Here is a 55,272-nt window from a genome sequence, read left to right on the forward strand (position 1 = left end):
GCGAGTGTGGTTCGAAAGGATGCGGCTGCGTCGCTACCCCGATTTCGTTATCGGAACCGTCAACGAACGATGCCAGGCTGACGCGGACGCTCTACCGCATCGACAACATGGATTGCCCAACCGAAGAGGGTCTGATTCGCGGCAAGCTCGCCGGGATGGCCGGTGTGGGAACACTCGACTTCAACCTGGTTCAGCGCACGCTGACGGTCAGTCATGCGCCCGATACGCTGCCGCAGGTGCTGGCGGCGTTGAAGTCGCTAGGTTTCGACGCTGAGATATGCGAAGCAGCCGCTTTGACCGACGCATCCGCTCCAGCACCATCGAGCACTAACTGGTGGCCGCTGGGCATCTCCTTGGTAACTGCATCGGCGGCCGAGGCCGTCTACTGGCTCCACAACGGCAATCACTGGTCGGTTGTCGTTCTGGCGCTTGTCGCGGTCTTCACGGGTGGCCTTTCCACCTACAAGAAGGGGTGGATCGCGCTCAAGAACCGTAACCTCAACATGAATGCCCTGATGTCGATTGCCGTCACGGGTGCCATGTTGATCGGTCACTGGCCCGAAGCGGCGATGGTGATGGTGCTCTTCGCGCTGGCCGAAGTGATTGAAGCTAAGTCGCTGGATCGCGCTCGCAACGCCATCCGTGGCCTGCTTGATCTCGCGCCAGAACAGGCGACCGTACAGCAGCCGGACGGTACATGGTGCGAAGTGAACGCTAAACAGGTCGCCATTGGAAGCCGGGTTCGGGTCAGACCGGGCGAACGCATTGCGCTGGATGGGCAGGTCGTGGAAGGCTTCTCCACCGTCAACCAAGCACCGATTACCGGCGAAAGCCTCCCGGTCGAGAAAGCCCCCGGTGATTCGGTGTTCGCTGGCACCATCAACGAATCCGGTTCATTCGAGTACCGCGTCACCGCCGTGGCCAGTCACTCCACACTGGCCCGCATCATTCACGCGGTAGAGGCCGCTCAGGGGAGTCGCGCGCCGACTCAACGTTTTGTCGATCAGTTCGCCCGCTGGTACACCCCCGTTGTATTCGGCGTTGCCATCGCCGTCGCGTTGCTGCCGCCGCTGTTCATGGGTGCGGCATGGCTCGACTGGATTTACCGTGCATTGGTTCTGCTGGTTGTCGCCTGCCCGTGCGCACTCGTGATCTCTACACCGGTCAGCATTGTCAGCGGCTTGGCCGCCGCTGCACGCCACGGCATTCTCATTAAGGGCGGCGTCTATCTGGAAGAAGGCCGCAAGCTGCGCTGGCTGGCACTGGACAAGACCGGCACGATCACGCACGGCAAGCCAGCACAAACCGATTTTGTCGCATGGGGCAATGCGCTCGCCTCGGATAGTCGCAGCATCGCTGCCAGTCTGGCGGCCCGCTCAGACCATCCTGTATCCAAAGCGGTGGCACAGGCCGCGCAGACGGACGGGGTTGCCTTGCTCGAAGTGGCCGAATTCAACGCGCTGCCCGGTCGGGGTGTGCAAGGCCAAATCAACGGTGAGGTCTACCATCTTGGCAACCACCGGATGCTCGAAGAGTTGGGGCAATGCACACCAGAACTGGAACAGCGCATCGCGGCGCTGGAAACCGTAGGTAAAACTGTCGTGATGTTGGTCGGCGCAAAGGAGGTTCATGCCTTATTCGCCGTAGCGGACACCATCAAGGACAGTAGCAGGAGAGCCATCGCCGAGTTGCATGCAATGGGTATCAACACCATGATGCTGACCGGCGACAACCCTCACACGGCAAAGGCCATTGCCGCACAAGCCGGGATCGACCGTGCAGAAGGCAATCTGCTTCCAGACGACAAACTGCGCGAAGTTGAGCAATTGGCCCGAAGCGGCAAGGTCGGCATGGTTGGCGATGGCATCAATGATTCACCGGCCTTGGCACGAGCGGACATCGGCTTTGCAATGGGAGCTGCTGGCTCTGACACCGCCATCGAGACGGCCGACGTGGCGCTGATGGACGATGACCTGTGCAAGATACCGACGTTCGTGCGCCTGTCGCGTGCGACGGCGCAGGTGCTGATGCAAAACATCGTGCTGGCCCTTGGCATCAAGGCAGTATTTCTGGTGCTTACCTTCACGGGTCAAGCGACTATGTGGATGGCTGTGTTTGCTGATATGGGGGCCAGCTTGCTCGTCGTTGGCAATGGCTTGAGGCTGCTGCGCCGATGAGCTGGAAATTCTTTCTCTATGACTGGGGTGGCCTGAACATCGCGTTGTTCCAAGCCATCAACACGGGTACGCCTGCCGCGCTGGGGCCGCTGGCGTGGTTCTTCAGCCTCGTGGGAAGTTACTGGACGGCGCCGCTGACGATGCTGGGTCTGTGGTGGTGGTCGAAGTCGGCCACCAACCCGGCGCGTGGCGCGGTCGTTTTGCACCGCCTCATTGGTTTTAGCGTGGCCTTCTTGCTGGCTTTACTGGTCGCCACCGTCTTGAAGCTCTGGCTCGACTTTCCACGCCCGCCTGCCGTCCTTGGCGACATGGTGAGCGTGATCGGAAACATCGAGCGTCACTACAGCCTGCCCAGCGGACACTCCACCTATACCGCGCTGGTGGTCGGCGCGCTCTGGCCTTTGATGGGACGCCGTGGTCGTCTCGGTTTAATGCTGTACGCCATGCTGGTCGGTTGGTCACGAATCGCAGCCGGCATGCACTTCCCTGCTGACGTGCTCGCGGGATGGGGACTTGGATTGAGTTGCACGGCGCTCGCCGGGTGGTTGATACCGCTGGCCGCCCCTGTTTGGCAATCGGCCCGCCGCACATCGACTTGGGTCTGGTTCACAGTTGCCGCCAGTGCTGTCATGACCGACCAGCTCGCGAAGTGCGCCATCACCCGCACGTTTGCTTACGGTGAACAGGTCGAAGTCACGCCCTTCTTCAACCTCGTTCATGTCCTGAATCCCGGCGCGGCATTCAGCTTTCTGGCGAACGCTGGCGGCTGGCAACGTTACTTTTTCATCACGCTGGGTCTGGTCGTTTCTGCCTGGCTGGGACGCATGCTGTGTCAGCGCCTACCCCGTCTAGAAGCGGTGGGCTACAGCCTGATCCTTGGTGGTGCGCTCGGCAATGTCGCGGATCGTGTGTTGCGCGGACAGGTTGTGGATTTCCTTGACTTTCATTGGTGGCTTGTGCATTGGCCCGCATTTAACGTCGCTGATGTGGCGATCACATTGGGCGCTGCTCTGCTCATCGTGCATGGGCTATTCCATGGCAAAGCCGTAGACTTAAAATCAATTGAGAAATTCAATCATTCACAATAATGCAATCTGAGAATTCCCATGCCTTGCCGAGCACCTTATCGTTGGCTGAGAGCGAAAAAATAGTGCCCGGTGGAATCATGTAGCGATGGGAAGCGTTGACCAATACCTCAAGGCAGCAGAGCGCGAAAACACGCTGCTGAGCTACGCCTCGGCTGTACGGCACTTTGAGGAAGAGTGGAAAGGCCTGTTGCCTGCAAGCAGTGATGCCGTTGCGCGTTACCTGGCAGATTACGCAGCGACCCTTTCGGGGAGCACATTGCGCCACCGATTGGCAGCGTTGTCGCGCTGGCACGTAGACCAGGGTTTTACAGACCCCACCAAGAGCCCCACCATCCGGCAGCTCCTCAAAGGCATTCGTTCCGTGCACAACGCCCCGGAAAAAAAAGCCCGGCCATTGGAGTTGGACGTACTGGAACGGGTGGATGCGTGGTAGGCACGCAATATCGCGCAAGCCCAGCGTGACGCAGACCATGCCGCCGAACTCCGTTTCACTCGGGATCGCAGCCTGATTCTGCTGGGCTTTTGGCGGGGATTCCGGTCTGATGAGTTGGTCAGGTTGTCGGTCAAAAACGTCCAGATCGTGGCGTCGGAAGGCATGACCTGCTATCTGGACCGCAGTAAGGGGGATCGCCAGGCGCTTGGCAGGGTCTACAAATGCCCATCACTGTCACGGCTGTGTCCCGTCACGGCATTCAGTCAATGGATCAGCTTGGCAAAGCTAGATCAGGGGCCGGTATACCGCAGCATTGACCGCTGGGGAAATATCGCGGATCAGGCCATGCATCCCAACAGCCTGATTCCCCTCTTGCGTAGCATGCTGTCACTGGCTGGCGTCGCCGCAGTGGACGAATACAGCAGCCATTCCCTGCGCCGCGGCTTTGCAGGCTGGGCCCGCTCCAGCGGGTGGGACCTCAAGGACTTGATGGAATATGTTGGCTGGACAGACATCAAGTCGGCAATGCGCTACCTGGAGGAAGACAACACATTCCTGCAGGCGCGTTTTGAACGTGGACTGGAAGCATCTCCAGAACAGAAAAATAGCACTTTGCCTGTGGTGCCGCCGGCCACATCGCCGGCGCCACTGCCGATTGCACCGCCCACAGTCTTGGTGCTGGTGACCATATCGCAGGAGCGTTACAGACCTCACCAATGAAAAAAGCGCTGGCCGTCGCAGCGGTCGCAGTCAGCCAGGCGAAAACAAGCAAATACCAACTGCGTTTCATGCTTGAGCCTTGGTTTTTACTGGCGTCGCTTGTGCAAGATCGGTCTTGTTGAATAACAAGAACCATACGAATATGGCGCAGACAATGTAACTGTCAGCCAGGTTGAATGCTGGCCAGTGCCATCCGCGCCAATGCAGGTCAAGGAAGTCCACTACCGCCCCAGTATGAATGCGGTCGATCAGATTGCTCGCACCTCCAGCCACCACCAGGCCACCGGCCCAGCGCTCTAAAGAGTCAGTCTTCTTGAGCAAGCAAACGAGCGTTATCGGCACTACCACGAGAATACTCACGCCAATCAGCATGGGGCGTTGCCAGCCATCAGCGTTGGCAAGAAAAGAAAATGCCGCACCTTTGTTGAGCACGTGCACGAGATTGAACCAATCGGTCACTGGGATGGCTTCACCCAGTGCAATGGTGTTAGCAAAATAAGACTTTGTCAGTCGATCCAGGCCAATCAGTGCCCCGACCAGAATGACCCAAAGCATGCGCTGGCGTTGACGCCAATAGGTAAGAAACATGAGGAGAAATCCAGAAAACTGTTGACCAGATCAGCACCGAGTGCTGACGCGATTGACAGGGATCGATTTCTCGAAGCGTTTAAAGCTTGTGTGTAGATCGATGCCCTGGTCAAACCAGGGCGTACCACTGTGGCCGTTCCGGGCGGTCTCCGGGGCCAGGACTTGATCGCACCATGCGCACTGGGGCGAGCATCAAGGTCAGAGCGACTTTATTTACGACATCGGGTTCCTGGATAGCCACCGAACAGCCTGCATGGCAGGTGCCGCAATCCAAATCGACTGAGATTGTTTTTGCAAAATCTCCACCTGAGTCTGTGCGTTCAGTGACCTGGTGTTGGTGTGTGTGGTGGCCAACGTGATTGCTTGTGATATCGCTTTCGTGTTGACAATAGCGCCCTGTTGCTGCCCAGGAGAGCTGCAACGGCATCAAAATCGTCAAAAGAATGATTAACCAGAAACGCATTTAAACATTGTAGTAGCTTTAGCGTTAAGACCTTTGCGTGCATCAAACATCTGTCCGCACCTTGCAGGTGTGAATTCTGCAGTTGATGTCGTTATAAGACCCAAATTGGATGCACGCTGGACTTCTCGGAACCGGGCACTCATGGCCGTCAGCAATCGCTGCCTAGCCGCTGCTCGCCCCAACAGTTTGTAGGCACATCAGGGGGCTATACCAGGTCGGAACTGGTGGCGTTTTTGCGCCGGATAGAGCGGCTTCATTGGTCAGATTACGAACGAACCTCGCTCCTAAAGCACTGTTGCGCGAACTGCAGCAACCAGATCGTCAGGGGCAATGACTTTTTGAGGCAAAAATGGAACAGATCGCATTGGCAAATCTTTGATCACCCCAGCACTTTGCAGTGCCATGGCCACCAGCTCTGTGCAATAGAGCTTTTTGCCGTCATCATCCAGCGCTAACTGGTCGTCAAAGGGCCGCCCCAAAAACGATTTGGCAGCGCCTTGAACGGCATCGACCTTGTCCTCGGGTATCAGCAATACTTCACCCGCTGAAGCCTGCTCGGCATTGAAAAATACCTCCGGTTTTTCGAGCTTGGTGCCAACGCCTGGCATGGCACTTTCAATGTAGATTTGGCCATCCGGTATCAACTGCACGGCGATGCCCACATGACTCCATTTGCCGCCACCCTGGCCGAAAAGCACCGCTTGCGTGATGGGGTCATTGTCAAGGCCGCGCCGCGCCACAACGGCTCCGGGTCGAACTGCTGCAACGACGCGATCTCTCCATGCTTGCGCTTCTGCCTGGACAAAAGTGACCGTCGCCATGAAGGCCATGACCACCACCATGCTGCTGGTGGTCTTCACCGAGGAGAAAAACCAGCGTTTGCCAGCCCTATGCGCACTCTGTCGAGGGCATCTCGAATGAGGTACGCCTCAAAGTCGTTCACTGCATTGCCGCGAATTTCTGAAAATCCAACCCGCTTGACAAATTGGGCCAGCGCGCTTGCCAGTACTTCATTCATTTCCACCGTAAAAGTAATCATTTTAAAAAAAACAAAATAATCGATTGGAATGACGAAATAAATGTGAATCATTGTTGTAATTCAGTATTTACCCGTCATAGAGAAAGTTTTACAAGAAGCGATAATTAATATATCTAAATAACCGTTTTATGACCTCGATAGATATAAACCACAATACCGGAAAAACAAATCTGCAAACTGTCAACCATGCGCCAAACCCCATCAGAGCCAGGATGGCACCTTGCTTTTGATCCCAGGCTAGCGACCCAAACCAGAGCGCGCCTCCCCAGACCAGGCAAGTGACTGCGATGCAAAGAGCCCACTTGGCATGAAAGACCACTTGCCCGTACCGATATACAGCGCTATTGATCCAGCGTCTTGCTGCAGTTCTACGATTGTTGGTCATGGGAAATTAACGTAATCAGATGGAAATAAATATGAAGCACTATTATTTTTAGTAGCATGATAGTCGTTATTTATTTTAACTCAGAGTGGCTATAAAGTTAATTGGTAACTTGATATTATGTTGTATATAAAACTCAAAACTCCAGTTCTTTATTCCATGTCTTCTCAGCGGTTAAAAATGCCAATTCCGGGTTTTTCACTTTGATACCCATTTGCAGAGCTTCTTTGGCAGCCAACTCCCGAAACGTCACTGACCCTGTGACGAATACTTCACCACCAAATTTTTGAGAGGCCAGTAGCAACCCGGCGCGCATGGCTTGTGGGTCGTTCACTTGCGTCACATCGATCCGCGGTCCACTGTCGGTCAGTCGTACCGTGCCACGGGTGTCAAGGTATTCAATGCAGTGCTCTGGTGTGATCCTGAGCCGGGCTGTGCGGATGTCGAAGTCGTCGGGTCGTACCGTGCCCCTGATGCTGTTTTCCCGGCTTGCTGCAGGGGCGGTATGGCCGAGGTCTTCGCCCTCGATGCCTGCCTTTTGTTTGGTTTTGTCTCGCTGGGCCCGATAGCGCAGCCCGCGAAGTGCGGAGATTGCCGCTTCGTTGCCTAGCGCCGCCTGCCGCTCCAGCCACGGCAACCATTCCATCGCGTTGGCATGTGTAAGCGCCAGGCGTTCACGCTTTTGCCGGTCTGCCAAGTCTTCCATCGCCGCCGTGCGCTGTGCTGCCCACAGGAGTCTCGCCACCTGGCTCCCATATTGATTTTGCAGATGGGTCAGGGTCCCGGTTTTAGAAGCCGCAAGCTGTTGGAGCAGGTCAGATTTTTCTGCTTTGTGAAGCTCTCGCAGCTCCAGCCTTGCGGCCTTGCGGTTGTCTTTAGCCGTGTATTTTTCTGACTTGTATTGCTCAAAGAGTGCTGTGCGTGCAATGGCACGATCCATTCTGGCTTGATCGCGCTGTTCGCCTCGCCCGGTGCACCCGGGATATTCCTGCGAGTCCGGGTCAGTACCACAGGCAACACGGGCAACGTAATCGTTGTAAGTGGCTCCGTCAATCGACCGGTTGGTCGATGAGGTCTGCCCTATGGGAATGTTGGGCGGCTGGTACTCACCAAAGCGCTTTTGCAAGCGCCCCAGACTCAGTGCATAGTGAACGGCTGACGCTTTGGTTTGCGTTGCCTTGTCGAGCATGTCGGTCTCGAAAATCAAGCCGGATTTGACTTTCACCACACGCAGGCCTCTGGCGACGCATGCGCGATGGAACTCCTGCCAGTTCTGCGTTGCAACCAGCTCTGGTGCAACCTTGTTGTTGAGCCAGCCGGCCAGTGAGGGCAGTCCTGCCTTGACTTCCCCCATGCGCGCCTTCACAGCAGGTGCATGCGGTGCAAGTGACTTGTCGGTTTCAAGTCCAAGCTGGCGGCGCAGCGCATGCGTCAGCCGCTTGATTTGACCGTCAATGACCACGTGGGGGCCGTTGTCATGCTGCCAGCCCTGTTCAAGTTCGATCTCCCGACAGGTTTTGTCCAGCACAAGGAAGTCATAGCGCGGTGGCCCGGTCAGTACCAAATGCTCAGGGTGGACACGGTTGGCAATGATGTGAATGTGGTGGTGGTGATCTTTGTCGCGGTGGATCGCAAAAAATGCCTGGTTGTCGGCCATGCCAACCGCTTTGAGCGCCTTGGCGGCTGCGACCGTGGCCTGGTCAACGGTTGGCTGCTCGCCAGCCTTCCATGAAAGGACTACGTGATAAAACGGATTGGTTTTGGGATGGGCTCTTGATCTTGCCGCCCAGGCCCGCGCCGTGCTGTCCATCAACTTGATGATTTGCCTGCGATCATCCGGGTCAGTGGGGTTGAGGCCCTCCATGTTGAAGGATGCAGCTTCCAGCACACCATCGCGCGCCAGGTAATTGGCGCCATCCTCTGGACCGTAGTGGCCAGGTTCGGGTTGTTCAGCAGCCTTTTTGAGGTCGTCAACGACATAGTTGGCTGCGCTGGCCACCGTTTTCCAGGACTTCTTCAGCATGATGACCTTAGCCAGCATGGACCCTTCCGGCTGCCCTGTCCTTGCCACCTGAGGCGGTTGCTTCCAGCGTGTCAGCGCGCTCACGCAGCTCATGGATCAATGCCCACCATTTTTTTCGGTCTTCTGCCGTCCAGCGGATATCTCTGGCCGGGTACAGGTGCTTGAGCATGGCACCCAGACGACGAAATTCGTAGCCAGCCTGAGCTCTGTCAACGGTGACATAAACTGCGCCATGCAAGGTGGTGTCGCGGATCATCTGCGACACACTGACGCCCAGCGCTGCTGCACGCGCGTTGAAGCGGTCTGCTTCATCGGGCGAAACCCTGAGTTTCAAAAACGTTGAACGCGGCATGATCAAAAAAGATTAATCGACAGTTCACCGCGTTGTGCGCGCCGTGTCGCCACGAGGACGGTAGACAGGCTGATTGACAGTACCACGCCGGACATTCTTTTCATTTGCATCTCCAATCGACTATCCGCCACGACGGCGGATAGCCAATACGGGTGCGTCGCAAGTATGGACGCGCGCGCCTGTGGTGAGTTTGGCTGTTGGGCTGAAACGGACTGACGAGGCAAACAAAGCGGAGCGACTTTGTTTTGACAGTCCGTTTGAGCGTCGCCCAGGGGTTAGCCTCACGGCTGGGGTTGTCGAATGACATCCCCAATGAGTTGAATCATCCTTTCGGATATTGCGACAACGATCGTTGTCGGGGTGGCATTAGGCAAACCGGGTGCCTTGCAAGCTTGGCTGGGTTTCGGGCAATTCACAAAGAATTTTTTCGAATTGACCAAGATTGCGAAACTTGCGTGACCATTCGGACACGAGACTGAACCTTTCTGCTGGGCTGAAACGGGCTGACAAGGCGAACAAAGCGGAGCGACTTTGTTTTGGCAGTCCGTTTGAGCGTCGTCCAGGGGTTAGCCCCACGGCTGGGGTTGTCGCACGGCATCCCCAATGAGTTAAATTTTGAAAGGCGTTAGCGCATTAGCCCCATTTACCCCACTTGCACACCAGCGGTATCAAGCAACTACCAAACATGCTGGCGTCATCTGTCCAGCTGGAGTAAATCATGTTTTTCCGAACAAACAAGCTCACCATATCGCTCAATAACGGCCCACGCCGCTTACACATGACAACTGTTGCACTCGGAACGCCGTGAATGCCCGCACAGCCTGTCGCGCAAGATCAACTCATTGCTATGGCTACAGTTTGTGGCTCCTGACGATATCTGACTTTTGCAAATGGACCACAGCAACGAACCCGACGACATGGAAGAATGACCAAGGATGCCATCATTACCATCAAGCCACTGTACCTGGCGCGGGAGCAAGCGGCGATGTATCTGTCGATCAGCGATTCAATGCTAGACAAGCTGGTAGCCCAGGGTGACGCGCCCAAACCTCGGCGCATTTCTGCCGGGCGCACCGCCTGGTTGGTGGACGAGCTCGATGCCTGGGGGCGCGCTCGGCCAGTGTCGGACTTTGTGCCACCCATCAACAGCGGCCATGGTCGCGCTGGCAAGCCGACTTGATCACTTTGGCATCAGGCTTTGCATACGGTCTGACAGTTTTTTGAGCCATTCAATACGCTCAGCGTCGTAGCTGTAGGCGTTGTATATGCCCTCAACGCCCGGCTGAACGTGACCCAGGATCGCCTCACGGTATTCCTTGACGCATCCGAGACTCGATAGCATGGTGCTGGCCGTGCGTCGCAGATTGTGTGGCGTCCAGTGCGTTACTGGTAGCACCAGCCCGCTGATGCTCTGGCGCCCTGTCACCTTGGGGCTGTACGGCTGCAGGTTGTAGATATAGGTCGAAAAATCATGCTGGCTATATGCCTTACCCTTGGCATCCTCCCACATCAGGCCGGACGGCCCAATGGACGCCATCCTGCGCTGCACCACGGCCAGTGCTTGGCCGAACAATGGGACGCGTAAATCGACTGCCTGCGGAACGTTGGCGTTCTTGGTAAGCGACTTGGGCACCGTCCACCACCACTGCTCGTCAGTCTGCGTAATGTGGTCGCGCTGCATGGACAAAATTTCGGCGCCGCGTGTGGCCGTCCATAAGTGCATCAGCACCAGATCGCGCCCGGTGGCGTGCATGTTGGGAATCCAGGACAGCAGTTGCGAAACTTCATCCGGGTGCAGCACGCGCCGCGTCTGGCCCTGATGCTTGCCCCCGATCACCTTGCCCTTGCTTTTGATCCGGCCGCGCTGCACCAGTCGCCACCAGTTGGTCACATCACCATCGAGCTTGCCGGCATCGAGCGCATAGTCCCAGGCCGAACCGAATAACGAGCGTAGCTTTTGCGCCATCGTTGGCGTAGCTTTTCGGCTTTCCAGAACCTCGAACGCATCGGCGCGCGCAACCTCATCAGCGGGTTTGTCGGCAAAGCCGGGTTTGTCCTCGAGGATGCGATCGAACATGTTTGCGGCTGCGTCAAATCCTGCCGGCTTGCGACTCTGGCGCAAATGCCCGTCCTTGAAATCCTGCAACAGCTTACGCACGGTGTAGACCGCGGGCGCTTCGACCTTGACAGCCTGGCGCTGGGCCTTGCGCTGTGCAGCCGGGTCGACGCCAGCCTCGCGCTGGTCGCGCAACGCTTGCCAGTCCGTAGCTGCTACGTGCGCCGGCATCACCGGCCACTGACCGATGCGCACCTGCTTCATTCGATTGGCGGCATCCTTGTATCGGTAGGTCCAGGTCTTGCCGGTCTGCGTAGCCACTAGTCGCAGCCCAGGACAGCCGTCGATAACCATGTGTTCTCCGGGTGGCAGCAGCTTTGCGGCGCGGGCATCAAAATACATCGAACTACAATCTCCATGTGATCAAGTCGTCGGGGGGATTTCCCAGGCGGCGTAAGTTCCAAAAACCTACGCCAAAACCTACGCCTAGATCATAAGTGAATGCGGTTTAATGTGGTTTGATGTGGTGATAAAATTTTCAACGAAAGTTTAAAAAACGTTGAAAATCAAACACTTATCTGAAAACTTATAGAAGAATCAAGCAGTTACAAAACGCGGGTGTAGTTCAATGGTAGAACGGCAGCTTCCCAAGCTTCATACGAGGGTTCGATTCCCTTCACCCGCTCCATTTATGACCTTCACAAGCCGTCATAATCAGTCAAAATCCAAATTAAATCAAGCACTTACGAGCAAATAGGCCGTCAAGTGCAGTCATAAGCACCCATTGCAACGCAAAGCATTTGGGGGTAAAAATGGGGGAACAGAGCATTTTTTCTGTTTTTTTACTGGAATTTGTTCCCCCATGCTTACTGAAATCGCCTGCAAAGCTGCCACCTGTCCCGCCGACAAGACCCGCACGCGTTTTGCAGACGCTGGTGGCCTTTATCTGGAGGTCTCGCCCAACGGTTCGAAACGCTGGTTTTGGAAGTACCGTTTCAATGGCAAAGAAAAACGCCTGTCCCTCGGCAACTATCCAGCCGTCAAACTGAAGGACGTTCGCATCAACCGCGACGATGCACGCAAGCTGCTATCCCAAGGCACAGACCCAACCCAACAGCGCCAGCTCAACAAGGCAACATCCCGCGTCAGTGCCGCCACCACTTATGAAAAGGTGGCCCGCGAGTTTCTGGCCGTCAAGATCAAAGAATGGAGCGAAGCGCACAGCACCAAGTGGATACGCTTGCAGGAGGCTAATTTATTCCCGTGGTTTGGGAGCCTGCCCGTGTCCGACATTACGGCACCGCTGCTGTTGGAGACTTTGCGCCGGGTAGAGACACGCGGGAAAAACGAAACCGCCCATTCTTTGCGCCAGTATGCCGGGCAGGTATTCCGGTACGGCATCGCCACTGGCCGCTGCACCCACGATCCCGCCCATGCCCTGCGCGGGGCATTACAGGCTGTGATCGTCAAGCACATGTCTGCTGTGCTGGAGCCGAAGCAAGCCGGTGAACTGTTGCGGGCAATCGAGGCTTACCACGGGCACCCAACCACCCGCGAGGCCCTGATACTGTCTGCCCTGCTGTTCCAGCGCCCCGGCAACATCAGGCAAATGGAATGGACGTGGGTGGACTTTGACAATGCCATGCTGTCCATTCCAGCCGCATCCATGAAGCGCACCAAACAAGGCAAGATCAACGGCCGGCCGCACCTGGTCCCGCTGGCACCGCAGGCAGTCGCCTGCCTCAAACGTATGCATGCACTGTCCGGTCATGGTCGGTACGTGTTCCCCAGCCTGTTGACTGGTGAACGCCCAATGTCAGACAACACGGTGAACACCGCTTTGCGCCGCATGGGCTACGACAACACCGAAATGACCGCCCACGGTTTCAGGGCGATGGCCAGAACGATCCTGGGCGAGCAATTGGAGACTGATGGCGAAGTGATCGAGGCCCAACTGGCGCACGGCAAATCAGGCCCGCTGGGCAGCGCCTACGACCGCACCACCTACATGGCACAACGTCGCAAGATGATGAACGAGTGGGCCGATTACCTGGACAAGCTGCGCGACGGCGCGCAAGTGATACCGCTACGGGCATGAATACCGGCAAGCCACACACCGGTTTATGTGGGGCAATGGAGAGGCTTGCACTATGAATAATTTAAGGCACGAACTGGCATGCAAGGCACACGAAGCCCCAGCGCTGGCAACGGATCGGCAATTAATGGATGGCCTCGCCCTGCGCCTGAAAAACATCACTGAGGGCGATAGTGACGAAAGCGAGGGTGCGCGTTATGTTGCCTCGATTCTCATGGGCGAGCTGTCCAAGCGGCACCAGATCGAGGTGCGCGTTCACTGACAAAACCCCGGCAAGCCCTGCGCCGGACTTTGCAGGACAAAACGGACGGAGCCGGTAGGTGAGCAAACACCGCCCAGCCCCTGACCATCAACCACTGTATTGGAGTGAATCATGGCTACCGACAATTCTAGGACCGCTGACGATGGCAACTTCGCGCCGGGCGTCATTCGTAACGAATTTGGATGGACAGATGAATATATCGGCACCGCTGAAGCGCTTGTATCGGCCGGCCTAGTGCGCGCCGATCAGTTACCAGGCCAACCGGGCATGCCCAAGTCTTGCTCCACTTTTTATGATGGACAGCGGGTCGGGCGTGGCACGGGCACCAACGGGAAGCAGGACGAAAAATACATGCACGTATTCACTGTCGGCAAGAAATTCGCGATCCGGAAGGGGGTCATGGCCGAGGTAGCGGCTGAACGGAGAGCCGCACGGGACGCGGAGTTCACCGCCGAGCGAGAGTTTGAACGAGTAACCGCAGCGGCCAAGCAAAAAGCTGAAAGAGAGGTCCGCCATGCCGCAACAATGGCTGAATGTGCTTTGGTCCTCATGGTGAATTCAGCCGACGAGTATCGTCAAAAGATCATTAAGGCGTTGCGGTCGCACGTTGGCTATTTGCTTCAGGAAGACATGCGAATCAACAACAATCATGGGTTCAGCGTGGACGAATCAGTCGCCGCCGAGGTGGATGATCTGCTTGATGAAATGATTGAACTGGTTTCGAATGCTGACGTGCAGTTCAATGCCCGACGGCACAAAGAGATCCATCTCAAATGCAAGGGTGATATTGCAAGAGGCGATGCGAGCTTCCAGCGCACTCTTGAGCATCTCCAGCAGTCGGCGCATAGCCACTAACAGCAACAGTTTTGTCAGCCCTAGGCTAATGCCTGAAAATCCGCCGCGCCTTCGGGCGTGGCACCTTGCGAACGTTGCACTTTGAAGGGTTGATCGATGAAAAACCTGGTTCCACTTTCAGACCTGATCGAGCGCATAGTCGCCCGAAGCGTTGAGGCCTTGGGCAACCCGGCTGGCGCCGAATATGTGGCTCATTTTCCTGATGGCGCTATGCGCATGGACGCCAAGGGAGCCGCTGTCACCCTTGCGCGCCAAGAGGCCACGCTATTCGTATCCCGCATGATTGACACAGGGGAAATTACGCCGCGCACCTGGACGCAACTGCCTGCCGCGCTGCCGCTGGAGCTGAACAGGTATTCAGCGTACTGGCTGCGCCCCGATGACATCGAGCGCGCGCTGACTGTGGTCTTTGGTAAGGTCACACAAGATGCAGAAAGGGCCGCGCCTCAGGCCGCGCTCGTGGTGACAGACCAGACCGGGGCTGTGGACTTCGACCTGTTGGCCACTCGGCAGCAATTGATCGACGCATTCGGCGCGTTCACCGACATGAATGCAAGCTGGTTTGACAAACTGAAGGATGCGCCAAAGCTGCTTGCCGCCCGAAAGTCTGTCGGGCAGGGTGGCAGGCATAGCGCAGAGCCGCTATTCTGCCCATTCGAGGTCATGCTGTGGCTGGTAGACCCAAAACGCCGCAAGGGGAAACCGATTCAAAACGAGACCGCATGGCGAATGTTGAAAACCCATTTTCCAAAAGTGCACGCGCAATATTTGGTGGGTGACCCGAACGCTGATTGACCGGGGTAAAACACCCTTTTGGCCGGGGTAAATGTGCCACTTTCGCCGGGGTTTGAGAGTGAGATTCACCGGGGTTTATCTGACGCAAATTACCCCGCCGTCGTAATGCGCACCATGTTCATTCACATGGAGGTGCCATATGCAACCACAAGCCACCGCGAGAGCCCACAAGCCCCGCAAACCCCGAGAGTCTGCCCAATCGCTGCAGGCGGTTCAAATAGCAGATGCCCTGCTGAAAATGCAAACGGTGATAACAGTCACCGGCCTGTCCGAATCAAGCATTCGCCGCAAGGTAGCAGACGGAAAATTCCCCCGACCAGTCAAAGACGGTACACGCTGCACCCGCTGGATTGCAAGTGATGTAACCAACTGGCTGCGCGCCAAGGTGACGGCATGAGTGCCAGCCAAGAGAAAGCGGCCGGGATGCTGGACACATCCGAAGCCGCTCTTGAAATCACACACAACGAGTTTACGCCAGACAAGAAATTAGCGGCCACGCTGATTGCGCAGTTTGCTATTGCCGGACACGCAGTCCACAAAGGGCGTGAAGGCGACTTCACTGTTTGCAAATATGCAAATGTCAAATACTGCAAAGACCTGGCCGAATTGCAAGCCTTCGCAAAGCAAACGGGGGTGACGCTGTGAGCGTGCGAACCATGGCCCGTATTTGGGAGCACTCACAGCACGGCGGAAGCGAACTATTGATGTTGCTGGCCATCGGTGATTTTGCCGATGACGACGGCCGGGCGTATCCGGCCGTCAACACATTGGCGCAGAAATGCCGCATGAAAGCGCGCAATGCAAACTATGTTTTGGCCGCGCTTCGGGCAAGTGGCGAGTTAGAAATTCACCAAAACGAGGGGCCTCACAGCACCAATTTATACAAAGTTGTGGTCAAAGTTGGGGCGACAAAACAGCCCGAACCCCTGCAACCCGTTGCACCCCTGCACCCGGCTGCACCCCTGCACCGCAGTGCGCATACCCCTGCACTGCATTGCCCAAAACCCCTGCAACCCATTGCAGACAAACCATCATTAACCACCAAAGAAACATCATTGGTGAAATCCAGCCGACCAAAAAAACAATCTCGACTTCCTGAAAACTTTCAACCGAACATCACTGGGATAGCCCTGGCAGAAAAAAATGGGTTGAACCTTGAAGGCGAATTGGATGCCTTCAAAAACCACCACACGTCCAAAGGCAGTTTGTTTTTGGATTGGCAAGCCGCATGGAGAACCTGGGTGGGAAACGCGGTCAAGTTCAATGCGAACAGTTCCAAACGCACCGGCTCAAGCCGTCACACCGGATTTGACCAGCCCAACTACTACGGAGGCTTGCAGGATGGAATCCCAGATTGATGATCGTGTTTCGGCAAGCGGCGCAGCACCGGGCCCGATAAAACGCGAATGCGCGACTCACGGCAGCTATCAAGCGATGCACATCTTTGGCCGACACTGGGCCAACTGCCCCGAGTGTGAACGCGAAGCCCAAGAACGCATTGCCGCGCAAGATGCCGAGAGAGCACGCGAACAGCGTGTTGCCGTCGCGAAAGCACGGCTTGAATGCAATCTGCGCAATTGCGGATTGGCCGGCCGTAACCTGCGCGCGAGTTTTCAAAACTTCACGGCAACTACGCCCAAGCAGCGCGAAGTTTTGGACGCGGTTGTCGGCTTCGCGAAAACGTTCACCACGACGTCCGGCGGTGGCTTGTGGCTGCTGGGTTTGCCCGGTACTGGAAAAACGCACCTGGGCGCTGCATTGGTCTCCAATTCGATCCGTGAGCGGAGCTTGGCTGCATGCATGCACTCCTTTGGACAAATTCAAACCATGTTGCGCGCGCGCTGGTCGAACAGCAAAGAGTCGCGGTCATTCTGGGAAATCGAAGACGGGCTGGAAACAACCGATCAACTTTTGGAGCACCTGGGCACCATCCCGCTCTTGGCACTTGACGAGCTGGGCGTCGGGCGCGGGACAGATGCCGAGCTGGAAACACTTTTTCAAATCGTTGATCGCAGGTACCAGCTTGAGCGACCGACTGTCGTGCTTTCAAACCTGAAGCCGATCGAGCTCAAAGCGGCCATGGGCGACCGCGCTTATGACCGGCTCCGCGAGGGAACTCGACTGCTGATTTGCGATTGGCCAAGCCACCGGGGGCAAATCAAATGACCGGCCCGCTGGATCGAATCGAGGCCTGCCGGCGCGCACTGGAAGCAACCTGTCGCGAGTCTGGGGCTTTTATCAGCGGTGATGGCCGGATCGGCGAGGAAGTGGCCGCCGAACTGCTGGGCTTGGCGCCGGGCACGCTTGCCAATCGACGCTCTGAGGGCGCCGCACCACCGCATTACCGGCTTGGCGGTGGCGGGCATCGCGTGACTTACAACCTGAGCGACCTGGCGGCCTGGATAGAGGCCACGCGCTGCGAATAGGTTCACGCAACCCCATGGAACCCCATGGAACCCCACGCTGCGCCATGGTCAAAGCCCACGCATTGGCCGACGATTGAGCCATCGAAACTAATTTTTGAAAGCGAAAAAAATGAATACTCAAATTTTGCAAAAAGGCACGACCTTCGCCCGCATGGCAATCGCGCGTGCACTGGGCCAAGGCGACCCTGGTGCTGCGCACGCGCTCGCGGCTACTCGGTGGGGTGCAAATAGCGCTGTTGCTGACTTGCTGCTTAAGTCTGCCGTCGGCGGTGGCACCACCACATCATTGAGCGAGCTTGCTGGCACCCGTCAGGCTGTCGCCGAGTTCATCGAAATCGTGAGGCCGATGACGATCCTGGGCAAGCTGGCGGGCCTGCGCCGCGTGCCAGTGAACACGCCATACGTCGCGCTGTCCACGGGCGCCACCGCCTACTGGACTGCACAAGGCCGAGCTACACCGGTCAGCGCCACCGCCTTCGACCGCGAAACGATGACCTCGCTGAAAATTGCCGCTCTGGTTGTTCTTGCAAAAGAGCTGTTGGAAAGTGCCGACCCGATGGCCGAAGACCTGATCCGGCGCGACCTGGCGCGGGCCGTGGCCGAGTTGTCGGATCGCTCATTTATCGACGCTGACAACGGCGGCATTGCTGGCGAGATGCCCGCCAGCGTCACGAACGCCGCGGCGACCATTGCCGCCACCACCGATTTTGCCGATGACCTGGCCGCAGCCCTCGACGCCTTCTCCGGCGACCTTGAAACCGCTGCCTGGGTGATGAGCCCGAAACTGGCCGCGAAACTGGGCCTGCGTGCTGGCGGCCGTGGTGCTGCCGCTGACCTTGGCGCGCGGGGTGGCTCGCTCGCCGGGTTGCCCGCAATCGTCAGCGCAGCATGCCAGCCAAACAGCGACGGATACTCGATCACGTTGTTGGATGCCGGCTCGATTTGCATGGTCGATGAAGGCGCGGAGCTGGCGCTTTCCCGTCAAGCGACCGTTGAAATGGACAGCGCACCGACGGGCGACACCACCACTCCTGCAGCCTCGACTACCGCGATGGTTAGCCTTTTTCAGACTGACAGCGTTGGCCTGATCGTCACGCGCCGCATGAATTGGAAACTGGCCCGGGCCGGCTCTGTCGTGTGTATCACTGGCGCCAGCTACGCCGGAGTCTGACCATGGGCGACTCGAACATGGCCGAATTATCCAAATCAACGACCCCGGTGACCGTCGGCATGCTGACGGATGTGACCGATGTGCTGCTCGCTGGCATTAAAAAATTGAGTGGCCGCATGGCCGAGTTGGAGAAAGCACCCCTGGTTTATGAGGGGCCGCACGAGGCCGGCAAGGTGTACGACAAGGGGCAATTCACCACGCACAACGGCAGCCTCTGGCACTGCAACTACAAAACCGCGAGTCGCCCTGGTGATGGGCCGGCTTGGACTTTGGCTGTGAAACGCGGCGCTGATGGAAGGGACGCAAAATGATTCCTGACGACACACCATTGACCCGGGGCGACCTGGCCAGCTTTGTGGAGCATGTGCGCATCGGGCTCGCCACACCGGCGGCCGGCGATGCCGCGTTACCCCATGAAGTCATTGCCCTGCACAGCGACGACCGCGCGGAATGCGATGGTAAACGTGTCCGGCTCTGGGATTTGATGGGCGGCCGCACGGGTTGCCAAGTTGACGACGGGCCGATTTTTTACTGCGACTGATGCCGCGCCCGTCCGATTCACCAGAAAAGCAGCTTGCAACCGAAGCGCATCGCATTGGCGTGCTGGCTTTCTTTTCTCCGAAATTGAAGGCCGAGGGCAAACCACACGTCCGGCTTTTCTCTCGTGGCGCAAACCTGGCCGAGCTACTCACGGTCAGCGATGCACGCGACTGGCTGCGTTTGAACCCACACAAAGGAGAAAACAGATGATTCGCCCCGAAGATTTTGCCCCCGGCTGGCTTGAGCGCATTGAAGAGGCTCAGGACGAAACGACACAGACCATCCGTGGCGTTGAATTTGACCGCATCCCTTACGGCGATGACCATCAGGCCACTGGCCCGCGTTGCCGCGATTGTGGCGTCGAAAAGGGCCAGCTCCACGTCGACGGCTGTCTTGTCGAGCGTTGCCCGAAGTGTGGCACTGGCCAGGCGGCCTTGGGCTGCTGCGAAGTCCCGCAGGTCTGGCACTGATCCATGAAACTGTCCATGCTCAGACCGCGTTTGGCAACGGCCAAAACCGACCGTGTTCCAGTCATGCAGCCTGGTTCGTGGCGCAAGGCTGGGGCGACGTCCACCGAACGGGGTTACACATACAGATGGCAACTGGCAAGCAAGGCGTTTCTGCAAGCGCACCCGCTATGCCAGTGCGAGGATTGTGATGACGGACGCAAGCGCGTGACCTTGGCGACTGTGGTTGACCACATCATCCCGCACCGTGGCGACATGGTGCTGTTCTGGGACATTGAACACAATTGGCAGTCAATGGCCAAACCCTGCCACGACCGCAAGACGCAGCGCGAGACGGCTGCAGATGGATGGGCTGGGCCGGCCTGAGATCGCATGTCCTGGATTGATCTGGTGCGGCGGCGCGACACCAACACCGGGGGGGTTATTTCGTCTTGGGGGCTTTAGCCTAGAGACCGAGCGTGAAGGTTCGCTTTCATAAACCCAGACAATTTTTGGAGCCGAAATGGGCGAAAGAGGTAAACCGACACCGGGGGGGTGGGTCAAATGTTGGGAAACCTTGCACCTCTAGACCGCACGTTAAGGCACGCACAGATTATTTTCCCCTTTTCAAACTGGAATCAACAAATGGTGTCTGTTAATCAAAACGTTTCTGCGCAAAAACCGATGTTTTACCAATGGGAGCACCGAGCTCAACTGCATTTGAATTTCAGCAAATGAGCGAAGGTTTAACAGCCGGTTTAACAAGCTGATTCTTTGGAGTCCGCCATGAGCGCTGCAACCCGAGTTTTTGAATTGATGGTGAACCGGTGGGAGTTGCTGGCGCACAAGAACCGAGCTATGACCGAGCACTACGTCAAGGCCCGAGTGGGAGAGCGGGTGAAACCGCTTAGATAGAGTTGCCTTGCTGTGCTCAGTGCTGCAAAAGCGCTTCACGCAGCCTCTGCGGGAGCGCCACTTTGGTTGGCTGCTGCGTCGTTGTTTGAGTCACCTTGTGTTGACTCAGCTTCGCTATTTCCGTTGTCCGCTCCATCGCTTGGCGCATTGCCTGCTGAACCTGATACGGAATTTGATGCTGTTTCACTTGATGTTGCTCCATTTGGATCTCCAATACAGTATATGTTGACTTCTGGGATCGAGGAATAGATATTTGGCAGCATTTGAGCCTTTAAACCCTTGCTTATCTCTAGCAATGTGCCCTCTGGCTTCTCCACTGCCGTGAAGATGGTTCTAGCTTCCTTGCGATCAATTACAAAACCATGTGATGGGTATCCTGTTACAAGTTGGCCGAGTCCGCCTGCCCTCAAATTACCGCTTTTATCGTTAAGACGGTTTCCATATGCAAAAGCAATTTCCATCGCTCTTTGCATCTCAGCCAGTCGCATAGGGTCAATCTGAGCAAAAACGGGCTCGTAAAGCCCTGTTGTCAGCTTGGATGAGATATCCGAGGCCACCTTTGTTGAGAGTCCGGCATCGCGGGTAAGTTCAAGTAGATAGCCGCGAAATGCATTCATCGCCTGTGATTGCAAGTAGTTAACCGCCTGCAAAATATCTAGGCCCGAATTTCGGCCAACCACCTCATCACTTTTTTTCACCTGAACGTCGAGCGGCCCGAGCTCGCTCATGTCATCAAGGTAGAGCTTCTTGGCGCCAATTATTACCAAAGTACCCGCGCTCTTACATGAGCCAGGAATTAACGCGTCGAAACTTTCATAGGTGTGCTGTAGCGCACGGGCAATCCTAAACCCAGCATGCGGGTCTCCGCCAGGTGTAGATATGACTAGCAGAGCTTTGTCCGCCTTTTTTTGGGCTAGCAAATTGCAAATTGCCTCGTAGCCTTTGAGGTTGATTTCCCCAGCGTAGGTAATTATGTCGACGTTTGTCATGGCTGCAGTTTACTGGGCAGCACAAAAATTGCATACCAATATCGAGAAAACTGCAGTTTTGTAGAAAACTGACGCAAATTTCAGAGACGCCCCAGAATCCGAAAAGGGCGCTGGGGCATAGCGAGAAGCCCGCCACAACCTTAATCGTTTTGCCCATGCCTCACACCCTGCAGTGCGCTTGTGGGTCGTTTTGGTGGGGTGGCACGGTAAAGACGGGCTATCATGTTTTGAGAAACTCAGAAAACAGGGAATAGAACCCATGGCCACGGGGAACAGGCGGGGGAACAAAAATAAATCGAATTGAGGAAACCCAGTGTTTATGCGGCATACAAACAACACTTCGATTCCCTTCACCTCCAGTCGATAAATACCCAGACTAAACCGGTCTCTCCCCTTGGCTACGCGCCGTGGAAATCTGCCAGCTTGAAGCTCCCGGTTGGCCCGGCCATGATGGCGCCGCTGGCAGTCAGCTTCTTGATGGCCGCTGTCATGGACCCCAGGGGAATGCCGGTTGCCTGCCCAACCGCGGTCTGATTGATCACGGTAAATTTGTCGGCGTCCAGCAGGGTCTTCAAGTGCTGCAGCAGTCTGGCGGCGTTCCCGCCGAGTTCCACCGGGCTGGTTGCCGTGCCAGTGGGCTTGGCCGGGCGCGAGTTCGCCTTGGTCTTGAGCTTTCGGGTTTTCGATGTTGCGGTTTTTTTCTTTCGCTTGACCACCACATCGGTCGTCGTCAGGTCCTGTTGACGGCTCAAGGCCTGTCCCGCTACAGGCCCTTTTGGCGCGGCAAGAGCCGGTAGTTCCCGCACGCTGGGCTGGTCGTCGGCGATCAATTCTGAGGCGACGCGGAAGACCTTTTTGAGTTCCTCTTCGATCCCGCTCATCGTCTGCGAGAGTCGGGCCACCACCTTCCAGTTTTCAAACAACGCGTCATTGCCCAGGCCATAGGGGTTGGCGCTCATCGCGGCGTTCACACGCGCCGCATAGTCTTTGACTGCATTTTTGAGCTCGGTATCGGCCGCGTAGGCGGCGGAGCCAGCCTGTTGAATGGCTGACAGTGTTGCGCTGGAAAGTGACATGGGGGAAACCTCTGAGAGTGGGATGGTGATAGGAATTCGTGTTGGTCTACAAAGCTTTTTGCACGACCGCGCCCTTGAATAGATAAGGCAGGCTGGGTTGGCTGCGCTGCGTTGTCTCGTCCTTGTTTTCTACACTGATGGCGAGCTGGGACACGTCAACCAGCGCTTTGTCGTTGACTGGTAGTCGCAAGGTCTTGCCCTTGCTGGTCAAAATTCCCAGTGAGCGCGGCTGGCCGTCGGCGGCCAGCGCCCACAGTTGCATGCTGTCGGCGCGACCCTCGGTCACGTCATTAAGGCGCTGAATTTGCAGCGCCGCCTCTTTGGGGTCCAGCGTGATCAACATGGCGGGGGCCTGGCTGTCGTCCAGTAGCACCGCAATGTATTTGATCTGCGCGGTGCTTTGCAGCTGGGTTTGCAGATGATGAATCTGCGCCTTGAACTGCTCAAACATGCTCACGCCCGTGGCGGTGGCGATGGCGATGACCAGCAGGCAAGCAATGGTGGCCGCACGCCACCATGCGCCATGGCCGCGCGGCGCTTGGGCTTGCGTGGAATCAAGCATGAATGTCCTTGGTGGGGTGAAACAAAAAACTGCGGTTTGAAGCTGTCAATCTGTTTATCCTAACGCAAAAAATAGTGACGTCCGTGGCGGTCTTTTTCGTGGTGGGAGGGCGTCGAATCGGAGCGGCAAATTGCCGCCGATTCAATGGCGACGACAGTATGGTGAAGCATTTGGCCGCAATTTGGTCGCATTGGCTCCGGGCTTCTCAAGCGAGTTTTGATCTGGGTCAAAAGAGCAGTTCAAAAGGCCGCTAGCATGCACTATTGGAGACCGTCATGTTTGATCAACCTATTAAAAGCATCATGGAGCGCAAGAAGTTTCTGACTGCGCCACCAGAAACCACTGTCAGCGACGCCGCCAGGTTGATGGCCGACCGCAATGTTGGCGCCGTCCTGGTGGTTGCCGACGATCATCTGCTTGGGATTTTTACGGAACGCGATGCGGTCTTTCGCGTGATTGCGAAAGGACGCGATGCCAACACCACGCAGCTCACCGAGGTCATGACAGTCGACCCCAAAACGCTGGAGCCGGGCAAGACCTATGGACACGCACTGCTGATCATGCAGGAAAACGGTTTCCGTCATGTGCCTGTGGTGGAGAATGGCCGCCCGGTGGGCATCATCTCGTCGCGCAATGCGATGGACCCGGACCTGGAAGAGTACGTCTTCGAAGCGCGGCGGCGCGAACACCTTCGCTAGCCGCCTCGGGCCAGCATCTATTTCACATTGCACTCACGGCGCAACAGGGTCAAGGCGTCCTGCAGTCCATAGTCCCGGTCGCTTTGCAGCGTGGGCTGTGCATCCAGCAAGAAGTCATTCCACAAGCGGGCATAGTCGCTCTGGTGCTGCGCCGGGGCATGCAGCGCCACGTACTGGCTGGCCAGGTCGGGTTTGAGGCCGGTTTTTCGGATCTTGCGAATCAACGCGGTGGCGTTTTTTTCAGTCAGCAGGGTTTTCGGGGCGGTCTCAGTGGCCACACACAAGAACAGGGTGAGCAATGAGCTGTCGTCGCTGTGCCCACCGGTGACCTTGTGCCAGGCCAGCGACGCCGAGCGGTCATAGTGGTCGACTTCGCTCAAGCTGTCTTCGACCCAAAAGTACCGACCCACAAAGGCGGGCGTTTGGTTAAACAGCTTTCTGACGGGAACTTTGGCGTCCAGAATTTTTGGCAAATCAGCCGCTACCGACTGCTGTACTTTTTGTAGCACGGCTTTGAAATGGATCGGCAGCCTGGCCGGCATGGCGATTGGGAACAGGCTGCTCGCGTCAGCAGCCGCCTCATACTTTTTGCGCAGCGCCAGCACCATCTTTTCAAACCCGACCCAATCGGGCATCGTGCGGCGTCGGCAGGCCAGCGTCAGCAGCGCGGTGCGGATCACGGCCTCGGCATCCGGGCTGGCGTCTTCCAGTTCGTCGGCCTCCATGCCCAGTGCGCCCGCCAACCAGATGGCCGCGTCCATTGTCTGGGCCACCTGGCTGCGTTTGGCCAGCTCGGCCTGGTAGTCGCTCAGGCTGGCCAGCGACCATTTGGCCAGCAGCGGAATCTTGTCATCGCTGAAGCCGGCACGCTCATTCATTCCAAAGTGGCTGTTCTGGGGCATGGCCAGCAAGGCCTTGAGCAGGTCGGAGCCGCCCTTGGAGCGCGACAAAAATGAATGATCGCGCAGCGATTCGGCGGCCAGCCGCAAATCGCCGCCGCTGCTGTTTTCCAGATAGAGGCTGACCAGATTGATGATTCGATCTTTGGCTTTTTCAAGCTCCGGGCGCAAAAACTCAGTGCCAAAATAGCGCGCAATTTGCACCATGCCTTTGGGGGCATCGTTGTCAATGGCATCCAGCTTTTGCTGGTCGATGATGCCGTGTTGCACGCCGAACACCAGCGCCTTTTCAAAAAACGGGCGCGTGTCGTAGAGCGAGACGGATGACGCTGGGGCGAGGGACGCGGCAGCGCCAGGAGACTTGGGCATGGTGACGCAATGCGCTGGGTTTTTGTGGCCGTTAGATGGCGGACTCTTCATCGGACTCAAGTGCTGCCGGCGTGGCTTTGCCGCGGTCGGTGTCGCCCGTTTCGACCTTGCCATCATCCTCCGGTGTTTCTTCTTCCTCGCTGAGTCCGGCCTCAAACGCACGTGCTTTGGCGCGCAGCACCAGCAGCATTTCAATGAACAGGTCGGGGCACCGATAGCGCAGGATCCAGGCCAGCTCCATCCAGTCCTGGTCGGCCACTTCATCCTGTTCGATGCGCGGGGGCACGTAGGCCGAGCCCAGCAGTGCGGTCTCGGACAGCATCTGGCCATCGTCGTCGACGGCATCAAAGGTGCCGGTGCGGGCAAAGGCCTCGATGCGGCTCCACTTTTCTTCAAAATAGTCGGCCAGCGCCTCGGCACCACCTTCGAGGTCGCCCATGGCCGTCAAAAACTCAAGTGGATCTGAGCCATCCCTGAAGATGATCGAGTTGACCATGCCGCGCAGGTGGGTACGGGTCAGGTCCTTGTATTGCTTTTCAATCACCACCGCGTGGGCAAACTGCTTTGGCGTCACCAGCAGGTTGATGACAGACTCGCGCGAGTTGTCGTATTCGCGGATCACCGCCAGGATGTCTTTGGGCGGCAGTTGCTCCAGCACCAGCATCAGCGCTGAATCGCCCTCGGTGTCGGCCAGCTCGACCAGGGCGGACTCGGCGCCAACGATGTCGCCCGCTGCTATCAGGCTTTGGGTTTTGGTGATGAGGGCAAGGTGGTTCATATTTATTTGACTTAATCTTTGCGGTCGAAGCCCTGCTCGACCATCCAGTCGGCGCCGGCTTCTTCGCGCGAACGGGCGTCGCTTTCTTCTTCGGCGTCCAACGGGTTCATTTCAGCCTCAAGGTCTTCATCCGCGTCCTCCTCAGGCTCATGGATGTGGGCGGGCGCTGTGCTGGGCTTGTGGTGCATGTATTCCAAACCGGCGGCAACGGTCAAAAACCAGTCGCCCACGGGCTCTTTGCGGATGACCTGGATCAAGTCTTGCGCCCAAGGCGCCGGCTGAATCGCGTCGCTCAGGCTGTCCCAGTCGGGGAAATCCTCCGGCGCCAGGCTCAAGAGATGTTCCATCATCGCAGGCGATTTGAAGGTAAAGCCCTGATGCAGGATCACCGCCACCATCTCGGGACTGAGCTCCATCATCTGCAGCAGGAATTTCAGCTCCTTGCGTCGCTGGGTCAGGCGCTGGCGCATCACGTCACGGCCTTCGGAGTCAGACCTCAAGTCTTCCAGCTCGGCCTGGTAGGCCGAGCGCAGGTTGCGGAAAAAGGGCGAAATATTCATGGTCTTGGAGTCTTTATGTCTTGGACGTTGCGCAGCAACTGATCGAAATAATTGTGCCAAATCTCGCGTGCGGTATCGATCGGGCTGTCGAGCAGGTTGCGGCGCCGATTGTCGTCGTAAGCCTGGCGTTTGGCCGCATCGGAGAGCACCTCGTAAGCCTCTTGCACGGCACGAAAGCGCGCGGGGGCGCTTGCTGCCGCATTGCGGTCGGGGTGGTGCAGCGAGGCCTGTTGGCGAAAGGCTTTCTTGATGGCGGCCAGCGTCGCATCGCTGCGCAGGCCCAGAGTGGCGTAGTGGTCGGTCATGCGTGCTTTGAGGGTCTGAAGGCGCTCTGGTTCAGATGGCCGAGAGTTCTTCCCAGCGGGTCAGCGCCGCCAGCAGTTCCTCATCTATCGCCGCGTCGCGCGCATAAAGCTCGGTCGCGCGTGCCGGGTCTTTGGCATAGAGGTTGGCGTCGGTCAGGGTGGCGCGCAGGGCGGCCTGCTCCTGCTCCAGGACGTCAATTCTGGCCTGCAGCGTGTCAACTTCGCGCTGCGCCTTGTTGCTGAGTTTTTGCGCCGTCACGGTTTTCGTGTTGTCGCTGGACTTGGTGTTTTTTTGGCCTCTAGCCCCCGTCTGTTGTGCGTTGACTGCTATTGAAATAGTAGCGTTCTGAATCTCCTTGCTGCGTTTGGATTGCAGCAGCCAGTCCTGCACGCCACCCTCGTATTCGCGCCACAGCCCGTCGCCCTCAAAGGCAATGGTGCTGGTCACCACGTTGTCCAGGAAGGTGCGGTCATGGCTGACCAGAAACACGGTGCCCGCGTAGTTTTGCAGCAGTTCTTCCAGCAGTTCCAGCGTTTCAATGTCCAGATCGTTGGTCGGCTCATCGAGCACCAGCACATTGGCGGGACGGGCAAACAGGCGCGCCAGCAACAGCCGGTTGCGCTCGCCACCCGAGAGCGAGCGCACGGGCGAGTTGGCGCGTGCCGGTGAGAACAGAAAGTCGCCCAGGTAACTTTTGACGTGCTTGCGCTGGTTGCCAATTTCGATCCACTCGCTGCCCGGGCTGATGAAGTCCACCAGCGTGGCGTCGAGGTCGAGCGCGTTGCGCATCTGGTCAAAGTAGGCGACCTGCAGGTTGGTGCCCTGGCGAATCTTGCCGCTGTCCGGTACCAATTCGCCCAGAATGAGCTTGAGCAAGGTCGTCTTGCCCGCGCCATTGGGGCCGATCAAGCCGATTTTGTCGCCGCGCAAAATGGTGGCCGAAAAGTCCTTGATGATGACTTTGTCGCCGAAGGACAGGCTGGCCTGCGTCAACTCGGCCACCAGCTTGCCACTCACGGCGCCGGACGCCACGTCCATCTTGACCTTGCCAACGGCTTCGCGGTGCGCCTTGCGGCTGGCGCGCAGGTTTTCCAGGCGCACGATGCGGCTCTCGCTGCGGGTGCGCCGCGCTTCCACGCCCTTGCGGATCCAGATTTCTTCCTGCACCAGCAGCCGGTCGGCCTTGGCGCTGATGACCGCTTCCTGCGCCAGCTGATCTTCCTTGAGAATCTGATAGCGGGCGTAATTGCCGTCATAGGAACGCAAGATGCCGCGGTCCAGCTCAATGATGCGGGTCGCGACCCGGTCCAGAAAACTCCGGTCATGGGTGATGGCGACGACGCTGCCCTTGAAGCCGATCAGCAGGTCTTCCAGCCATTCGATCGAGTCCAGGTCGAGGTGATTGGTGGGTTCATCGAGCAGCAGCACGTCGGGCTCGGCCACGAGCGCCTGCGCCAGCGCCACCCGCTTTTTGGTGCCGCCGGAGAGCGTGCCGACGATGTCGTTTTCGTTCAGATGCAGGCGGTGCAGCGTCTCGGTGACGCGCTGCTCCCAGTTCCAGCCGCCCAGCGCTTCAATCTGGCTTTGCAGCGCATCAAGGTCGCCCACCCCCTCGCAATATTGATCAATCAGGGCGATAACCCCCGCGATACCTGCGCTAGCAGCTACAAAAACAGTAGCATCCTGGTCAAGCTGCGGCTCCTGCGCCACATACGCCAGGCGCAGGTTTTGCTGCAACTGCAAGACGCCGTCGTCGGCCTTTTCGAGCCCGGCCAGGATTTTCAAAAATGATGTTTTGCCCGTGCCGTTGCGCCCGATCAGGCCGACGCGTTCGCCCGTCTCCAGAGCAAAGTCGGTGTGATCGAGCAGGGGAACATGGCCGAAAGCCAGCTGCGCGTTGAGAAAGGTAATTAATGCCATAGGGGGAGGATTATCCTGCCCCCTGAATAACCTGGCTTAAACGTCTTTTGGGGGGCGCGCAAACTTGAGAATACGCGTGGCCAACAGGGTCTCGCAAAAAAAGCACAGCAGCGCCGCCAGGAAAAAAAGAACCCCCGACAGAAAACAGAAGGTTGCGACGCGATAAATCTGCAACTCTGTCGTTTCACCGAGAAACAGGACCACGATGGTCAGGCCGATCAAAATGGCGCAAAAGGTCAGCAGCGCAATGCAGGCGTTGACCAGCGCGCCGCGTTTGCGCAGGCGTGCCAGCTCGGTGTACTCCGCCGCCATGGGCTTGGCCGCCGGCGCCGCTTCGATCCGATCTTCCAGCAGGCGGGCGCGGTCGATGATGCGCGCCAGCCGCCCCGCCACCGCGCCAATCATGCCGGACACGGCGGTGAGCAGAAAGACCGGGGCGACGGCAAGCTGAATGCCATGCGAGATCGTGGCGAGATCAGTGGTGAAAAACATGGCGCTTCGCTTGTTTAGGCTGGGTTAGGGGCGGTGCCTGGATCGGCTGCAGGCTTGGCCGCAAAAACCTCATATTAACCGTGCGCATCGAGGATGGTGTGCGCCACTTCCGCGAAACCGGCGCCGCGTTCACTGCGGGTGATGTAGCGCGGATGGTGCGTCAGCTCGGCCGCAAAGCGCAGGATGTTGGCGACGCCGACGCTGTGCCTGAAGTGCTGAAACATCAATTGGTCGTTGGTGGAATCACCCACATACACCCATTGATCCAGTTCGGCATCCAGATCACGCCCGAACAATTCGCGCACGATCCAGCGCGCGCCCTCAAGCTTGTTGTGGCTGCCAAACCAGCCGTTGATGTGGATGCTGCTCACAGAAGCGTTCATGTCGGCGGCCCGCATGATGGCCACCACCCGGGCAATCTGGTCGGGCGGCAGGTGGGCAAATTCGCTGTGGTCAATGGCGATGTCGGTCTTGCGGCCGGGCGAGTCCTGCGACAGCCTGGCGCCGGGTACGTCGTGCAGCACCTGGGCTGCAACTTGCTGCAGACGGGTGAAGTTGCTGGCCCGCGCGGCGTCTGAATGTTGATATAGTTTTGATAGCTTCATACGCTTATTCCACGGGGGCTGCAGGCTGATTTGGCATAAATGATCGGTGGCAAAGGCGACCGCGCCGTTTTCTGCCACGATGGCATCCACCGGCCAGGGTGCGATGGCGCGCGCCGGGTCGCCATTGGCAAACGGCTCACACCAGCCAATCGGCCGCCCGGTGATGGGGATCACATGCAAGCCGGCCGCTTTCAAACGGGTCAGCGCCTGCAGCGCATCTGGTGTGATGGCCCCGTCTGTCGTTAGCGTGTCATCGATGTCGGTGAAGACGCCAATGAGCTGGCGGCGGTCTTGTGGGGGCCAGGAAGCAAGCGCCTTCATGGTTCGCTCGTCGCTTGCCCCTGCGTCAAGCTGCGCTTTGCAGCGCCAAGCCGGCGTGCTCGCGCAGCGGGTGAAAGTGGATTTTCGGAAAACGTTCCTGCGCCAGGCGCACGTCGTAGGGGCTGGTGCACAAGTAGGCCAGCGTGTCGGCGGCGTCACGCGCCATGCGCTGCGGGTAGGCGTGGACAAATTCTTTCAGCTCTGCCGGGGAGTCGGCGGTGATCCAGCGCGCGCCGGTGTACTGGCTTGCTTCCAGGCGGATGTCGGCATCGTATTCACCCTTGAGGCGGTGCTGCACCACTTCAAACTGCAATTGGCCAATGGCCCCTAACAGCATGTTGCCGCCCATCTCGGGTCTGAACACCTGAATGGCGCCTTCCTCACCGAGCTGCGCCAGTCCCTGCTGCAATTGTTTGGTGCGCAGCGGGTTTTTCAGCACCACGGTCATGAACATCTCGGGCGCAAAAAACGGCAAACCCGTGAACAGCAGGTTGACGGAACCATCGGTGATGGTGTCGCCCAGTTGCACGCCGCCGTGGGTGGTAAAGCCCACGATGTCTCCGGCGTAGGCTTCTTCGACCGCCTCGCGGCGTTGGCTCATGAAGGTCACCACGCTGGTCGGGCGCAGTTCCTTGCCGGTGCGCATGACCTTGAGCTTCATGCCCGGCGAGTACTTGCCCGAGGCGATGCGCACGAACGCAATGCGGTCGCGGTGGTTGGCATCCATATTGGCCTGCACCTTGAACACCACGCCGGAGAACGCATCGTCTTCGGGTTGCACTTGCTTGATGACGGGCTGTTTGTTGACGATGAAGGAACTGGTGCGCGGACCCGGCGACGGTGCCAGGTCCACCAGGGCGTCCAGCACTTCCATCACGCCAAAGTTGTTCACGCCGGAGCCAAAAAACACCGGGGTTTGTTTGCCGGCCAGAAAAGCTTCGCGGTCAAAGGTGGGGGAGGCCCCGGTGGCCAGTTCCATGCTCTCCAGCGCCGTGTCCCATTCATGACCAAAGCGCTTTTGCAGCGCAGCGGGGTCGGACAGTGGCATGGCGTCAAAGTCGTGCGGCAAGCGCTCGCTGCCCGATTCGAACACCGTCATGACTTGCGTGCGCAGGTTGATGATGCCGGCAAAGGTTTTGCCCTGGCCCACCGGCCAGGTCATCGGCACGCAGGGCATGCCGAGTTCGCGCTCGACTTCGTCCAGTATGTCCAGTGGATCGCGCACTTCGCGGTCCATCTTGTTGATGAAGGTGATGATGGGGGTGTCGCGCTGGCGGCAGACCTCGATCAGGCGGCGGGTTTGCGACTCGACCCCGTTGGCCGCGTCAATCACCATCAGCGCCGAATCGACCGCCGTCAGCACGCGGTACGTGTCCTCCGAGAAGTCTTTGTGGCCGGGCGTGTCGAGCAGGTTGATGACATGGTCGCGGTAGACCATTTGCATCACGCTGGAGGCTACTGAGATGCCGCGCTGCTTCTCGATTTCCATCCAGTCGCTGGTGGCGTGGCGCGTGGCCTTGCGCGCTTTCACCGAGCCGGCGATCTGGATCGCGCCCGAGAACAGCAACAGCTTTTCGGTCAGCGTGGTCTTGCCCGCGTCGGGGTGGGAAATGATGGCAAAGGTGCGGCGGCGGCGGGTTTCAGCGGTGTAGGACACAAGAATTCCAGAAATGGGTCAGAGCGCGCGCATCCTGCGTCAGAACCCGGCGATAGCCCGGTCTGCCATGCGGCGCGGCGCATGCGGGCGAGTGCCCGGATGCGTCTGATTTTACCGGAGGTGGCTGAGGCTAGCCGCCCTCGGCGTGGCGTGCCCACATTTTCCGCATGCCACCGTCGCCAGTGACCATATAGGGGCAGTCTTCAAGCGCTCAGCCGAGCAAATCCAGCAGGCTGCGTGCGATGACCTGGGTGGCGCGGCGCAGGTCCTGCAAATCGAGGTTCTCATCGGCACGCTTGGCGTTGGACTCCAGCACCGTGCGCGGGCCGGCGCCATAAATGACACCGGGAATGCCAGCCTCGCAGAAGATCCGCACATCGGTATAGAGCGGCGTGCCCAGCGCGGGAATCGGTTCGCCAAACACCTCGCTGGCATGTTTTTGCAGGGCTTGCACCAGCGGCTTGTTTCCCGGCAGCGGCTTCAATGCATGGGCCAGCAGAATGCGCTTGACCTCCACGGTGATGCCTGGGGTTTGCGCTGCGGCATCGGCAATCAGCTGGCGGATATTGGCTTCCACTTCGGCCGGGCTTTCCTCGGGGATCATGCGGCGGTCAAGCTTGAGAGTCACGCGTCCCGGCACCACATTGGTGTTCGTGCCGCCTTCAATGCTGCCGAAGTTCAGGTAGGGGTGCTTGATGCCTGCTACGTTTGAAGTGATCTGCTTGTACAGCGTGTTTTGCGCATACAGCGCGGTCAGGATTTTGTTGGCACCTTGCAGCGCGTCAATGCCGGTTTCGGGAATGGCCGCGTGCGCCATCTTGCCGTGTACCGTGACTTGCATTTGGAGACAACCGTTGTGTGCCGTCACCACTTGGTAGCTGAAACCCGCTGCAATCATCAGGTCGGGTTTGGTGAGCTTGTTTTGCAGCAACCAGGCCGGGCCCACTTCACCACCAAACTCTTCGTCGTAGGTAAACAGCAGTTCCACATTGCCATGCAGGGCGATGCCCAGCGATTCCAGCGCACGCACGGCAAAGGCGTAAGTGGAGAAATCGCACTTGCTCACCGCCGCGGCGCGGCCGTAAATTTTGCCGTTTTCAATCTCACCTCCGTAGGGCTTGTGCACCCAGCCTTCACCGGGAGGCACTACATCGCCGTGGGCGTTGAGCGCGATGGTGCGGCCTGCGCCGTAGGGGCGGCGCACGACCAGGTTGGTGATGGTTTGCAGACCCGCGGCCTTGACCAACTCGTGGGGAACGGCGTGGCGCTCGGTTGTCAGTCCCATGGCGTCGAGCAAGTCGGCAGCGCGCTCGGCGTGTGGTGTGTTATTGCCCGGAGGGGTATCGGTGGGAACCTGAATGAGTTGCTGCAGGAACTTCACCTGCTCGTCAAAGTGCGCGTCAATCCAGGCGTCGAGTTGTTCGTAGTGGTTCATGGGTGTTCCAGTCAAAAGTACAGGGCTGAGGGCACAGGCCTCAGCTTAGCTCTTGCGCCTGAGAGTTGAGAAGGTGTTCAAACGCTTGCACGGCAAGCTGCATGTCGTCGCTGCTGCTGGACTCCAACGGGTTGTGGCTGATGCCTGCGTTCTCACCGCGTACAAACAGCATGGCCTGGGGCAGAAGGTCGTGCAGCTTCATGGCGTCATGGCCCGCGCCGCTGGGCATGCGGTGCAGCGGCAGGCCCAGCGCTGCGACCGCGGCTTCCCAGCGTTGCTGCCAGGCGGGAGCGCTGGGGGCGGCGCTGGCACGCAGGGTCTCGGTCAGGTGGTAATGCAGGCCGCGTGCCTTGGTTATCTGCTCAATTTTTGCCAGCACATCGCTGACCAAGGCATCGCGTTGCGCATTGGTGGGTGCGCGCAAGTCCAGCGAGAACTGGCAGCGCCCGGGCACCACATTGATGGAGCCGCCAGGCACATTCAGGATGCCTACGGTGCCCACTGAATCGCCATCGGCAGCCGCACGGCTTTCGACATGGAGCATCAGCTCGGCGACACCTGCAGCCGCATCGCGGCGACAGTGCATTGGCGTGGTTCCGGCATGGCTGGCCATGCCCAGCATTTCGCCGGTATAGCGCACGCAGGCGTTGATGGAGGTGACGATGCCCAGCGGCAAGTTCAACTCGTTCAGCACCGGCCCTTGCTCGATATGCACTTCCACAAAGCCCATGTAGTCAGAGGCGATGCGCTTGAGCTTGGGGATGTCGTCAATGCAGAGCCCCGCATGTTCCATGGCCTGGCGCATGCTGATGCCCTCGGCATCCACCTGATCGAGCCAATCGGGCTTGAAGTCACCGGTGAGCGCGCCGGAGCCGAGAAAAGTGGCTTGGTAGCGCTGGCCCTCTTCTTCAGCAAAGGCAATGATTTCCAGATCGAAGGGCAGGCGCTTGTTGGCTCTTTTAAGCCGTTGCACGCAAGCCAGCGGCACATAGATACCCAGGCGTCCGTCATACTTGCCTCCATTGCGCACGGTGTCGTAGTGGCTGCCGGTCATCAGGGCCTTGGGGTTTTCGCCCGTGCCCTTGTAGCGCCCCACCACATTGCCGACAGCGTCGATATGCACGTCGTCGCACCCGGCCTCACGCATGTTGTTGCTGATGCGCTGTGCGCAGGCGCGGTGGGCGTCGGTGAGGTAGGTGACGGTGAGTTGCCCCAGTTCGGCGTAGCCGGGGTCGCTGTACTGCGCCAGCGCTTCCTGCCAGTCCCATACCCTATTGCCGCGCTCAATCGACCTACCGAACTTGTCGTTGAGGCGAATCTCGGCAACGCGGTGCAGATTTCGCAAGCCTTCCTGAAACTCAGGGTCAGGGTGACCCTGCAGTCGCCGCTCAAAGGTGGCCATGATCTCGGCTCTTTGCAGTCCCAGACCGCGCGGCCCACCCAGTGCGAGGATGAAGGGAAAACCAAACCTGGCCTTGTAGTCGCTGTTGAGCTGCTGGATTTTTTCAAATTCAGCGGGCGTGCATGGCGTGAGGCCTGCTTTGTTCTGCATGTTGGTGGATTCGCCTGTGAGGCTTTTGTCCACCATGGCCTCGCCCGCCAGCTCGGGCTGGGCGCGCAGAAGTGCGAGTTGTGCGTCCTTGCCGGCATTCGTCACCACCTGGCAGAGCGCATATTTGAACTGCGCCAGCGACCGGAAGGGACGCTGCTGCAGGGCCGCGCGGGCAATCCAGGGGGCGTGCGCGTACAGGCCGGCGAGCATGGCGCAGACTTCGTCCAGCGGCGCTGCGTTGAGTTGGTCCAAAGTCAAGGGTGGCGTTGCCATGGCATGAATTTTCGATTGGCATCCACGGTCGCAGCCGACACTTTTCAGGATCAGTCGCGCAAGGCCGACAGAAACTGCCGCAGCTCGGGTGTCTGCGGGTGGTTAAAAATCTCGTCCGGCGTGCCCGCTTCGTGGATCAGCCCCTGGTGCATGAACACCACGCGGTCGCTGACCTTGCGGGCAAAGGCCATCTCATGGGTGACCAGAATCAGGGTCATGCCATCAACGGCCAGCATCTCCACCACCTGCAGCACTTCGCCCACCAGTTCCGGGTCCAGCGCCGACGTAATTTCATCGCACAGCAGCACGGTGGGTGCCATGGCCAGCGCACGGGCAATGGCCACGCGCTGCTGTTGCCCGCCCGAGAGCTGATCGGGCATGCGATCAAACAGGCTGCCTAATCCCACGCGCTCCAGCAGCGCTTGGGCACGTGCGCGCGCCTCCTCCTTGGGCAAGTCCTTGACCAGGGTCGGGGCCAGCATCACGTTGCGCCCGGCGCTCAGGTGCGGGAACAGGTTGAAGCTCTGGAAAATCATGCCCACCTGCTGGCGCAGCTCGCGCATGGCGTTGGCATCGCCGTGTTGCAGGGCCTGGCCGTCCACCGACAGGCTGCCGCGCTCGAATGTTTCGAGGCCGTTGATGCAGCGCAACAGCGTGCTCTTGCCTGAGCCGCTCTTGCCGATGATGCAGACCACTTCCTTGCGGCCCACCTGCAGGTCAATGCCCTTGAGCACTTCGGTGGGGCCATAACTTTTGTGCAGGCCACGGATGTCAACCAGCGCAAACGGAGGAGTTGAAGATTGAGTCATAGGTCAGGCCAGACGGCGGTTTTCCAGCCGCTGGCTCCACCACGACAGCGGGTAGCACAGGGCAAAGTACAAAAGGCCCACAAAGACGTAGGCCAGAAACGGTTGGTAGGTGGCGTTGGAGATCATCTGCCCGGCCTTGGTCAGCTCCACAAAGCCGATCACCGAGGCCAGCGCAGTCCCCTTGATGATCTGCACCAGAAAGCCCACCGTGGGCGCAATCGCCACGCGCCCGGCCTGGGGCAGGATCACGTAACGCATTTGCTGCGTAAAAGTCAGCGCCAGGCTGGTGGAGGCCTCCCACTGGCCTTTGTGAATGGCGTTGACACAACCACGCCAGATTTCGGTCAGGTAGGCGCTGGCATACAAGGTGAGGCAAATCGCCGCCGCCACCAGCGGCGAGGTGTCCAGGCCAGCCAAGGCCAGACCGAAGTAGACCAAAAAGAGCTGCATCAAGAGCGGCGTGCCCTGAAAGATTTGCACATACCAGGCCACCGCCGTGGCCGCGCCGCGCAGCTTGGTAAAGCGCAGCAAGAGCAGGCCCAGGCCGGCCAGGCCACCGCCCATGAAGGCCATCAGCGAGAGCGCCACCGTCCAGCGTAGCGCTCCCAGCAAAAAGGTGAAGATGTCCCAGAGAGAAAACTGAACCATGGTGATCCTCGTTAGTCGCCGCCGGGCCGCCCCAAGGCGACGACGGCCCCTTGGGGGCAGCGCAGTACGCGAAGCGACAAGCGTGGGGCCATGGTGCTAGCGGCTGGAAAAGATGAAGCGCGGCCCCAGCCAGTACAGCAACTGCCGCAGCGCAATGGCCAGCAGCAGGTAGATGCCGGTCACGATGATGTAGGACTCAAAACTGCGAAAGGTGCGGCTGGAAATCAGATTGGCCGCCTGCGAGAGTTCTTCCGCCGAGATTTGCCCACACACCGCCGAGCCCAGCATGACGATGATGATCTGGCTCACCAGCGCTGGCCAGATGCGCGCCAGTGCCGGGGGCAGCACCACGCGCGAGAAGGTCTGCCATGGTGTCAGCGCCAGGCTCATGGCCGCTTCCAACTGGCCCCTGGGGGTGGTCTGCAGCCCGGCGCGCACGATCTCGCACGCATAAGCCCCCAGGTTCAACACCATGGCCAACACGCTCGCCATTTCCACTGACAGGCGCAGCCCCAGCGAGGGCAGGCCAAAGAAGATGAAGAACAACTGGATGATGAAGGGCGTGTTGCGCACCAGTTCCACATAGGCACCCACCCCCCGTTTCAGCATCGGGCCGCCATGCAGCCGCGCCCAGGCGCAGGCCGTGCCCACCAGGGAGCCCAGCACCGCCGAGAAGGCGGTCAGCAGCACGGTCAGGCCCAGCCCACGCAAGAGCATGGGCCACTGGGCCAGCACGGTGCCAAAGTTGAATTCAATCATGGGAGTACCTCACACCCGCTCGTCCTGAGCCTGTCGAAGGATCGCAGGGCTTCGACCAGCTCAGCCCGAACGGCAAATGAACAGTATTGCCTTGAGGCTTACTCAGGCAACACACCCGTGCCGCGGCCCAGCCATTTTTGTGAGTATTTCTCCAGCGTACCGTCGGCCTTGGCTGCCAGCAGGATTTCGTTCACCTTGGCCATCAGCGCGGTTTCGCCCTTGCGCACACCGATGAAGTTGGGCGAGTCTTTCAGCAGCAGCTTGTATTCGGCCTGCACTTGCGGGTTCTTCTGCACCGCAGCCGCCGCCACGGCAGCGCCGGTAGCCAGCAACTGGGTTTGTTGCGAAATGAAGGCGGCCACCGTGGTGGAATCGTCTTCAAAGCGCTGGATCTTCAGCGTGGGCGGGGCCACCTTTTGCAGCACGTCGTCCTGAATGGTGCCGCGCGTCACGGCAATGCTCTTGCCCGCTAGGTCGTCAAAGCTCTTGATGCTCAGCGCCTTGGGGCCAAACACGGCCTGGAAGAACGGGGCGTAGGCCACGGTGAAGTCGATCACCTTCTCGCGCTCGGGGTTCTTGCCCAGGGCCGAGACGATCAGGTCAATCTTCTTGGTCTGCAGGTAGGGAATGCGGTTGGGTGTGCTCACCGGCACCAACTCGGCCTTCACACCCAGCTTGTCGGCAATCAGCTGCGCCGTGGCCACGTCCACACCGGTGAGCTTGAAGTCGGGACCCATGTAGCCATAGGGCGGAAAGTCGGAGGCCACGCCCAGCGCGATGGACTTTTTGGCCAGGATCGAAGTCAGCGAATCGTCCGCCGCATGGGCCGGTGTGGCCATGGACAAAACGGCGCTGGCAAACACACCAGCCAATGTAGAAAGCAGTTTGAATTTCATGGAGGGTTCCTGTTCAAGATAAGTGGGACACGCCAAGCCTTGCGCAAGATGTGTGCCACCTGTTTGGCCTGGCATTGCCCTTGCAAACAGATGGTGGACAATATGAAATATCTGTTTCTCAAGCATTAATTCATGAAAAATGTGTTTCTACTTGGTGCAAACGCCCCGTTTTGGGGAAGTCAGCACCAAAACCAACCGGCGGCCTTGTCATGACCCAGATCATCACCCTGCGCGAGCGCATCCAGGCCCACTACGAGGCGCTGTCCCTGGTGGACCGCAAGCTGGCCGACGTAGTGCTGGCCCATGAAAAAAACCTGCTGGCCTACAGTGCCACCGAGCTGGCGGCGCTGGCCGGTGTCTCCAAGGCCAGCACGGCGCGCTTCTTCAAGCGCCTGGGCTTTGCCGACTTTCTGGCCTTCCGCCAGCACCAGCGCCAGGGCGCGCCCCAGCCCTCACCCTTGGGTCGCGTGGCGCAGCAGGGCCTGCGCGCCAGCCCCTTGCAGCAGCACATTGCGCAAGATGCCCAGCAGTTGCAGGCGCTGGCTGAGAGCCTGAGTGATGCCAGCGTGCAGCAGGCGGCCAAGCTGCTGGTGGGTGCACGCCGCGTCTGGGTGGTGGGCTATCGCAACGGCTACATGGCCGCCTTCTACGCCCAGGCCCTGCTGTCGCAGTTGCGAACTGAGGTGCATCTGCTCAACGAGGGTTCGGGTGAAGATGCCGAACTGTTGGCAGAGATACAAAGTGGCGACGTGCTGCTGGCCATGGACTTTCGCCGCCGCACGCGCCGCCTGAGCCAGGTGGTGGGCATTGCCTGCGAGGCCGGTGCCGCGCTGGTGCTGGTCAGCGATGCGCGTGTCTCGGCGCTGGCGGCACGCGCCCAGGCCCTGTTCAGTTGCCCGCCGCAGGGTGAGGCCATTTTTGACTCCTATGTGGGAGTCATCAGCCTCATCAATTACCTGGCCACCGCCACGCTGGCCCACCTGCCCAAAAAAGCCCGCGCCCGCATGGCCGCCATCGAACAAGTCCATGCCCAACTGGACGACCTGGAACCCTCTCTTTAAACCAAAGCACGCCCATGCCACAACTTGCAAAACACCCGTTCACTCTGCTGTCCAATGCTCGCTTCCAGCAAGCCGAGCCTTATGGCGCACATCGCAGCACCCTGCTCAGCGCAAGCGCCCTGGCGCAGGCGCAAACCGTCATCAGCACTTGGCCGGGCTATGCCGTGACCCGCCTGTGCGCCTTGCCCCATCTGGCCAGCGAGGCAGGCGTGGCCAGCATCCACTACAAGGATGAAGCTGCCCGCTTTGACCTGGGCAGCTTCAAAGGGCTGGGCGGGGCCTATGCCGTGGCGCGCCTGCTGTGCCGCGAGCTGGGCCAGCGCCTGGGCCGCCCGGTGAGCCATGTCGAGCTTCAGAGTGATGCCGCGCTGCGCCAGTCCTGCGGCGACATCACCGTCACCTGCGCCACCGACGGCAACCATGGCCGCTCGGTCGCCTGGGGTGCGCAGATGCTGGGCTGCCGTTGCGTCATCTACATCCACGCCAGCGTGAGCGAGGGGCGCAAAGCGGCTATCGCCCGCTACGGCGCGCAGGTGTTGCGCACCAGCGGCAACTACGACGACTCGGTGCAGCAGGCCGACCGCGATGCCAAGGCCCATGGCTGGTTTGTGATCTCCGACACCTCTTACCCCGGCTACATGGACATTCCGCGTGACGTGATGCAGGGTTACCAACTCATGGTGCACGAGGCCGTGAGCGCCTTGCCGCAGTGGCCCACGCACGTGTTTGTGCAGGCCGGGGTCGGCGGCTTTGCGGCGGCGGTGTGCGCCTATTTCTGGGAGCGCAGCGCCGAGCAGCGCCCGGTGTTTGTGGTGGTGGAGCCCGAGCGTGCCGACTGCCTGCTGCAAAGCGCGCGCGCCGGTGAGGTGGTCGCGGTCAAGGGCGACTTGGACACGCTGATGGCCGGCCTGGCCTGTGGCGAAGTCTCCCTGCTGGCCTGGGACATTCTGGCCACCGGTGCCAATGCCTTTTGCACCATCCCCGATGCCGCCGCGGTTGATGCCATGCGCCTGCTGGCCGGCCCGCAAGGGGGTGACCCGGTCATCGTCGCCGGTGAGTCCGCCGTGGCGGGCCTGGCCGCAGCCCTGCTCAGCGCCCAAGACAGCACCGCCCGCGCGTCACTCGGCCTGGGGGTAGAGAGCCGCGTGCTGCTGTTTGGCAGCGAGGGCGACACCGACCCCGCCCTGTACCAGCAACTGGTGGGCCGAAGCGCCGCCCAGGTGCTGCAGGATGGGGCAGCGGCATGACCGCCCCACAGATCAACGGCCCACGCCTGCTGGCCAGCCTGCAGGCGCTGGGCCAGATCGGCGCGCTGCCCGCTGGCGGTGTCAACCGCCTGGCCCTGAGTGATGCCGACCGTGAGGGGCGCGACTGGACGGTGGCGCGCATGCGCGAGTTGGGCATGCGCGTCGACATCGATGCCATTGGCAACATCGTCGGCACCACCCCCGGCACCGAGGACATGCCCCCGGTGATGATGGGCTCACACATCGACACCGTGCGCACCGGCGGCCTGTATGACGGCAACTACGGCGTGCTGTCCGGCCTGGAAGTGGTGGCCACGCTGCGTGAGGTCGGCCTGCAAACCCGCCGCCCACTGGCTGTGGCCGTGTTCACCAACGAAGAAGGCGCACGCTTTCAGCCCGACATGATGGGCAGCCTGGTCTACGTGGGCGGCTTGCCCCTGTCAGACGCGCTAGCCACATGCGATGCGGATGGCGTAACCGTGCAGGCCGAGCTGCAACGCATCGGCTACCAGGGCACGGCTCCCGTGGGCGCGCCGCTGGTGGACAGCTATGTGGAGCTGCACATCGAGCAAGGCCCGGTGCTGGCGAAAATGGGTCTGCAAATCGGCGTGGTCGAAGGCGTGCAAGGCATCTCGTGGACCGAGTTCACGGTGGAAGGCCAGTCCAACCACGCCGGCACCACACCCATGGCGCTGCGCCACGATGCCGCGCTGGTCGCGGCACAGGTCGCGGTGTTTGTGCGCGAACTGAGCGCACGCCTGGGTGGTCGTCAACTGGCCACCGTGGGTGCGGTGCGGCTGAGCCCGAACCTGGTCAACGTCATCGCGCAAAAAGCCGTGTTCACCGTGGACCTGCGCAACACCGACAGCGCCGCGCTGGCGCAGGCTGAAAACGATTTACACACCTACGCCCAGCAGGCCGCGCAGGCTGAGGGCGTGCGCATCACCCACCGCACGCTGGCTCGCTTTGAGCCCGTGGCCTTTGACCCCATGGTGGTCAATCTCGTGGAGCAGCAGGCGCAGGCCCTGGGCGCAAGCCACCAGCGCATGCCCAGCGGAGCCGGGCACGACGCACAAATGCTGGCCCGCATCTGCCCCAGCGCCATGATCTTTGTGCCCAGCGTGGGCGGCCTGAGCCACAACGTGCGCGAGCACACCGAGCCGGCCGACCTGCAACGCGGCGCGCAGGTGCTGCTGCAGGTGGTGCTGGCGCTGGCCAACCGCCCTGCGTGATGGCGGCTATGTCCATGCCAACACCGTACCGTTCGGGCTGAGCCTGGCCTGTCGTGAGCTTGACGAACGATCGAAGCCAGCCTTCATTCAACTATTACCCATCTACTTCTATGCCCCGCTACCTCAACGTCGCCCTCGGCCAACTCGGCCCCATCCAACGCGCTGACTCCCGCACCCAGGTGGTGGCCCGCCTGTGTGAGTTGATGCGCCAGGCCCACGCCGTGGGCGCGCAGCTCATCGTCTTCCCCGAGCTGGCGCTGACCACCTTTTTCCCGCGCTGGTACATCGAAGACGAGGCCGAGATCAACAGCTTCTTTGAGCAATCCATGCCCAACGCCGCGACGCAGCCGCTGTTCGACTTGTCCAAAGAACTGGGCGTGGGCTTCTACCTGGGCTACGCCGAGCTGGCGCAAGAGGCCACGGGCGAGGTGCGCTACAACACCTCCATCCTGGTGGACCGCAGCGGCCAGATCGTGGCCAAGTACCGCAAGGTGCACCTGCCCGGCCACAAGGAACACGAGCCCTGGCGGCGCTTTCAGCACCTGGAGAAACGCTACTTCACGCCCGGCCCCGGCTGGGGCGTGACGCAGGCCTTCGGCGGCATCATGGGCATGGCCCTCTGCAACGACAGGCGCTGGGCCGAAACCTACCGCGTGATGGGCCTGCAAGGCGTGGAGATGGTACTGATTGGCTACAACACCCCGGTGCACAACGCCCCCGCGCCGGAGCATGACGACTTGTCGCTGTTTCACAACCAGCTCTCCATGCAGGCCGGCGCCTACCAGAACGGCACCTGGGTCGTGGGCGTGGCCAAGGCCGGTGTGGAAGAGGGCGTGGACAGCATCGGCGGCAGCTGCATCATCGCGCCGTCCGGCGAGGTGGTGGCGCGCTGCCTGAGCAAGGGCGACGAGATGGTCATTGCCCGCTGCGACCTGGACTTCTGCGCCATCTACAAACGCACCACCTTCAACTTCGACCTGCACCGCCAGCCGCAGGCTTATGGGCTGATCACGCAGCGCAAGGGGGAGACGCTGGCGGCGGATGGGACGGTGTGGGCTGCGCCGCCTGTCTCGCCTGTTGGCTGATGGTGCTATTGATTTTGTAGCTGCTTGTGAAGTATTGACGGGGGCTAGAGGCTGATTTTGCTTTGAATTATCCCGCTGTGGTGGGGCTGGCGGATCGGGTATCCGTTCTCTGGCCCACGCTCGCGGGCGGGCGCTCTGGGTATGCCAGCGTACTGGTGTCAACGCGGTTGCAGGTGTGCCAGCGTTGCGGTCACCGCGAATGGGGCCGCCGAACGGACACCCAATCCACCGGCCGTGTGGCGGTGTTGGTGGAAACCCCGTTCGTAAGCTGTTGTGGAGTTGAGTTTATTTGGTCGGATAAACTGGATCAGCCTGAATACCAGACGATCTACATCCCGTTTTAGGCCAGCCAATTTCCCTCACTGCAAATCCATGTCCCAGAAAATTCTCTCATCCCTTTTCGCTCAGAAGTCTTGGGCCAATCGCGAACTTTTTGACGTAGTGGCCTCGATGATGTCCACGGAGCACGCGGCTTCATTACACACGGCGATCAGGACGCTCAACCACATCTACGTTGTCGACCGAATCTTTCGCGCTCACTTGGCTGGCGAGAAGCACCCGTACACGGCAACGAATACGCCGGAGACACCTGAACTCGCTGAGCTTCATTTCGCTGTCGCCGAAACCGACCTCTGGTTCGAGAACTATGTCTCCAAGATCGCCGACCAAGCACTGCTGGAGAGTCTTTCTTTTCAGTTCACTGATGGTGACTCGGGAAGAATGACGCGAGAGGAAATGCTGTTCCATGTGCTCAGCCATGGGTCTTACCATCGTGGCAATGTCGGCCAAGTACTAAAAGGCATCTCAATCGCGCCACCACGCGATTTGTACACCAAGTTTCTGCATCTCCACGAACCATCGCGTCGGCAGGCCTGATCATGGATGGTCCCTGGTCTGAAGGTCCCAAAGAATGACCCCGGCCAACGAACTTCGTCATCTGACCGCACTCATGAACTTTGAAAAACATTGAGTATTGGGTTTCGGGAGTATGAGCTGTCGTGGCGTTCAATGTTCAATAGTGTTGCGCAGAAACGCTTGTCGCAGTGGCGTAGCGATTGAGAAATGCCATGACCCGGTCGGGATCGTAATTCTCGTCAGCTTCTTTTTCCGTTTCAGTTTCGAGTCCTTGAACGCCTTGGGCGTGCAGCAGTTTTCCGGCTCCGTCCAATACAAGCAAATACGGGTAACCTCGAATCTTGGGCCACCTGGAGAGTACGGCCGTGTTCTTGTTTTCGGGTGAATAGTTCACTTTGACCCACACGTACTGACTGTCAATCAACGCCTTGATTGGCGGTTGTGACGCAATAAATCGATCAAGCATGCGGCACCACACGCACCACTCGCCACCGACGTCAACCAATACGCGCCTGCCAGTGGCCTTTGCCAAGCTTTGGGCCGTCGTCACATCTTTGGCTGCATCCCGATGGGGATCAAATTTGGTGGGGAGATCTTGCGCCACCCCAAGCGAGGACAGCAGGGCGAACAGAAGACCAGTCAGAACGCGGGATAGGGTATTCATCAGGGGCACGGCGGTGTGTCAAGGCAGAATTGTCGGTCGCTTTTCAAGTCTTCGGCGTATGCCACGTGCGCCGGAGTTGATCTGTCACAACTGACATCCATCTAAGGCAATGCTGATCAAGGTCCATGCCGCCCGAGGCTGAAACGTTGTATGCGTCTGGGGCGACAAACCTTAGCGAGGGCCGCCGATGTGGAATCGCGATTCGAGCATTACCGCAAGCCCACGCGACGCGATGAGTTCCTCAAGACCATGCAAGCCATCGTGCCTTGGTTGGTTTTGTGTGAAGTCATCGGGCCCGACTACCCCAATGAGAACAAACTCGGTGAAACCCTGTTTGCCAAGGTTGCACAGGGCTGACGCCGAGTCTGTTCATGGCCGACGAGGCATCTGTCCCTGAAGAGAGACAGGAATAATTCTTTTGAAATCAGGGGTTTGTCTCATTCATGGCATTGACTTGTCGCTCAGGGACGACAGAAACGCCTGGAAATCCGGGCATTATCACAATTCCCATTGCGAATTATTTTTAATTCATTGAATTCATTGGTTATTTTGACGCTGGCATGGCGCTTGCGGTGGATGTAGATGTAACGCTACACGGCGTTGCGTAGTTGAGTGCTACTACTGGCTACTAAACACGATCTCTACCAAGAAGGAAACCATCATGCAAAACCAAAAAACTCTCTCCCGTTTGCTTACCGCCGCTTTGGTATCTTTGGCCTCCGTCGCCGCCGTGTCGGTGCATGCCGCACCCCCGGCCGATGCGACCACCAAGCCCGCCGCGACCGGTTCTGCAACTCCTGCTGTTCCCGGCGCTACCTCTGCATTTGCTGACGATGCAATGATCACCACCAAGGTCAAAGCCGCACTGATCGAAGACAAGGACGTGCAATCCCTCAAGATCAGCGTGAGCACCGCAAAAGGCGTGGTGCTAATTTCTGGCACCGTGCCAAGTGCTGCAGTTGCAAAGCGCGCGCTGAAACTGGCCGCCTCAGTCCAGGGCGTCAAGGACGTGAAGAGTGAATTGAAGGTCGAAGGGTAAAGGCGGTTCGCCGGGGGCCTATCCAAAACGGCTGCGCTGAGTCGGTCCCGATTCGTTGCCGCCCGGCGCGGCAACGTGCCGGGCAGTAGGCGCCTTACAGCCAGCGACCGGCCCGCCATTCCAGGCGGGCCATTTTTTTGCAGGCAAGTTTCAAAGGACCAGTTGGCCCTGCGGATTTGCCCCAAGACTAGACGTGGAACTCAAATAACCCTGATCCTGGTCCTGGGCAGCGTCGTTTTCACAAGAAGGCGTGTCCAAAACCTCCATCGTCCTGGGGCAGTCTGTCGCATGAACAGGACGCCTTGACTTCTTGATTGGCTGGTCGGCCTGTGGCCCGCAGCTTCGGAAAATCACCGTTTTCCGAGGAGCGTTGCAGTTCACGCATGTTGAACGAGGCTCGGACCGCGTGTTTGGGCCCAATGGCTGAATCACCGCATCAACCGCGCTCACCCACTGATCTGTGGGGTGAGCCTCTTCCAAAAGTTCTCCGCGCAGTTCAGTGCTTTTCAAATCAACTTTTGGAGTGAGCCATGAGCACCGTATCGAATCCTGTCAAAAATCAAGACCATGTGATCGCCGACCCGGGCCTCGCCGCCTGGGGCCGCAAAGAGTTGAACATTGCCTAGACCGAAATGCCCGGCCGGATGGCAATTCGCGAAGAATTTTCCAAGTTGCTGCCCTTGAAGGGCGCGCGCATCACCGGCTCGCTGCACATGACGATCCAGACCGCTGTGCTGGTGGAAAGCCTGCAAGCGCCGGGCCTGGGCGCGCTCGCGGCGTTTGCATCGACCTACTCCCCCTCGGCCGGGGCCTTCGGGATGGTTTTCGTCATGCAGGGATCGCAGGGCAATTGAGCGCGCCAACGCTTCAGACAACCGAACCTAATAGTAGGTCACGGTGACTGTTGTTGAGTCGCTGTAAGTGCCCGGAGGCACGGTAACCTGCCCACCCGGGATGCGACCAAAAACCGTGAAATCCTGCGAGCTTCCACCCAGCAAGACGATGAAAACAGAGCCGGAAACGATTTGTGTGCCGTTGCTGCCATCACCCCAAATGGTGGTGCGGGCGCTGGAGGTGTAAAGGTCGTATTCAAGTCGGTTGGAACCGCTGGCCATCTTTCGGGGACTGAAGCTGGTGCTGTAGCTGCCTTTGCTGATGGCGATGTCAAACGGAACCAGCAGGCCGACCACGCCCCCGCAAGTCATGCGGACATTGCCTGAGCTGTCCAGAGGTGAGGCGAACAGCGGGTTGTAAACGCCAAATGCGACCGACGTGGTGCTCACGGTGCACGAGCACAGTAGCGTGCACAAAGCTGAGGCGGGCAGGGGGAGTGCCAGCCCCAGCATGGCCGCCGCATGGAGGATCATTTTTTTCATCGGGTCTTTGCCTTGCAGGTCAGCGTGCCAAGGTCCGGCATCGGTTCAGCCGACGCCGCCAGCGTTAATTCGACGTCGCATTGGCGACCAGCCCATTCGCCAATCAGTCGGTTATGCGTCTTTAGTCCAGTGACAAAAACACTGCCGTTGAAGCCAACTGGGAACTTTCGGGAGTCGCCCTCCAGCCGAACATTCGCGCCTGGCGGGAGATCCATGCCATTGTCATCCGTCAAACGGAATGTGGCGTTTCTACTGCGTCGCACGGGGAAATCAACGACGACGCCGCTGCGTAACGCGGGTGTCGATGTGAGCTCCAATGTGTCAACTTCTGCTTCAACGGGCAGGTCCGCCTGCTCAATACGCAGCGCATTTTTCTGGTAAGCCCGCAGACGGGGAATCAGCGCGAGGCCATGCTCGTCAGTGCGGCTCACTTCATGGTTATCACGATAGACGCGGACACCGGAATAATCGGCCACCTGGACGACGGCAAAACTGTCGTCCACGCGCCGGCTCAGAAAAACGCCGCTGCCAGTGCCCGCGATGCCGCCATTGACGCCCAGACGGTGGCCTGTCTGGCGGCCGAATTGAGCCGACTCCGCCGTCAAGGTCATTCGGTCCGAGTTCACTGTGGCGCCGGCAAGATAATGCTCGTCGTCTCCCGCCAGCAGGCGATAGCCAAACCCTTCTCCTGTTGGCGTGTTGCGCTGCAACTGGAGCATGTTGCGCCCCTGGCCATCCTGGCGATATGAATCTGCGCTCAGGGTGGTCCGCGCATCAAGGAGTATTGTCAAGGTGATGCCAATGGTGAGTGTCGGCTCATCAGACAAATTGCGCAGCGCGTACATGCCGAGTTGTCCCAGGCGGCCCAACCGCAGGCTGTAGTTGGCGGACAGCATTCGCTGATTCCTGCTCTCCCAGGTTGACCGCTGCGTATAGCTCAAACCAAATCCTCTGCCACGAAGTGGAAAGCTGACGTTGGCACCTAACGTGTGGCGAGGGGTGTAGCCGGGCAATTGGCCCAGCTGGACAAAATTCCTGTCGGCCTGTTGCGCCTGAAGACTGATGCTCACGTCTCGGCCTTGCCGCTCTGCGCCCACGGCAAGCAATCGACCATGTCCATCCGGCCCACGGCTGAACGCAGCACCTAAACTGAGCGTGCCCAGATGGATCGCGCCAAGCTTTGGCAGTAACCAGACACCGCTGGCGCCCATGGTTTGCTGGTCATTCAAGATTTCCGCTCTCAGTTCGCGCGTGAACCCGGCGCTGATTCCCAGTCGATCAGTCGCCGCCACGATGAAGCGTCCATAGTTGGCGCTGGCAATGCCATAGTCTTGGCGGATCAAGCCTGCCTCGTAAGTGAAGTCATGAAGCCCCGGCTTGAGCAGTTGCTGGCTTGCGTAATACGGCTGCGTAATGACCTGCTGCCGGCCCAGCAGGTCGTGCACCACCAGCCGCAACTCTCCTTGCCCGGTCACCACCGGAACATTGGTCAGATCAAAAGGGCCTGGCGGCACATCGCTTTGCAGAAGACGAACGTTGTTGAGATAGACGTCCAGGGTGGACGGCACAATCGCCTCCCCGCGCATGGAGGGTTGCGGTTGCACAATGAAGCCAGGCTGGGTTGCAAAGTCGGTCGTCCACTGAATGCCGCCAAAGCGAACGGACCGCCCCCAACTGCCCGCGCGACTGATGGCGTCGCCGAAGTGAATGCTTTGCATCCGTTCGGGGATATCCTTATTCCAGGTGGTATCCAGTCGCACCCATCCGCTTCGAAGCGGTCCGTTATTCCATAAAACCGTAGCGATCCCGCTGCCCCTGGCGTTGAAGGCGCCAAGCTCAAACAGGCCACCGGAGTTGGCCCGCCCGCTGTCGCGCTGCCAAGACAGGTCATAGTTAAGAAAACCACCCGTGCGGGAAGGTGTCAGTTGGACGGACCCTTCGTTGCCGTAGACCAGCGAGGTCGCGACAAACGCCGAGGCCGGGGCTTTGACCACGAGGGTCTGACTAACTGGATCGATGTGGCATTCCACACCCGCCATGTCGGCCAGGCGCACATAGGACTCTCCATCAACCTGTAGCCGCTCCCCGGCTGGAGGGGCCAGATGCCATGAACGCAGATGACGTTCTGCAACGGCTGAGCCTCCCCGAATCAGACGCAATACACGAACGACCTCGCCGTTGTCAAAGCCGTTAATCCGGATGGCTAACAACAGCAAATCATCGTGGACGCCAACTTCTGAGGCGGCTGTGACGGCGCAAAGCAGGGCCAGAAAAAGGCCCAGGGCCGCCGGGCGATGACGGGCTATTTGTTTATTGACGTTCCAGATCAAGTGCCACATAGTGCGGTCCCTGATCGGTTACGACTTCAAGCTTGAAGTTTTGTCCGCGAATGGCCTTCTCGCCGCCGCGAAATTGCCAGCTTTGGCTTTGGCCCGAGAAAACGGCAGCATTGGTTTTGAGCAATGCGAGGGGGGGTGCATCCGGTGCTGCATCAGATGCGTGTAATCTGAGCTCATTGACCACCAGGTGCACGTTGCCCATATTGGTCAGCGCAACGGCAAGGCTCCCGTCAGCAGAGCGACGCCCCTGCCATTGCTGCTTCTGGACTATCTTGGCAGGTGCCACATAGACAGGTAGGCGCATCTGTAACAGCAAGCGCACATTGGCTTGTCCTGCACTCGGGTCTGCGCTTGCATTCCCCGCCGGGGGTGGCACCTCGCGCAGAAGAACGCGATACGCCACCTCACGCGATCCCGTGGGCGGCTTGCGCAACCCGATGCGCAGCACTTGAGACTGCCCCGGTAACACCGTGAACAAAGGCGGATTGATCAGTACATCCTTGGTTGGCGCATACTGGTCGTGGCTGTCGACCTGGGTCCAGGAGACGGTTTCGACCTGCATGACCACATTCTCCAAGCCGCGGTTCGTGATCGTGATCGCATCTCGATCATGACTCGTGGACAAGTTCAGCCGGACAGGCAAGACAGCTAAGTCGGCGGCCTTTGCCGTGACAGAAAACAGCACGGCGGCGGCCGCCATGGCAACGAAGAACTTCTTCATGGGGATCCTAGTTGTAGGTGACCGTAGTCACGACTGCGTCAGAGTAGGAGCCAGCCGCCACATATTGGCCGGCAGCTATGCGCCCGTAGACGCTATAGCTTTGATCGGTGCCATCGCCGGTAAACGTGCCAGAGCTCGGGTTGACGCTGGTGCCGTTTGCGCCATCCCCCCAGATGGTTGTGTGCCCGCTGTCAAGATAGAGCGTGTAGGGCAAATAATCGGCGGTGTTTGCCAGCATCCTTCGTGTACTGGCATCGCCCGGTGTGCTTTCATGAGCGCCCGCATCCAAGGCAATGGAGTACGTGGTTCCTGACGTGCATGTCACTGTCGCCGATCCCGTGGCGTCCTTTGGCGAGGCGGAAGTGGGATCGTAAGTGCCGAATGCAACCGCGCTTGTCGTGACGGAACAAGTTGCACTGACCGTTGCGGTGACGTTGAGATTGGTTGTTGTGGTGGCCGCCACTGCGATATTGGCCCCCAGCGTTAACAGCACTGCAACTATTTGAAACCGTGAACTCATGAGGCTCCTCTAAAGGTAACAAGCAAGGTTTGCTGACCCATAGTAACGCAACGCAACGCAAATGGCACTCAGAGGGCGGATCGTCGTCGTCGGGTGGCTCGGCAATCCGTATAATTGTCATTCTTCCGAGGAGCGTTGCAGTTCACACAGGGTGAACGAGGCTCGGACCGCGTGCTTGGGCCCAATGGCTGAATCACCGCATCAACCGCGCTCACCCACTGATCTGTGGGGTGAGCCTTTTCCAAAAGTCCTCCGCGCAGTTCAGTGCTTTTCAAATCAACTTTTGGAGTGAGCCATGAGCACCGTATCGAAACCCGTCAACTCGTCTGACCATGTAATTGCCGACATCAACCTGGCCGCCTGGGGCCGCAAGGAACTCAACATTGCCCAGACCGAAATGCCCGGCCTGATGGCGATTCGGGAAGAATTTGCCAAGAGCCAGCCGCTCAAAGGCGCACGCATCACCGGCAGCCTGCACATGACGATCCAGACCGCTGTACTGATCGAAACACTGCAGGCGCTGGGCGCCACGGTGCGCTGGGCCTCGTGCAACATCTTTTCCACGCAAGATCACGCGGCTGCCGCGATTGCGGCCACGGGCACACCGGTGTTTGCAATCAAGGGTGAATCGCTGGCCGACTACTGGGACTACACGCACCGCATTTTTGAATTCGGTGGCAAGAAGGGCACGGCGCTTGAGGGCCCGAACATGATTCTGGACGACGGCGGCGATGCCACCTTGCTGATGCACTTGGGCACCCGCGCCGAGAAGAATGCCAAGTTGCTCGACAAGCCCAGCAGCGAAGAAGAGATTTGCCTGTTTGCGGCCATCAAGGCCAAACTGAAAGTGGACCCGACCTGGTACAGCCGCCGCCTGAAAAACATCATTGGCGTGACCGAAGAAACCACCACCGGCGTGCACCGCCTCAACGACATGTCCGCCAAGGGCGAGTTGATGCTGCGTGCGATCAACGTCAACGACTCGGTCACCAAGAGCAAGTTTGACAACCTGTATGGTTGCCGCGAATCGCTGGTGGACGGCATCAAGCGCGCAACCGACGTCATGATTGCCGGCAAAGTGGCTTTGGTGGCCGGCTATGGCGATGTCGGCAAGGGTTGCGCCCAGGCGCTGCGTGCGCTCTCGGCGCAAGTGTGGGTGACGGAAGTGGACCCGATCAACGCCTTGCAAGCGGCGATGGAAGGCTTCAAGGTCGTGACGATGGAATACGCCGCTGACAAATGCGATATTTTTGTCACCTGCACCGGCAATCTGAATGTCATCACCTACAAGCACATGGCGGCCATGAAAGACCAGACCATCGTCTGCAACATCGGTCACTTTGACAATGAGATTGATGTGGCCTCGCTGGACAAGTGCAAGTGGGAAGAGATCAAGCCGCAGGTCGACCATGTGATCTTCCCGGCCAAGGGCAAGACACCGTCCAAGCGCATCATCCTGCTGGCCAAGGGCCGTCTGGTGAACCTGGGTTGCGGCACCGGTCACCCCAGCTTTGTGATGAGCTCCAGCTTTGCCAACCAGACCATTGCGCAGATCGAGTTGTTCACCAAGCCCAAGCAATACAAGGTCGGCAAGGTCTATGTGTTGCCCAAGCATCTGGACGAAAAAGTGGCGCGCCTGCACCTGGGCAAAGTCGGCGCCATGCTGTCTGAACTGACGGATGAACAAGCCGCCTATATTGGTGTCAGCAAAGCGGGCCCTTACAAGGCTGACAGCTACCGCTACTAAAAAAACCGACCTCCTGACTGAATGACCGCTACACATCATGCGTGCTGACCAATTACTCGTACAACGGCAACTTGCCAGCACCCGCTCGCAGGCCCAGCGCCTGATTGCCGATGGCGTGCAGTGGCTCAAGGGCGCAGAGTGGAAGACGGTGACCAAAAACGGTGACGAGATTCCGCTGGAGGCTGAACTGAAGCTGCTCAACGACGCCGAGGCGCGCTACGTGTCGCGTGGCGGCCTCAAGCTGGAGGCAGCGCTCAGACAGGTCGGCTTGTCCGTGACCGGACTGGCTTGCCTCGATGTGGGCCAGTCTACCGGCGGCTTTACCGACTGCTTGCTGCAGCACGGCGCCGCCTCGGTGGTCGGGGTGGACGTGGGCAGCGCCCAGTTGCACCCCAGCCTGCGCGAAGACCCGCGTGTGCTGTGTATTGAAAAAGTCAACGCCCGCGCCCTGGTTGCTTCAGATTTGATAGCTGCTTATGAAGAAAGCACGGGGGCTGGAGGCCAATTTGATGTAGAAGAAGGTGGAGCGGAGGTGCATGAGTTCGCGCCCGAATTCGACCTGATCGTGGCCGATCTGTCGTTCATCTCACAAACCCTGGTGCTGCCCGCCGTGGTGCCACTGCTGAAATGCGGTGGCACGCTGCTGACGCTGGTCAAGCCCCAGTTTGAATTGCAACCCGGCCAGGTCGGCAAAGGTGGCATCGTGAAGGATGCCGCAATGTACTTGCTGGTGGAGCAGCGCCTGCGCGAAGCCTGCGCCGCACTGGGTCTGACCGTGACTGCGTGGTTTGATTCGCCGATTGCCGGTGGCGACGGCAACCGTGAGTTTTTTATCGCCGCAGCCAAGCTGAAACCTTAGAAAGTCCGTCATGACCGCGACCCCTCAAATCCCGCTGAGCTTTGAGTTCTTCCCGCCCAAAACCCCCGACGGGGTGGAAAAGCTGCGCGTGGCGCGCCAGCAGTTGTACGCACTGAAGCCCGAGTTTTGCTCGGTGACTTTTGGCGCTGGGGGCTCCACCCAGGAGGGCACGTTCAGCACGGTGCGCGACATCCTGGCCGAGGGCGTTGGCGCGGCCTCTCATATTTCATGCATTGGTGCGACCCACGCCAAGGTGCGCGAACAGCTGGCCATTCTTAAAGCCATGGGTGTCAAGCGCCTGGTCGCACTGCGCGGCGATTTGCCCAGCGGTTTTGGCATTGGTGGCGAGTTTCATTACGCCAGCGACCTGGTGGCGTTTGTGCGGGCTGAAACAGGAGACTATTTCCATATCGAGGTGGCGGCTTACCCGGAAGTGCATCCGCAGGCCAGGTCGCCAGAAGCTGACCTGCAGGCTTTTGCCACCAAGGTCAAAGCCGGTGCCAACTCCGCCATCACCCAGTATTTCTACAACGCCGACGCCTACTTCCGTTTTGTCGAAGAGGCCGATGCGCTCGGCCTGAGCCTGCCCATCGTGCCCGGCATCATGCCGATTGCCAGCTCCACGCAGCTGATGCGCTTCAGCGATGCCTGCGGCGCCGAGATTCCGCGCTGGATTCGCTTGCGTCTGCAAGGTTTTGGCGACGACGCAGCATCCATCAAGGCTTTTGGGCTCGACGTGGTGACCGACCTGTGCGAGCAACTGCGCGCCGGGGGTGCGCCCGGCCTGCACTTTTACAGCATGAACCAGAGCGCCGCCACGCTGGAAGTCTGCAACAGGCTGGGCCAGGGGCCGGCCTGATTGAGCGATTGATTGACCGGTGCTGGATTGGGCCGACGTCCATCCCGTTCGTGGCGCTTGGGCAAGCGACAATGACGTGTCGGATTAGTTTACAGATCCGCGCGAGGCCGAAGCAGGAGCTGGACGCCTGGAATCCATCATTTTTGCAAGTCATTGATTTGTAACAATTAATTTACAAGTGGTTTTTTTGGGCACAGTTCTTGCGGCTTCATGAGTTGAAAGGCTTGCCTTGGCCTGTGGTGGGTCTTGACTGTTTTTCGCGTTGCGTGAGTCACTGATGTTGTTGAAGCATGAAACACCTAAGAATTCAAAATAAAAAACCGCCCTTGATGCATGGGCGACGTGCAGTCCGATTCGAGACCGCGTTGCCAGTCGAAATCGGTAATGTTCATGGTCTGGCCCGCAATATCAGCGCAACGGGCATTTATTTTGAAATTGACACCGCGCCAGCGCTGGGTTCGCACGTGTACTTTGCGGTTGAGCTGACGGTGCGGGGCGAGAAATTGAAATTGGTGTGCGATGGCCAGGTGCTTAGGGTCGATCAGAAAGATGGTGTGCATGGGATTGCCGCGAAATTTGCTGATTCTTTTTTTTCGAATCCAGCAGAAATCGTTGATGCCGACGCAGGTTGGCTGACACGCACCCATTAAGATGCGCCCCATGGCAACTTCTGATCGTGCATCAACTTCATGAAAATACTTTTGACGGGGGCGGCGGGCTTCATTGGCATGACGACCGCACTGCGTTTGCTGGCGCGCGGCGACGAAGTGCTGGGGCTGGACAACCTCAATGACTATTACGATGTCACTCTGAAAGAAAATCGCCTCAAGCGCTTGAGCCCGCACGCGGGTTTTCGCTTCGTCAAGATGGACGTGGCCGATCGACAGGGTATGGCGCAACTTTTTGCCGATGAAAAATTTGACCGCGTCATTCACTTGGCGGCCCAGGCCGGTGTGCGCTACTCGCTGCAAAATCCGCATGCTTACATCGACAGCAACATTGTCGGGTTCATGAATGTTCTGGAGGCTTGCCGCCACACACAGGTGCAGCACCTGGTCTACGCGTCAAGCTCCAGCGTGTACGGCGGCAACACCAACATGCCGTTTTCCGAGCACGACAGTGTGGATCATCCGGTCAGTCTTTACGCCGCCACCAAGAAAGCCAATGAACTGATGGCGCACACCTACAGTCACTTGTATGGTCTGCCCACCACCGGCCTGCGCTTCTTCACGGTGTAC

At 59.0% G+C, this 55,272-nt stretch carries 60 protein-coding genes, 1 tRNA gene, 2 pseudogenes and 2 riboswitches (1 of these 65 only partly in view); of the genes and pseudogenes, 35 read left to right on the forward strand and 28 right to left on the reverse strand.

Features of this window, described 5'->3' with window-relative positions; genetic code table 11:
- Positions 1-41: 41 nt before the first annotated feature.
- From WA157_RS01735 to WA157_RS01750, 4 genes are all read left to right on the forward strand, one after another.
- Positions 42-2,177: a heavy metal translocating P-type ATPase gene (locus WA157_RS01735; protein ID WP_422619450.1), complete on the forward strand. Its 2,136-nt coding sequence runs from the start codon at positions 42-44 to the stop codon at positions 2,175-2,177.
- Complete coding sequence (gene lspA, locus WA157_RS01740) at positions 2,174-3,265, forward strand: signal peptidase II (RefSeq protein WP_422619313.1); 1,092 nt, start codon at positions 2,174-2,176, stop codon at positions 3,263-3,265. Before WA157_RS01735 ends, lspA (WA157_RS01740) begins: the two co-directional genes overlap by 4 nt.
- 85 nt (positions 3,266-3,350) lie before the next feature.
- The gene (locus tag WA157_RS01745) at positions 3,351-3,698 is read left to right on the forward strand and encodes a site-specific integrase (RefSeq protein WP_422619314.1); all 348 of its coding nucleotides are present in this window, start codon (positions 3,351-3,353) and stop codon (positions 3,696-3,698) included.
- 9 nt (positions 3,699-3,707) lie between these two features.
- On the forward strand, positions 3,708-4,418 hold the full coding sequence (locus tag WA157_RS01750) for a site-specific integrase (protein WP_422619451.1): 711 nt from the start codon (positions 3,708-3,710) through the stop codon (positions 4,416-4,418).
- 66 nt (positions 4,419-4,484) lie between these two features.
- Here WA157_RS01750 and lspA (WA157_RS01755) read toward each other — a convergent pair whose 3' ends face one another.
- The 5 genes from lspA (WA157_RS01755) to WA157_RS01775 form a co-directional block, all read right to left on the reverse strand.
- Positions 4,485-5,006, reverse strand: coding sequence for a signal peptidase II (lspA, locus tag WA157_RS01755; RefSeq protein ID WP_422619315.1), 522 nt, complete (start codon positions 5,004-5,006; stop codon positions 4,485-4,487).
- Between the two features lie 747 nt (positions 5,007-5,753).
- A complete protein-coding gene (locus WA157_RS01760; RefSeq protein ID WP_422619316.1) occupies positions 5,754-6,329 on the reverse strand; it encodes a hypothetical protein in 576 nt (191 codons plus the stop codon).
- On the reverse strand, positions 6,326-6,559 hold the full coding sequence (locus WA157_RS01765) for a DUF7706 family protein (RefSeq protein ID WP_422619317.1): 234 nt from the start codon (positions 6,557-6,559) through the stop codon (positions 6,326-6,328). The genes WA157_RS01760 and WA157_RS01765 overlap by 4 nt, the downstream gene beginning before the upstream one ends.
- 467 nt (positions 6,560-7,026) lie before the next feature.
- Positions 7,027-8,931 (reverse strand): TraI/MobA(P) family conjugative relaxase, encoded by a 1,905-nt coding sequence (traI, locus tag WA157_RS01770; RefSeq protein ID WP_422619318.1) that lies wholly within the window; start codon positions 8,929-8,931, stop codon positions 7,027-7,029.
- Positions 8,921-9,265, reverse strand: coding sequence for a plasmid mobilization protein (locus tag WA157_RS01775; protein ID WP_296658699.1), 345 nt, complete (start codon positions 9,263-9,265; stop codon positions 8,921-8,923). Before WA157_RS01775 ends, traI begins: the two co-directional genes overlap by 11 nt.
- A gap of 925 nt (positions 9,266-10,190) precedes the next feature.
- On the opposite strand from WA157_RS01775, the gene WA157_RS01780 reads away from it, so the two are divergent.
- Positions 10,191-10,445, forward strand: a complete 255-nt coding sequence (locus WA157_RS01780; RefSeq protein ID WP_300216156.1) for a helix-turn-helix transcriptional regulator — start codon at positions 10,191-10,193, stop codon at positions 10,443-10,445.
- Here the strand turns inward: WA157_RS01780 and WA157_RS01785 are convergent, their stop codons facing one another.
- Positions 10,446-11,723 carry a tyrosine-type recombinase/integrase gene (locus tag WA157_RS01785; protein WP_422619319.1) on the reverse strand — a complete coding sequence of 426 codons (1,278 nt, stop codon included), beginning with the start codon at positions 11,721-11,723 and terminating at the stop codon, positions 10,446-10,448.
- Between the two features lie 212 nt (positions 11,724-11,935).
- Here WA157_RS01785 and WA157_RS01790 point away from each other — a divergent pair.
- From WA157_RS01790 to WA157_RS01865, 16 genes are all read left to right on the forward strand, one after another.
- Positions 11,936-12,009, forward strand: a tRNA-Gly gene (locus WA157_RS01790).
- A 174-nt stretch (positions 12,010-12,183) separates the two neighbouring features.
- The gene (locus tag WA157_RS01795; RefSeq protein ID WP_422619320.1) at positions 12,184-13,419 is read left to right on the forward strand and encodes a tyrosine-type recombinase/integrase; all 1,236 of its coding nucleotides are present in this window, start codon (positions 12,184-12,186) and stop codon (positions 13,417-13,419) included.
- A gap of 52 nt (positions 13,420-13,471) precedes the next feature.
- Positions 13,472-13,678 (forward strand): hypothetical protein, encoded by a 207-nt coding sequence (locus WA157_RS01800; protein WP_422619321.1) that lies wholly within the window; start codon positions 13,472-13,474, stop codon positions 13,676-13,678.
- Between the two features lie 111 nt (positions 13,679-13,789).
- Complete coding sequence (locus WA157_RS01805; RefSeq protein WP_422619322.1) at positions 13,790-14,533, forward strand: hypothetical protein; 744 nt, start codon at positions 13,790-13,792, stop codon at positions 14,531-14,533.
- A gap of 96 nt (positions 14,534-14,629) precedes the next feature.
- Positions 14,630-15,328 carry a hypothetical protein gene (locus WA157_RS01810; protein WP_422619323.1) on the forward strand — a complete coding sequence of 233 codons (699 nt, stop codon included), beginning with the start codon at positions 14,630-14,632 and terminating at the stop codon, positions 15,326-15,328.
- A gap of 139 nt (positions 15,329-15,467) precedes the next feature.
- Positions 15,468-15,725, forward strand: a complete 258-nt coding sequence (locus tag WA157_RS01815) for a helix-turn-helix transcriptional regulator (protein WP_422619324.1) — start codon at positions 15,468-15,470, stop codon at positions 15,723-15,725.
- A complete protein-coding gene (locus WA157_RS01820) occupies positions 15,722-15,973 on the forward strand; it encodes a hypothetical protein (RefSeq protein WP_422619325.1) in 252 nt (83 codons plus the stop codon). Before WA157_RS01815 ends, WA157_RS01820 begins: the two co-directional genes overlap by 4 nt.
- An 11-nt stretch (positions 15,974-15,984) precedes the next feature.
- The gene (locus WA157_RS01825) at positions 15,985-16,686 is read left to right on the forward strand and encodes a hypothetical protein (RefSeq protein WP_422619326.1); all 702 of its coding nucleotides are present in this window, start codon (positions 15,985-15,987) and stop codon (positions 16,684-16,686) included.
- A complete protein-coding gene (locus WA157_RS01830) occupies positions 16,670-17,494 on the forward strand; it encodes an ATP-binding protein (protein ID WP_422619327.1) in 825 nt (274 codons plus the stop codon). The genes WA157_RS01825 and WA157_RS01830 overlap by 17 nt, the downstream gene beginning before the upstream one ends.
- Positions 17,491-17,754, forward strand: coding sequence for a helix-turn-helix transcriptional regulator (locus tag WA157_RS01835; RefSeq protein ID WP_422619328.1), 264 nt, complete (start codon positions 17,491-17,493; stop codon positions 17,752-17,754). Before WA157_RS01830 ends, WA157_RS01835 begins: the two co-directional genes overlap by 4 nt.
- A 109-nt stretch (positions 17,755-17,863) precedes the next feature.
- Complete coding sequence (locus WA157_RS01840) at positions 17,864-18,925, forward strand: phage major capsid protein (protein WP_422619329.1); 1,062 nt, start codon at positions 17,864-17,866, stop codon at positions 18,923-18,925.
- 2 nt (positions 18,926-18,927) lie between these two features.
- Complete coding sequence (locus WA157_RS01845; RefSeq protein WP_422619330.1) at positions 18,928-19,236, forward strand: carbohydrate-binding family V/XII protein; 309 nt, start codon at positions 18,928-18,930, stop codon at positions 19,234-19,236.
- Positions 19,233-19,466, forward strand: a complete 234-nt coding sequence (locus WA157_RS01850; protein ID WP_422619331.1) for a hypothetical protein — start codon at positions 19,233-19,235, stop codon at positions 19,464-19,466. Before WA157_RS01845 ends, WA157_RS01850 begins: the two co-directional genes overlap by 4 nt.
- Positions 19,466-19,675, forward strand: a complete 210-nt coding sequence (locus WA157_RS01855; RefSeq protein WP_422619332.1) for a hypothetical protein — start codon at positions 19,466-19,468, stop codon at positions 19,673-19,675. Before WA157_RS01850 ends, WA157_RS01855 begins: the two co-directional genes overlap by 1 nt.
- The gene (locus WA157_RS01860) at positions 19,672-19,935 is read left to right on the forward strand and encodes a hypothetical protein (RefSeq protein ID WP_422619333.1); all 264 of its coding nucleotides are present in this window, start codon (positions 19,672-19,674) and stop codon (positions 19,933-19,935) included. Before WA157_RS01855 ends, WA157_RS01860 begins: the two co-directional genes overlap by 4 nt.
- A 204-nt stretch (positions 19,936-20,139) precedes the next feature.
- Positions 20,140-20,298, forward strand: coding sequence for a hypothetical protein (locus WA157_RS01865; protein ID WP_422619334.1), 159 nt, complete (start codon positions 20,140-20,142; stop codon positions 20,296-20,298).
- Positions 20,299-20,861: 563 nt separating this feature from the next.
- Here the strand turns inward: WA157_RS01865 and WA157_RS01870 are convergent.
- The 3 genes from WA157_RS01870 to WA157_RS01880 all read right to left on the reverse strand — a co-directional run bounded on the left by WA157_RS01870 (position 20,862) and on the right by WA157_RS01880 (position 23,453).
- A complete protein-coding gene (locus tag WA157_RS01870) occupies positions 20,862-21,815 on the reverse strand; it encodes an SDH family Clp fold serine proteinase (protein ID WP_422619335.1) in 954 nt (317 codons plus the stop codon).
- Positions 21,816-22,213: 398 nt separating this feature from the next.
- A complete protein-coding gene (locus WA157_RS01875; RefSeq protein ID WP_422619336.1) occupies positions 22,214-22,891 on the reverse strand; it encodes a hypothetical protein in 678 nt (225 codons plus the stop codon).
- Positions 22,892-22,937: 46 nt separating this feature from the next.
- Positions 22,938-23,453: an anti-sigma factor domain-containing protein gene (locus tag WA157_RS01880; protein ID WP_422619337.1), complete on the reverse strand. Its 516-nt coding sequence runs from the start codon at positions 23,451-23,453 to the stop codon at positions 22,938-22,940.
- A 275-nt stretch (positions 23,454-23,728) separates the two neighbouring features.
- Between WA157_RS01880 and WA157_RS01885 the strand changes: the two genes are divergently transcribed.
- Positions 23,729-24,151 carry a cyclic nucleotide-binding/CBS domain-containing protein gene (locus tag WA157_RS01885; RefSeq protein WP_422619338.1) on the forward strand — a complete coding sequence of 141 codons (423 nt, stop codon included), beginning with the start codon at positions 23,729-23,731 and terminating at the stop codon, positions 24,149-24,151.
- A gap of 17 nt (positions 24,152-24,168) precedes the next feature.
- On the opposite strand, the gene WA157_RS01890 is transcribed toward WA157_RS01885, so the two are convergent.
- From WA157_RS01890 to WA157_RS01955, 14 genes are all read right to left on the reverse strand, one after another.
- Positions 24,169-25,419: a hypothetical protein gene (locus tag WA157_RS01890; RefSeq protein WP_422619339.1), complete on the reverse strand. Its 1,251-nt coding sequence runs from the start codon at positions 25,417-25,419 to the stop codon at positions 24,169-24,171.
- Positions 25,420-25,450: 31 nt separating this feature from the next.
- Positions 25,451-26,197 carry a hypothetical protein gene (locus tag WA157_RS01895; RefSeq protein ID WP_011462963.1) on the reverse strand — a complete coding sequence of 249 codons (747 nt, stop codon included), beginning with the start codon at positions 26,195-26,197 and terminating at the stop codon, positions 25,451-25,453.
- An 11-nt stretch (positions 26,198-26,208) separates the two neighbouring features.
- Entirely contained in the window at positions 26,209-26,757 is a 549-nt protein-coding gene (locus tag WA157_RS01900; protein WP_422619340.1) for a hypothetical protein, read from the reverse strand.
- Positions 26,754-27,062, reverse strand: a complete 309-nt coding sequence (locus WA157_RS01905; RefSeq protein ID WP_422619341.1) for a DnaJ domain-containing protein — start codon at positions 27,060-27,062, stop codon at positions 26,754-26,756. The genes WA157_RS01900 and WA157_RS01905 overlap by 4 nt, the downstream gene beginning before the upstream one ends.
- 31 nt (positions 27,063-27,093) lie before the next feature.
- Positions 27,094-28,983: an ATP-binding cassette domain-containing protein gene (locus WA157_RS01910; RefSeq protein ID WP_422619342.1), complete on the reverse strand. Its 1,890-nt coding sequence runs from the start codon at positions 28,981-28,983 to the stop codon at positions 27,094-27,096.
- Positions 28,984-29,019: 36 nt separating this feature from the next.
- Complete coding sequence (locus WA157_RS01915; protein ID WP_422619343.1) at positions 29,020-29,475, reverse strand: DUF2721 domain-containing protein; 456 nt, start codon at positions 29,473-29,475, stop codon at positions 29,020-29,022.
- Between the two features lie 74 nt (positions 29,476-29,549).
- Entirely contained in the window at positions 29,550-30,401 is an 852-nt protein-coding gene (locus tag WA157_RS01920; protein ID WP_422619344.1) for an HAD-IIB family hydrolase, read from the reverse strand.
- A 25-nt stretch (positions 30,402-30,426) separates the two neighbouring features.
- Positions 30,427-32,058 (reverse strand): peptide chain release factor 3, encoded by a 1,632-nt coding sequence (locus WA157_RS01925; protein WP_422619345.1) that lies wholly within the window; start codon positions 32,056-32,058, stop codon positions 30,427-30,429.
- 211 nt (positions 32,059-32,269) lie between these two features.
- A complete protein-coding gene (locus WA157_RS01930) occupies positions 32,270-33,493 on the reverse strand; it encodes a M20 family metallopeptidase (RefSeq protein ID WP_422619346.1) in 1,224 nt (407 codons plus the stop codon).
- A gap of 40 nt (positions 33,494-33,533) precedes the next feature.
- On the reverse strand, positions 33,534-35,318 hold the full coding sequence (gene uraD, locus WA157_RS01935) for a 2-oxo-4-hydroxy-4-carboxy-5-ureidoimidazoline decarboxylase (RefSeq protein WP_422619347.1): 1,785 nt from the start codon (positions 35,316-35,318) through the stop codon (positions 33,534-33,536).
- 50 nt (positions 35,319-35,368) lie between these two features.
- Complete coding sequence (locus tag WA157_RS01940) at positions 35,369-36,127, reverse strand: amino acid ABC transporter ATP-binding protein (protein WP_422619348.1); 759 nt, start codon at positions 36,125-36,127, stop codon at positions 35,369-35,371.
- Positions 36,128-36,130: 3 nt separating this feature from the next.
- Positions 36,131-36,775 carry an amino acid ABC transporter permease gene (locus WA157_RS01945; RefSeq protein WP_422619349.1) on the reverse strand — a complete coding sequence of 215 codons (645 nt, stop codon included), beginning with the start codon at positions 36,773-36,775 and terminating at the stop codon, positions 36,131-36,133.
- Positions 36,776-36,871: 96 nt separating this feature from the next.
- The gene (locus tag WA157_RS01950; protein ID WP_422619350.1) at positions 36,872-37,534 is read right to left on the reverse strand and encodes an amino acid ABC transporter permease; all 663 of its coding nucleotides are present in this window, start codon (positions 37,532-37,534) and stop codon (positions 36,872-36,874) included.
- 98 nt (positions 37,535-37,632) lie between these two features.
- Positions 37,633-38,430, reverse strand: a complete 798-nt coding sequence (locus tag WA157_RS01955; protein WP_422619351.1) for a transporter substrate-binding domain-containing protein — start codon at positions 38,428-38,430, stop codon at positions 37,633-37,635.
- 209 nt (positions 38,431-38,639) lie between these two features.
- Between WA157_RS01955 and WA157_RS01960 the strand changes: the two genes are divergently transcribed.
- The 5 genes from WA157_RS01960 (at position 38,640) to WA157_RS01980 (ending at position 43,931) form a co-directional block, all read left to right on the forward strand.
- Complete coding sequence (locus tag WA157_RS01960; RefSeq protein WP_422619352.1) at positions 38,640-39,491, forward strand: MurR/RpiR family transcriptional regulator; 852 nt, start codon at positions 38,640-38,642, stop codon at positions 39,489-39,491.
- A gap of 14 nt (positions 39,492-39,505) precedes the next feature.
- The gene (locus WA157_RS01965) at positions 39,506-40,738 is read left to right on the forward strand and encodes a diaminopropionate ammonia-lyase (RefSeq protein ID WP_422619353.1); all 1,233 of its coding nucleotides are present in this window, start codon (positions 39,506-39,508) and stop codon (positions 40,736-40,738) included.
- Complete coding sequence (locus WA157_RS01970; protein ID WP_422619354.1) at positions 40,735-41,970, forward strand: Zn-dependent hydrolase; 1,236 nt, start codon at positions 40,735-40,737, stop codon at positions 41,968-41,970. Before WA157_RS01965 ends, WA157_RS01970 begins: the two co-directional genes overlap by 4 nt.
- Positions 41,971-42,080: 110 nt before the next feature.
- A complete protein-coding gene (locus WA157_RS01975; RefSeq protein ID WP_422619355.1) occupies positions 42,081-43,055 on the forward strand; it encodes an N-carbamoyl-D-amino-acid hydrolase in 975 nt (324 codons plus the stop codon).
- Between the two features lie 372 nt (positions 43,056-43,427).
- On the forward strand, positions 43,428-43,931 hold the full coding sequence (locus WA157_RS01980) for a DinB family protein (protein WP_422619356.1): 504 nt from the start codon (positions 43,428-43,430) through the stop codon (positions 43,929-43,931).
- Positions 43,932-44,067: 136 nt separating this feature from the next.
- Here WA157_RS01980 and WA157_RS01985 read toward each other — a convergent pair whose 3' ends face one another.
- Positions 44,068-44,574 (reverse strand): thioredoxin family protein, encoded by a 507-nt coding sequence (locus tag WA157_RS01985; protein WP_422619357.1) that lies wholly within the window; start codon positions 44,572-44,574, stop codon positions 44,068-44,070.
- 150 nt (positions 44,575-44,724) lie between these two features.
- Between WA157_RS01985 and WA157_RS01990 the strand changes: the two are divergent.
- The 3 genes and pseudogenes from WA157_RS01990 to WA157_RS02000 form a co-directional block, all read left to right on the forward strand.
- Positions 44,725-44,880: pseudogene (locus WA157_RS01990) on the forward strand (IS5/IS1182 family transposase); the annotation flags it as partial.
- Positions 44,881-45,235: 355 nt separating this feature from the next.
- Positions 45,236-45,613: a BON domain-containing protein gene (locus WA157_RS01995; protein ID WP_422619358.1), complete on the forward strand. Its 378-nt coding sequence runs from the start codon at positions 45,236-45,238 to the stop codon at positions 45,611-45,613.
- Between the two features lie 356 nt (positions 45,614-45,969).
- Positions 45,970-46,068: riboswitch (S-adenosyl-L-homocysteine riboswitch) on the forward strand.
- A gap of 75 nt (positions 46,069-46,143) precedes the next feature.
- A pseudogene (locus WA157_RS02000) lies at positions 46,144-46,401 on the forward strand (adenosylhomocysteinase); the annotation flags it as partial.
- A gap of 93 nt (positions 46,402-46,494) precedes the next feature.
- Here the strand turns inward: WA157_RS02000 and WA157_RS02005 are convergent.
- From WA157_RS02005 to WA157_RS02020, 4 genes are read right to left on the reverse strand one after another with little or no spacing between them, the layout of a single operon-like run.
- Positions 46,495-46,989, reverse strand: a complete 495-nt coding sequence (locus WA157_RS02005; protein ID WP_422619359.1) for a spore coat U domain-containing protein — start codon at positions 46,987-46,989, stop codon at positions 46,495-46,497.
- Positions 46,986-49,328, reverse strand: coding sequence for a fimbria/pilus outer membrane usher protein (locus WA157_RS02010; RefSeq protein WP_422619360.1), 2,343 nt, complete (start codon positions 49,326-49,328; stop codon positions 46,986-46,988). Before WA157_RS02010 ends, WA157_RS02005 begins: the two co-directional genes overlap by 4 nt.
- Positions 49,300-50,049: a molecular chaperone gene (locus tag WA157_RS02015; protein WP_422619361.1), complete on the reverse strand. Its 750-nt coding sequence runs from the start codon at positions 50,047-50,049 to the stop codon at positions 49,300-49,302. Before WA157_RS02015 ends, WA157_RS02010 begins: the two co-directional genes overlap by 29 nt.
- Positions 50,050-50,056: 7 nt before the next feature.
- Positions 50,057-50,569, reverse strand: coding sequence for a spore coat U domain-containing protein (locus tag WA157_RS02020; protein WP_422619362.1), 513 nt, complete (start codon positions 50,567-50,569; stop codon positions 50,057-50,059).
- 121 nt (positions 50,570-50,690) lie between these two features.
- Positions 50,691-50,789: riboswitch (S-adenosyl-L-homocysteine riboswitch) on the forward strand.
- Between the two features lie 75 nt (positions 50,790-50,864).
- On the opposite strand from WA157_RS02020, the gene ahcY reads away from it, so the two are divergent.
- The 5 genes from ahcY to WA157_RS02045 all read left to right on the forward strand — a co-directional run.
- Positions 50,865-52,316, forward strand: coding sequence for an adenosylhomocysteinase (ahcY, locus tag WA157_RS02025; RefSeq protein WP_422619363.1), 1,452 nt, complete (start codon positions 50,865-50,867; stop codon positions 52,314-52,316).
- 37 nt (positions 52,317-52,353) lie between these two features.
- A complete protein-coding gene (locus WA157_RS02030) occupies positions 52,354-53,175 on the forward strand; it encodes a TlyA family RNA methyltransferase (RefSeq protein ID WP_422619364.1) in 822 nt (273 codons plus the stop codon).
- A 10-nt stretch (positions 53,176-53,185) separates the two neighbouring features.
- Complete coding sequence (gene metF / locus WA157_RS02035; RefSeq protein ID WP_422619365.1) at positions 53,186-54,034, forward strand: methylenetetrahydrofolate reductase [NAD(P)H]; 849 nt, start codon at positions 53,186-53,188, stop codon at positions 54,032-54,034.
- 329 nt (positions 54,035-54,363) lie between these two features.
- On the forward strand, positions 54,364-54,684 hold the full coding sequence (locus WA157_RS02040) for a PilZ domain-containing protein (RefSeq protein ID WP_318667877.1): 321 nt from the start codon (positions 54,364-54,366) through the stop codon (positions 54,682-54,684).
- A gap of 39 nt (positions 54,685-54,723) precedes the next feature.
- Positions 54,724-55,272, forward strand: partial view of an NAD-dependent epimerase gene (locus WA157_RS02045; RefSeq protein WP_422619366.1) — the 5' portion only. Its footprint extends 459 nt past the window's final position; 549 of the gene's 1,008 nt are visible here — the first part of the coding sequence; it begins with the start codon at positions 54,724-54,726; the stop codon falls past the right edge of the window.

It is taken from the genome of Rhodoferax ferrireducens (assembly GCF_049302455.1).
Classification (GTDB): Bacteria; Pseudomonadota; Gammaproteobacteria; order Burkholderiales; family Burkholderiaceae_C; genus Rhodoferax; species Rhodoferax ferrireducens_B.

Bases quoted from the DNA above. Each gene is read 5' to 3' on its own strand.
- WA157_RS01775 (WP_296658699.1), bottom strand. From the start codon at position 9,265: ATGCCGCGTTCAACGTTTTTGAAACTCAGGGTTTCGCCCGATGAAGCA.
- WA157_RS01920 (WP_422619344.1), bottom strand. From the start codon at position 30,401: ATGAAGGCGCTTGCTTCCTGGCCCCCACAAGACCGCCGCCAGCTCATT.
- WA157_RS02005 (WP_422619359.1), bottom strand. From the start codon at position 46,989: ATGAAAAAAATGATCCTCCATGCGGCGGCCATGCTGGGGCTGGCACTC.
- WA157_RS01995 (WP_422619358.1), top strand. From the start codon at position 45,236: ATGCAAAACCAAAAAACTCTCTCCCGTTTGCTTACCGCCGCTTTGGTA.
- WA157_RS02040 (WP_318667877.1), top strand. From the start codon at position 54,364: ATGCATGGGCGACGTGCAGTCCGATTCGAGACCGCGTTGCCAGTCGAA.
- WA157_RS01885 (WP_422619338.1), top strand. From the start codon at position 23,729: ATGTTTGATCAACCTATTAAAAGCATCATGGAGCGCAAGAAGTTTCTG.
- WA157_RS01845 (WP_422619330.1), top strand. From the start codon at position 18,928: ATGGGCGACTCGAACATGGCCGAATTATCCAAATCAACGACCCCGGTG.
- WA157_RS02020 (WP_422619362.1), bottom strand. From the start codon at position 50,569: ATGAGTTCACGGTTTCAAATAGTTGCAGTGCTGTTAACGCTGGGGGCC.
- WA157_RS01960 (WP_422619352.1), top strand. From the start codon at position 38,640: ATGACCCAGATCATCACCCTGCGCGAGCGCATCCAGGCCCACTACGAG.
- WA157_RS01840 (WP_422619329.1), top strand. From the start codon at position 17,864: ATGAATACTCAAATTTTGCAAAAAGGCACGACCTTCGCCCGCATGGCA.
- WA157_RS01810 (WP_422619323.1), top strand. From the start codon at position 14,630: ATGAAAAACCTGGTTCCACTTTCAGACCTGATCGAGCGCATAGTCGCC.
- WA157_RS01890 (WP_422619339.1), bottom strand. From the start codon at position 25,419: ATGCCCAAGTCTCCTGGCGCTGCCGCGTCCCTCGCCCCAGCGTCATCC.
- traI (WP_422619318.1), bottom strand. From the start codon at position 8,931: ATGCTGGCTAAGGTCATCATGCTGAAGAAGTCCTGGAAAACGGTGGCC.
- WA157_RS02015 (WP_422619361.1), bottom strand. From the start codon at position 50,049: ATGAAGAAGTTCTTCGTTGCCATGGCGGCCGCCGCCGTGCTGTTTTCT.
- WA157_RS01795 (WP_422619320.1), top strand. From the start codon at position 12,184: ATGCTTACTGAAATCGCCTGCAAAGCTGCCACCTGTCCCGCCGACAAG.
- WA157_RS01745 (WP_422619314.1), top strand. From the start codon at position 3,351: ATGGGAAGCGTTGACCAATACCTCAAGGCAGCAGAGCGCGAAAACACG.
- WA157_RS01945 (WP_422619349.1), bottom strand. From the start codon at position 36,775: ATGGTTCAGTTTTCTCTCTGGGACATCTTCACCTTTTTGCTGGGAGCG.
- WA157_RS01880 (WP_422619337.1), bottom strand. From the start codon at position 23,453: ATGCTTGATTCCACGCAAGCCCAAGCGCCGCGCGGCCATGGCGCATGG.
- lspA (WP_422619315.1), bottom strand. From the start codon at position 5,006: ATGTTTCTTACCTATTGGCGTCAACGCCAGCGCATGCTTTGGGTCATT.
- WA157_RS01975 (WP_422619355.1), top strand. From the start codon at position 42,081: ATGCCCCGCTACCTCAACGTCGCCCTCGGCCAACTCGGCCCCATCCAA.
- lspA (WP_422619313.1), top strand. From the start codon at position 2,174: ATGAGCTGGAAATTCTTTCTCTATGACTGGGGTGGCCTGAACATCGCG.
- WA157_RS01915 (WP_422619343.1), bottom strand. From the start codon at position 29,475: ATGTTTTTCACCACTGATCTCGCCACGATCTCGCATGGCATTCAGCTT.
- ahcY (WP_422619363.1), top strand. From the start codon at position 50,865: ATGAGCACCGTATCGAAACCCGTCAACTCGTCTGACCATGTAATTGCC.
- WA157_RS01815 (WP_422619324.1), top strand. From the start codon at position 15,468: ATGCAACCACAAGCCACCGCGAGAGCCCACAAGCCCCGCAAACCCCGA.
- WA157_RS01765 (WP_422619317.1), bottom strand. From the start codon at position 6,559: ATGATTCACATTTATTTCGTCATTCCAATCGATTATTTTGTTTTTTTT.
- WA157_RS01850 (WP_422619331.1), top strand. From the start codon at position 19,233: ATGATTCCTGACGACACACCATTGACCCGGGGCGACCTGGCCAGCTTT.
- WA157_RS01970 (WP_422619354.1), top strand. From the start codon at position 40,735: ATGACCGCCCCACAGATCAACGGCCCACGCCTGCTGGCCAGCCTGCAG.
- WA157_RS01825 (WP_422619326.1), top strand. From the start codon at position 15,985: ATGGCCCGTATTTGGGAGCACTCACAGCACGGCGGAAGCGAACTATTG.
- WA157_RS01805 (WP_422619322.1), top strand. From the start codon at position 13,790: ATGGCTACCGACAATTCTAGGACCGCTGACGATGGCAACTTCGCGCCG.
- WA157_RS01870 (WP_422619335.1), bottom strand. From the start codon at position 21,815: ATGACAAACGTCGACATAATTACCTACGCTGGGGAAATCAACCTCAAA.
- WA157_RS01965 (WP_422619353.1), top strand. From the start codon at position 39,506: ATGCCACAACTTGCAAAACACCCGTTCACTCTGCTGTCCAATGCTCGC.
- WA157_RS01855 (WP_422619332.1), top strand. From the start codon at position 19,466: ATGCCGCGCCCGTCCGATTCACCAGAAAAGCAGCTTGCAACCGAAGCG.
- WA157_RS01860 (WP_422619333.1), top strand. From the start codon at position 19,672: ATGATTCGCCCCGAAGATTTTGCCCCCGGCTGGCTTGAGCGCATTGAA.
- WA157_RS01980 (WP_422619356.1), top strand. From the start codon at position 43,428: ATGTCCCAGAAAATTCTCTCATCCCTTTTCGCTCAGAAGTCTTGGGCC.
- WA157_RS01830 (WP_422619327.1), top strand. From the start codon at position 16,670: ATGGAATCCCAGATTGATGATCGTGTTTCGGCAAGCGGCGCAGCACCG.
- WA157_RS01930 (WP_422619346.1), bottom strand. From the start codon at position 33,493: ATGAACCACTACGAACAACTCGACGCCTGGATTGACGCGCACTTTGAC.
- metF (WP_422619365.1), top strand. From the start codon at position 53,186: ATGACCGCGACCCCTCAAATCCCGCTGAGCTTTGAGTTCTTCCCGCCC.
- WA157_RS01900 (WP_422619340.1), bottom strand. From the start codon at position 26,757: ATGAATATTTCGCCCTTTTTCCGCAACCTGCGCTCGGCCTACCAGGCC.
- WA157_RS01780 (WP_300216156.1), top strand. From the start codon at position 10,191: ATGACCAAGGATGCCATCATTACCATCAAGCCACTGTACCTGGCGCGG.
- uraD (WP_422619347.1), bottom strand. From the start codon at position 35,318: ATGGCAACGCCACCCTTGACTTTGGACCAACTCAACGCAGCGCCGCTG.
- WA157_RS01910 (WP_422619342.1), bottom strand. From the start codon at position 28,983: ATGGCATTAATTACCTTTCTCAACGCGCAGCTGGCTTTCGGCCATGTT.
- WA157_RS01950 (WP_422619350.1), bottom strand. From the start codon at position 37,534: ATGATTGAATTCAACTTTGGCACCGTGCTGGCCCAGTGGCCCATGCTC.
- WA157_RS01905 (WP_422619341.1), bottom strand. From the start codon at position 27,062: ATGACCGACCACTACGCCACTCTGGGCCTGCGCAGCGATGCGACGCTG.
- WA157_RS01985 (WP_422619357.1), bottom strand. From the start codon at position 44,574: ATGAATACCCTATCCCGCGTTCTGACTGGTCTTCTGTTCGCCCTGCTG.
- WA157_RS01835 (WP_422619328.1), top strand. From the start codon at position 17,491: ATGACCGGCCCGCTGGATCGAATCGAGGCCTGCCGGCGCGCACTGGAA.
- WA157_RS01800 (WP_422619321.1), top strand. From the start codon at position 13,472: ATGAATAATTTAAGGCACGAACTGGCATGCAAGGCACACGAAGCCCCA.
- WA157_RS01940 (WP_422619348.1), bottom strand. From the start codon at position 36,127: ATGACTCAATCTTCAACTCCTCCGTTTGCGCTGGTTGACATCCGTGGC.
- WA157_RS02030 (WP_422619364.1), top strand. From the start codon at position 52,354: ATGCGTGCTGACCAATTACTCGTACAACGGCAACTTGCCAGCACCCGC.
- WA157_RS02010 (WP_422619360.1), bottom strand. From the start codon at position 49,328: ATGTGGCACTTGATCTGGAACGTCAATAAACAAATAGCCCGTCATCGC.
- WA157_RS01820 (WP_422619325.1), top strand. From the start codon at position 15,722: ATGAGTGCCAGCCAAGAGAAAGCGGCCGGGATGCTGGACACATCCGAA.
- WA157_RS01875 (WP_422619336.1), bottom strand. From the start codon at position 22,891: ATGTCACTTTCCAGCGCAACACTGTCAGCCATTCAACAGGCTGGCTCC.
- WA157_RS01785 (WP_422619319.1), bottom strand. From the start codon at position 11,723: ATGTATTTTGATGCCCGCGCCGCAAAGCTGCTGCCACCCGGAGAACAC.
- WA157_RS01895 (WP_011462963.1), bottom strand. From the start codon at position 26,197: ATGAACCACCTTGCCCTCATCACCAAAACCCAAAGCCTGATAGCAGCG.
- WA157_RS01955 (WP_422619351.1), bottom strand. From the start codon at position 38,430: ATGAAATTCAAACTGCTTTCTACATTGGCTGGTGTGTTTGCCAGCGCC.